The sequence below is a fragment of the Microcoleus sp. N9_A1 genome, from assembly GCF_036701795.1.
GTDB lineage: Bacteria > Cyanobacteriota > Cyanobacteriia > Cyanobacteriales > Microcoleaceae > Microcoleus.
Window position 1 is genome coordinate 1 of the sequence record NZ_JAUBRI010000041.1, and the last position, 57,671, is coordinate 57,671.

The 57,671-nt window shown below is 42.0% G+C and carries 48 protein-coding genes and 1 pseudogene (1 of these 49 running past the window's edge); 32 read left to right on the forward strand and 17 right to left on the reverse strand.

The genetic code is table 11. The annotated features are described in order from the left end of the window. The 9 genes from QUA58_RS18910 to QUA58_RS31590 all read left to right on the forward strand — a co-directional run. The coding region (locus QUA58_RS18910; protein ID WP_333395242.1) for a hypothetical protein at positions 1-295 on the forward strand (295 nt) is incomplete at its 5' end. A gap of 17 nt (positions 296-312) precedes the next feature. Further along, a complete protein-coding gene (locus QUA58_RS18915) occupies positions 313-702 on the forward strand; it encodes a hypothetical protein (protein ID WP_333395244.1) in 390 nt (129 codons plus the stop codon). Between the two features lie 32 nt (positions 703-734). Then, positions 735-977, forward strand: coding sequence for a hypothetical protein (locus tag QUA58_RS18920; protein ID WP_333395245.1), 243 nt, complete (start codon positions 735-737; stop codon positions 975-977). A 9-nt stretch (positions 978-986) separates the two neighbouring features. Continuing rightward, on the forward strand, positions 987-1,226 hold the full coding sequence (locus QUA58_RS18925; protein ID WP_333395247.1) for a hypothetical protein: 240 nt from the start codon (positions 987-989) through the stop codon (positions 1,224-1,226). Positions 1,227-1,280: 54 nt separating this feature from the next. Further along, positions 1,281-1,538, forward strand: coding sequence for a hypothetical protein (locus QUA58_RS18930; RefSeq protein WP_333395249.1), 258 nt, complete (start codon positions 1,281-1,283; stop codon positions 1,536-1,538). Positions 1,539-1,572: 34 nt separating this feature from the next. After that, entirely contained in the window at positions 1,573-1,941 is a 369-nt protein-coding gene (locus QUA58_RS18935) for a DUF7694 domain-containing protein (RefSeq protein ID WP_333395251.1), read from the forward strand. A gap of 1 nt (position 1,942) precedes the next feature. Further along, on the forward strand, positions 1,943-2,260 hold the full coding sequence (locus QUA58_RS18940) for a hypothetical protein (RefSeq protein ID WP_333395253.1): 318 nt from the start codon (positions 1,943-1,945) through the stop codon (positions 2,258-2,260). Positions 2,261-2,284: 24 nt separating this feature from the next. After that, on the forward strand, positions 2,285-2,590 hold the full coding sequence (locus QUA58_RS18945) for a hypothetical protein (RefSeq protein ID WP_333395254.1): 306 nt from the start codon (positions 2,285-2,287) through the stop codon (positions 2,588-2,590). Then, on the forward strand, positions 2,587-2,811 hold the full coding sequence (locus QUA58_RS31590; protein ID WP_445301888.1) for an HNH endonuclease signature motif containing protein: 225 nt from the start codon (positions 2,587-2,589) through the stop codon (positions 2,809-2,811). The genes QUA58_RS18945 and QUA58_RS31590 overlap by 4 nt, the downstream gene beginning before the upstream one ends. Before the next feature lie 830 nt (positions 2,812-3,641). Here QUA58_RS31590 and QUA58_RS18950 read toward each other — a convergent pair. Continuing rightward, positions 3,642-5,102: a hypothetical protein gene (locus QUA58_RS18950; RefSeq protein ID WP_333395256.1), complete on the reverse strand. Its 1,461-nt coding sequence runs from the start codon at positions 5,100-5,102 to the stop codon at positions 3,642-3,644. Positions 5,103-5,677: 575 nt separating this feature from the next. On the opposite strand from QUA58_RS18950, the gene QUA58_RS18955 reads away from it, so the two are divergent. The 8 genes from QUA58_RS18955 to QUA58_RS18990 all read left to right on the forward strand — a co-directional run bounded on the left by QUA58_RS18955 (position 5,678) and on the right by QUA58_RS18990 (position 21,194). Continuing rightward, the gene (locus QUA58_RS18955) at positions 5,678-6,295 is read left to right on the forward strand and encodes a hypothetical protein (RefSeq protein WP_333395258.1); all 618 of its coding nucleotides are present in this window, start codon (positions 5,678-5,680) and stop codon (positions 6,293-6,295) included. 35 nt (positions 6,296-6,330) lie between these two features. Then, positions 6,331-7,221: a hypothetical protein gene (locus QUA58_RS18960; protein ID WP_333395260.1), complete on the forward strand. Its 891-nt coding sequence runs from the start codon at positions 6,331-6,333 to the stop codon at positions 7,219-7,221. A gap of 29 nt (positions 7,222-7,250) precedes the next feature. Beyond that, the gene (locus QUA58_RS18965) at positions 7,251-8,438 is read left to right on the forward strand and encodes a glycine betaine/L-proline ABC transporter ATP-binding protein (protein WP_333395261.1); all 1,188 of its coding nucleotides are present in this window, start codon (positions 7,251-7,253) and stop codon (positions 8,436-8,438) included. Positions 8,439-8,758: 320 nt separating this feature from the next. After that, complete coding sequence (locus QUA58_RS18970) at positions 8,759-9,748, forward strand: ABC transporter permease subunit (RefSeq protein ID WP_333395263.1); 990 nt, start codon at positions 8,759-8,761, stop codon at positions 9,746-9,748. 42 nt (positions 9,749-9,790) lie between these two features. Next, complete coding sequence (gene proX / locus QUA58_RS18975; protein ID WP_333395264.1) at positions 9,791-10,870, forward strand: glycine betaine/L-proline ABC transporter substrate-binding protein ProX; 1,080 nt, start codon at positions 9,791-9,793, stop codon at positions 10,868-10,870. 576 nt (positions 10,871-11,446) lie between these two features. After that, positions 11,447-11,851 carry a hypothetical protein gene (locus QUA58_RS18980; RefSeq protein ID WP_333395266.1) on the forward strand — a complete coding sequence of 135 codons (405 nt, stop codon included), beginning with the start codon at positions 11,447-11,449 and terminating at the stop codon, positions 11,849-11,851. A gap of 283 nt (positions 11,852-12,134) precedes the next feature. Further along, positions 12,135-13,076, forward strand: coding sequence for a sphingomyelin phosphodiesterase (locus tag QUA58_RS18985; protein ID WP_333395268.1), 942 nt, complete (start codon positions 12,135-12,137; stop codon positions 13,074-13,076). Positions 13,077-13,268: 192 nt separating this feature from the next. Then, on the forward strand, positions 13,269-21,194 hold the full coding sequence (locus QUA58_RS18990) for an amino acid adenylation domain-containing protein (protein WP_333395270.1): 7,926 nt from the start codon (positions 13,269-13,271) through the stop codon (positions 21,192-21,194). A 265-nt stretch (positions 21,195-21,459) separates the two neighbouring features. On the opposite strand, the gene QUA58_RS18995 is transcribed toward QUA58_RS18990, so the two are convergent. From QUA58_RS18995 to QUA58_RS19015, 5 genes are all read right to left on the reverse strand, one after another. Next, the gene (locus QUA58_RS18995; protein WP_333395271.1) at positions 21,460-22,131 is read right to left on the reverse strand and encodes a methyltransferase domain-containing protein; all 672 of its coding nucleotides are present in this window, start codon (positions 22,129-22,131) and stop codon (positions 21,460-21,462) included. A 152-nt stretch (positions 22,132-22,283) separates the two neighbouring features. After that, a complete protein-coding gene (locus tag QUA58_RS19000; protein ID WP_333395273.1) occupies positions 22,284-22,835 on the reverse strand; it encodes a hypothetical protein in 552 nt (183 codons plus the stop codon). A gap of 27 nt (positions 22,836-22,862) precedes the next feature. Continuing rightward, entirely contained in the window at positions 22,863-23,606 is a 744-nt protein-coding gene (locus QUA58_RS19005) for a formylglycine-generating enzyme family protein (RefSeq protein WP_333395274.1), read from the reverse strand. A 17-nt stretch (positions 23,607-23,623) separates the two neighbouring features. Then, entirely contained in the window at positions 23,624-24,604 is a 981-nt protein-coding gene (locus tag QUA58_RS19010) for a radical SAM protein (RefSeq protein ID WP_333395276.1), read from the reverse strand. Beyond that, positions 24,565-25,440 (reverse strand): hypothetical protein, encoded by an 876-nt coding sequence (locus QUA58_RS19015; protein WP_333395278.1) that lies wholly within the window; start codon positions 25,438-25,440, stop codon positions 24,565-24,567. Before QUA58_RS19015 ends, QUA58_RS19010 begins: the two co-directional genes overlap by 40 nt. 567 nt (positions 25,441-26,007) lie before the next feature. Here QUA58_RS19015 and QUA58_RS19020 point away from each other — a divergent pair. The 3 genes from QUA58_RS19020 to QUA58_RS19030 all read left to right on the forward strand — a co-directional run bounded on the left by QUA58_RS19020 (position 26,008) and on the right by QUA58_RS19030 (position 29,517). Next, a complete protein-coding gene (locus QUA58_RS19020; RefSeq protein ID WP_333395280.1) occupies positions 26,008-26,916 on the forward strand; it encodes a TauD/TfdA family dioxygenase in 909 nt (302 codons plus the stop codon). Between the two features lie 304 nt (positions 26,917-27,220). Next, positions 27,221-28,708, forward strand: a complete 1,488-nt coding sequence (locus QUA58_RS19025) for an asparagine synthetase B family protein (protein WP_333395281.1) — start codon at positions 27,221-27,223, stop codon at positions 28,706-28,708. 47 nt (positions 28,709-28,755) lie between these two features. Then, positions 28,756-29,517 carry an enoyl-CoA hydratase/isomerase family protein gene (locus tag QUA58_RS19030; protein ID WP_333395283.1) on the forward strand — a complete coding sequence of 254 codons (762 nt, stop codon included), beginning with the start codon at positions 28,756-28,758 and terminating at the stop codon, positions 29,515-29,517. A 115-nt stretch (positions 29,518-29,632) separates the two neighbouring features. Here the strand turns inward: QUA58_RS19030 and QUA58_RS19035 are convergent, their stop codons facing one another. Both QUA58_RS19035 and QUA58_RS19040 read right to left on the reverse strand, forming a co-directional pair. Next, on the reverse strand, positions 29,633-33,190 hold the full coding sequence (locus QUA58_RS19035) for a WD40 domain-containing protein (RefSeq protein WP_333395285.1): 3,558 nt from the start codon (positions 33,188-33,190) through the stop codon (positions 29,633-29,635). 216 nt (positions 33,191-33,406) lie between these two features. Continuing rightward, positions 33,407-33,586 (reverse strand): helix-turn-helix domain-containing protein, encoded by a 180-nt coding sequence (locus tag QUA58_RS19040; RefSeq protein ID WP_333395287.1) that lies wholly within the window; start codon positions 33,584-33,586, stop codon positions 33,407-33,409. Between the two features lie 55 nt (positions 33,587-33,641). Between QUA58_RS19040 and QUA58_RS19045 the strand changes: the two are divergent. The 6 genes and pseudogenes from QUA58_RS19045 to QUA58_RS19070 form a co-directional block, all read left to right on the forward strand. After that, positions 33,642-34,196, forward strand: a pseudogene (locus tag QUA58_RS19045) (LysR family substrate-binding domain-containing protein); the annotation flags it as partial. A 117-nt stretch (positions 34,197-34,313) separates the two neighbouring features. Then, positions 34,314-34,664: a hypothetical protein gene (locus QUA58_RS19050; protein ID WP_333395289.1), complete on the forward strand. Its 351-nt coding sequence runs from the start codon at positions 34,314-34,316 to the stop codon at positions 34,662-34,664. Between the two features lie 27 nt (positions 34,665-34,691). After that, positions 34,692-35,186 carry a TerB family tellurite resistance protein gene (locus QUA58_RS19055; RefSeq protein ID WP_333395290.1) on the forward strand — a complete coding sequence of 165 codons (495 nt, stop codon included), beginning with the start codon at positions 34,692-34,694 and terminating at the stop codon, positions 35,184-35,186. Between the two features lie 380 nt (positions 35,187-35,566). Next, positions 35,567-35,884 carry a hypothetical protein gene (locus QUA58_RS19060; protein ID WP_333395292.1) on the forward strand — a complete coding sequence of 106 codons (318 nt, stop codon included), beginning with the start codon at positions 35,567-35,569 and terminating at the stop codon, positions 35,882-35,884. Between the two features lie 134 nt (positions 35,885-36,018). Beyond that, entirely contained in the window at positions 36,019-36,447 is a 429-nt protein-coding gene (locus tag QUA58_RS19065; RefSeq protein ID WP_333395293.1) for a globin family protein, read from the forward strand. 80 nt (positions 36,448-36,527) lie between these two features. After that, the gene (locus tag QUA58_RS19070; RefSeq protein ID WP_333395294.1) at positions 36,528-37,931 is read left to right on the forward strand and encodes a pentapeptide repeat-containing protein; all 1,404 of its coding nucleotides are present in this window, start codon (positions 36,528-36,530) and stop codon (positions 37,929-37,931) included. A gap of 97 nt (positions 37,932-38,028) precedes the next feature. Here the strand turns inward: QUA58_RS19070 and QUA58_RS19075 are convergent, their stop codons facing one another. The 4 genes from QUA58_RS19075 to QUA58_RS19090 form a co-directional block, all read right to left on the reverse strand. Next, the gene (locus QUA58_RS19075; RefSeq protein ID WP_333395295.1) at positions 38,029-39,288 is read right to left on the reverse strand and encodes an AAA-like domain-containing protein; all 1,260 of its coding nucleotides are present in this window, start codon (positions 39,286-39,288) and stop codon (positions 38,029-38,031) included. Between the two features lie 259 nt (positions 39,289-39,547). After that, positions 39,548-40,477: a pentapeptide repeat-containing protein gene (locus QUA58_RS19080; RefSeq protein ID WP_333395297.1), complete on the reverse strand. Its 930-nt coding sequence runs from the start codon at positions 40,475-40,477 to the stop codon at positions 39,548-39,550. 83 nt (positions 40,478-40,560) lie between these two features. Further along, on the reverse strand, positions 40,561-40,689 hold the full coding sequence (locus tag QUA58_RS19085; RefSeq protein ID WP_333395299.1) for a hypothetical protein: 129 nt from the start codon (positions 40,687-40,689) through the stop codon (positions 40,561-40,563). A gap of 412 nt (positions 40,690-41,101) precedes the next feature. After that, on the reverse strand, positions 41,102-41,650 hold the full coding sequence (locus QUA58_RS19090) for an EF-hand domain-containing protein (RefSeq protein WP_333395301.1): 549 nt from the start codon (positions 41,648-41,650) through the stop codon (positions 41,102-41,104). A gap of 152 nt (positions 41,651-41,802) precedes the next feature. Between QUA58_RS19090 and QUA58_RS19095 the strand changes: the two genes are divergently transcribed. Together QUA58_RS19095 and QUA58_RS19100 are read left to right on the forward strand one after the other, a co-directional pair. Continuing rightward, positions 41,803-43,602 (forward strand): aromatic amino acid ammonia-lyase, encoded by a 1,800-nt coding sequence (locus QUA58_RS19095; RefSeq protein WP_333395303.1) that lies wholly within the window; start codon positions 41,803-41,805, stop codon positions 43,600-43,602. A gap of 54 nt (positions 43,603-43,656) precedes the next feature. Further along, on the forward strand, positions 43,657-46,278 hold the full coding sequence (locus tag QUA58_RS19100; RefSeq protein WP_333395305.1) for an adenylate/guanylate cyclase domain-containing protein: 2,622 nt from the start codon (positions 43,657-43,659) through the stop codon (positions 46,276-46,278). An 824-nt stretch (positions 46,279-47,102) separates the two neighbouring features. On the opposite strand, the gene QUA58_RS19105 is transcribed toward QUA58_RS19100, so the two are convergent. The 5 genes from QUA58_RS19105 to QUA58_RS19125 all read right to left on the reverse strand — a co-directional run bounded on the left by QUA58_RS19105 (position 47,103) and on the right by QUA58_RS19125 (position 52,753). After that, on the reverse strand, positions 47,103-48,050 hold the full coding sequence (locus QUA58_RS19105) for a glycosyltransferase family 8 protein (protein WP_333395307.1): 948 nt from the start codon (positions 48,048-48,050) through the stop codon (positions 47,103-47,105). A gap of 85 nt (positions 48,051-48,135) precedes the next feature. Next, the gene (locus QUA58_RS19110; RefSeq protein WP_333395308.1) at positions 48,136-49,296 is read right to left on the reverse strand and encodes a hypothetical protein; all 1,161 of its coding nucleotides are present in this window, start codon (positions 49,294-49,296) and stop codon (positions 48,136-48,138) included. A 156-nt stretch (positions 49,297-49,452) separates the two neighbouring features. Then, the gene (locus QUA58_RS19115; protein WP_333395310.1) at positions 49,453-50,601 is read right to left on the reverse strand and encodes an alcohol dehydrogenase catalytic domain-containing protein; all 1,149 of its coding nucleotides are present in this window, start codon (positions 50,599-50,601) and stop codon (positions 49,453-49,455) included. Positions 50,602-50,626: 25 nt separating this feature from the next. Further along, positions 50,627-51,958, reverse strand: a complete 1,332-nt coding sequence (locus QUA58_RS19120) for a D-arabinono-1,4-lactone oxidase (RefSeq protein WP_333395312.1) — start codon at positions 51,956-51,958, stop codon at positions 50,627-50,629. A 240-nt stretch (positions 51,959-52,198) separates the two neighbouring features. Further along, on the reverse strand, positions 52,199-52,753 hold the full coding sequence (locus tag QUA58_RS19125) for an FAD-dependent oxidoreductase (protein WP_333395314.1): 555 nt from the start codon (positions 52,751-52,753) through the stop codon (positions 52,199-52,201). Positions 52,754-53,376: 623 nt separating this feature from the next. Here QUA58_RS19125 and QUA58_RS19130 point away from each other — a divergent pair. From QUA58_RS19130 to QUA58_RS19145, 4 genes are all read left to right on the forward strand, one after another. Next, the gene (locus tag QUA58_RS19130) at positions 53,377-54,867 is read left to right on the forward strand and encodes a mechanosensitive ion channel domain-containing protein (RefSeq protein WP_333395315.1); all 1,491 of its coding nucleotides are present in this window, start codon (positions 53,377-53,379) and stop codon (positions 54,865-54,867) included. Positions 54,868-55,315: 448 nt separating this feature from the next. After that, complete coding sequence (locus tag QUA58_RS19135; RefSeq protein ID WP_333395317.1) at positions 55,316-56,407, forward strand: substrate-binding domain-containing protein; 1,092 nt, start codon at positions 55,316-55,318, stop codon at positions 56,405-56,407. Positions 56,408-56,429: 22 nt separating this feature from the next. Further along, positions 56,430-57,089 carry a Coq4 family protein gene (locus tag QUA58_RS19140; protein WP_333395319.1) on the forward strand — a complete coding sequence of 220 codons (660 nt, stop codon included), beginning with the start codon at positions 56,430-56,432 and terminating at the stop codon, positions 57,087-57,089. 59 nt (positions 57,090-57,148) lie between these two features. Continuing rightward, positions 57,149-57,671, forward strand: partial view of a HalD/BesD family halogenase gene (locus QUA58_RS19145; protein ID WP_333395321.1) — the 5' portion only. Its footprint extends 284 nt past the window's final position; the window shows 523 of its 807 coding nt (coding positions 1-523); the start codon lies at positions 57,149-57,151; its stop codon lies beyond the right edge, outside the window.

The following is a 57,671-nucleotide window of genomic DNA, read 5'->3' on the forward strand; positions in this document are numbered from 1 at the left end:
TCTACCGAAACCTAAACCTATTCATATTCACTCATTTATTTATTATACATCGCTGATGTTATTAAATTTTCATTCCTTAGAACAATTAGTTCGATTTCTGAAATATGAAGCCGATCTCCCTACCTTTTTCCAGACTTCTGCCAATTACTACCATGAAAATCAAACACTACCTTCACAAACTGAAAGTCAGAAAATCAAGGTAGCTTTAGCTGTCAGCGATCAAAAAGAAGGTCAGCAGCCAAAGAGTAATGATCCACTCTATCAACAAGCCTATCAAATCGCTCAGTCTATTTAGTTGGAGCTGATAAGTAGATGGAAGGCATTAATATTTGGTCTGGCTCTGATATTGGGATTGGTGCAGCTTTGACCAATCCCACAGAGCTGGCTTTCCGAAAGAACAAAATCAAAAATCGCTATCCGGTAACATTCAGAGGCGTGAATTTTCGTGATGCTGAATCTGCATATCAAAAATACAAAAGTCGTGATATGCAGGAATCGATCGAGATTATGACGGAAATCATTGTGTGCAAATTACAACAGCATCCGCGACTATTTGAAGAAATTACCAAACGAGGCGGTGTTGAATGGCTTAAGCGATGCCGTCACATTGTTGGAGTAAGAAATAGTCGTTGGGAAGGCTACGGATTGGAAAGCAATTTTATCCTGTGCTTGGTATTTGCCTATCAATTGTGTAGTGAATAGCGTGATGGCCGGGTCGCTCCCGGTCTTAAATTATGTCTAAGCCTAAGTCTGAAATCAAGTTTGCGATTCTTAAGGCGAGTTATTGGGTTGGCCATGCTACTGAATATGGCATCGTTTATTGGTTGCTTGAAACTCTAGGAAAATGGACTGAAGACTTTGAAAACGCTCATTTCTTCGATACTCGATCGGCTGCTGAATTACGCTTAGCTGAGGAGAACCGGGCTTCTGAAAATCCTCATTGTTCCATTATTGAGGTTGAACTGTACCGCGATTAATAGCTAGCAATGAAAAGTACATTTTACTGGTCAAATTGGAAATTTACGATAGAAAGCTCTTGCTACTACGATGATTCACCAGGCAATGTATTTTACCTAGAAGCAATCGTTATGCCAGAGCTTGAATTAGTAGCTAAGTCTGAACTCAAAGGTTGGAATCGATCGCTAGCCGAACAAGCAGCTAAGTCAATGGTTGTCTGTGAGAACAAAATTGATGAAAATTATTACTTGAAAACTCTTTTTAGCTAATAATGCTTCGCGTTGAGGTTTTGAGTGAGTTTAATCAGTTAAGGAGTAAGAGTCATGACAATCACAGTCGAACAAATCAAGTCAATAATTGCGGGTGCTGAAGAAACACTGCGACTTTTACTGAACCAGCCAGAGTATCATGAAATAGCAAGCAGTGAGAAATTTGTTACGCAAAATGAATTAGGTTTGGCGGATGCTATTCAGGCACTGAGTGAAGTTTATCGGGCAATTATTGAATCTGAATGCGATTTAGTCAATCCTCCAGAACCAGCTACAGATTCTCGCGATCCGTTTGATTTACTAGGATACTAATACGCGCTGTCGCCGGGTCGCTGCCGGCATCTTCATGAAAACTAAAACTGTTGAATGGAATCCCCCGACTGCTGAAGAATTGCCATGTAATTGGTCAGTTCAGGCGCTCGGTGAGGATGGCGGAGCTTATAAAAGTCGTGACGGTTTGATTGTAATAATTTCTTGTTCGATTGAAAAAGACGGTTATTCGTGGGTTCATGTCTCCCTGTCTCGTAAAAAATCAGTTCCAACTTGGATAGATTTGGTCAAAGTCAAAGAGATTTTCTTGGGTGCAGAGGCTTTAGCACTTCAGATTCTGCCTGCTCGATCGGAATGGGTAAATGTTCACGAATTCTGCCTGCATCTTTATCAATGTCTCGACCAACGACCAATTCCCGACTTTCGTAAACTAGGAACTATCTAAAATGAAACGCGATCCAACTGACATGAGAACCTACCCAGTTCGAGAACAACCATGCAAAACTTGTCCGTTTAGTGGAGAAAAACCATTACCTTTATCTCCAGCAGAGTTGACAGTCTACTACCAAAACTTGATGGGAAACGGGCAACACATTTGTCATAGTACGAGAAACACGCAAATCTGTCGCGGTGGCAGAGACATACAACTAAAATGGCTTTGTTCTATCGGTTTCTTAGCTGAGCCGACTGATGAAGCTTTCAACGAAGCAGTAAACTGGGCTTTGAATAATAACGAGTCAGCAACGTCAACGAGCCAGGACTAAATCTTAGCAATCAATTCAAGCTTCGTGAACTGCGAAATTACTTTGGGCACATTAATCAAAAATGCCCGTTTGTATCAATCTCTGAGTCAAATAGAACTGGCTCGTAGATTGACCCATCGCACAGGAAAAAATGGAAATTTATGTGAATTCAGCCGAATAGAAAATGATTGCGCTGACATTCCGTATGAAGAGTGGCGGTGGTTAATCCCCGCCCTGGCAGCAGTTTTTGAATCTGATAAAGCCTGGTTTCAGGAAATTTATGATTCTACACTACTCAAAACTTTGGACACATCTCAAGCAATTTTCCCAATTTATCTAGAAAACCCATGAGTTACAAAATTGTTTACTTACACCGAATTATCGCTGAACAATCTATCGGTCGCAAACTCAGACCCGGTGAGGTTGTCCATCATCTAGACGGGGACAAAACCAATAACTCACCCGAAAACTTGGTGGTTTGTTCGAGTGCATCAGTTCATCGCCTGTATCATCTCCAGTCTGGGAGGCAGAGAATGGAAGCCGATCAACTGATTAGGCAAGGCGATTTGTAGTTCTGAGGAAAGCCCACGCATCCCTCACAGTACGGATGCGTGGGTCTGCCGGAATCCGGTTATCGGAAAAAGAGGGAAAAACACATTAATACGAAAATGTTGGCAGTCCAAGTTTTGTTAATAGGTACTGCTGCTGGTGTTGCTGCCAGTATATATGACCATTTCAAAAATGATTAAGCTGACAAACAATCTGATGAGTATTAAGAAGAAGCTCATCCGAGTGGCATTCAAGTCGAGTAGTTTGGGTAAATCAAAAACGTGAACGCAAATGAGCACTAAAAGTATCTTCTACGGGGAAAATTAGAAAATCATAGTAGAAAATTCTAGATAGTTTGACACTTCACCGGTAAATGTGTTTCATCTACAAGCTTGGGTTTTACCAGAACTTGAGTTAGTCGCTGAATCAGATTTCCCTGGAAATAGTCGCTCAGAAGCCGAAAAGCAGGCAAAGTTAATGATTGCTTGCGACAACCCCATTGATGAAAAATGGCATCTGAAAACGCTATTGAGTAGGTAATGCTTCGCTGTTGAGTATTGATTTATTGTTGAGGATTTCTAATGGACATTGAACAAATTAAATCAATCATCTCTGGTAGTGAAGAAACTGTACGACTCTACAAAATCAGCCAGAATATCAAGCCATTGAGAATAGTGAAAAGTTTGCTACTGTAAACGATTTAGTTTGGGCAGATGCGATTCAAGCCCTGTCTGAAATTTATCAGGCAATTGTTGAGTCAGAATATTATTTTCCTGACTCAAACCGCTTATAAAAACCTAGGTAAACCTGGGTAAGCTCTGCGGTATAAGCTTTAAACGTTCTTTCTTAGCGCTTACGCTTCCTCGGCATCGAGGTTGACCAAGAAACTCCAGTTAGAAACGCTATAATAATCACAACGACGTGATATTACAGCGGAACGTTTGATTTTTCTATTCAGTTGGTTCCACTCGCTCCATACGTGCTTTTCCGGGTTCATCTCGGAATAGGCGGTTAAGGAGCGAGGTATTTTTTCACTTAATTTCATAGCCCTGCGAGCAATTACCAGTGCGGCCGATTCATCGCTGGCTAAGCCATACATTCTCAGGTATTTCACCAAGCCGATAATACTTGAATAAGCCGGGTTAACTGCAATCAACTCAATTCCACGATTCGACAAAATAGAACTAAGTTGTTTGTAGAACTCACTGTATGCCCAGCCCGACAACATTCGGGCATACTTTCTACCTTTCTCCCCTAGAGATTGCTTTTTTGCCGAGAAATCAAGTTCTTCGCAGACTACGGGACATTTCAATTCCGCAGCTTTCATTGCTAGTTGCAGGCAAGCATCAACAATCTGAGCCTGTTGCTTGCCGTTAGGTAAGCCCATCTGCAATGGAATCTGCCCTTTGGCTTTGAGATTTCCTTCAGTATCGACATACACCCACCCAATAGAACCAGGATTCATATCGATACCAATGCAACCGTACATCCTATTTCTAGAAACTTGATTCACAGGCTTGGGAGTAAATTGCACGGCAATAACCCACTTTCCGTTTTTACGGTAGAAATGCCAGGTCTTAGCCCCGCATTCTGGTAGTCTATTTATGTTGCGATTGAAATCACCCACCTCGGAAGATACAGCTTTCCCGAATCGTGACTCTAAGCATTTGGGAACTCTAAAGGTTATTTTATTCCCATTCCACTGGGAGACTTGATTGCCAAAAGACTCGTCTTTAGAGCCGACGACAAAAATATCACTGTGAGGGACGAAGACTTTGATTGCCTTGACTCTTAAGTGTTCGAGCCTATTCGTTAACAGGGTCAGTCTACGCTTTTTATGGTGTATTTGAAAGCGTAAACTCTGCCAATTGGTAGATTTGTATTGGAGCGAGCAAGCTATGGGAAAATTACAACCTGTCTTTGAATTCTGCCATTTTTTCTTGGCATAAAATTTACGAGCTAATACCAACTTACGTTCCGCTTTCTTGATCCATGCACTAATGGATTTAATCTTTCCTTCAAGAGTCTTTATGTGTAAAATTCTGTGTTCTTTAGCGCCGTCTACACGACCCTTGGCAGCACTGATTACGCCATTTGCATGGCGCTTATTAATGCCGTAGGTTTGCAGTAAGTGTGTGTTCCAGTCGGACTTCTTGAATTCTGTATTTAAAAGTAAGTGGTTGACTGTTTCAATACTTGCAGCCCTAAAAATTGGGGCGTAAGCTTCCAAGAACATCTCGAAATCTGTAAATCCAAGTTCGTTGAGTTCATCTGCTGGCGTGGGCAAGCCTTTACAATAAGTTAAGGTAGCCATTGATCCGACCTCTCAACGTTGTTGCATCCTAGTATATTAATCGCTTCGCGCAGGATGTGCAAGTTTTTCAATGAGTTTATTTTATTTCCGAAACGTCGCTGGCGAGGTCTTTTTCAAAGGTTACACCTTCTCTTTCGATCGAAATCACCAACGCTAATTAGTCTGTTCGTCAATTTACCGAGAATTTAGTAACTAAAACCTAGGTAAATCTAGGTAAAATGTCAACTGCTGTGAACCCCGAACAAGCCCCCGAACAAGCCCAAGAAATTCTTAGCAACCTTTTTGATTGATTGGGAACGTAATTAGCGCATTAGCGGGGTCGGTTTCCCCGAACCCGGAAGCTCCCTTTCATAAAGCGAAGCTGAGCGGGCAAGTCGCGGTACCGCTCACCTTCGCCGAAGGCGAGCGGGGAGCCTCTCAATTGGTTAGTAAGGATGCTACATTGTAAAGACATTGCTAAAATCTTCTCTCTTCTTGCTTGACATGAAGAGGTTTCCCAAAAAAGACTACTCCTTCAAACGTTGGGGATGTCAGACAAGCGCTACCATTACACCTAGAAAAGGGAGAAAAATCAAATGGCTTACAGTGATTTTACTTTAGAAAAAGTGCAGAAGAATTTTGACTTGACTATTTCAGAAAATTTGGATCTTTTTGCCAATGTTCCTGATTTAGAACCTAGTATTTCACTCACTGAGTTTTTAGCAGATTATGCACAACTTGCATTAAAAATTAACACAGAAAAAGCACGATCGGAAATGATTATTGCGCCGATTTTGCTGGATTTCAGAAAACAGGTTTCATCAAAAATCAGCTTATTTTCGGGAGTGGATTTTAATGTGGATTCTGAACGGGGATTAAACGGAACCTGCGACTATATAATCAGTAATTCTACAGAACAGTTATTTGTTAAATCTCCGGTCATTATTTTGGTAGAGGCTAAAAAGGAAAATATTGTAGGAGGGTTAGGTCAGTGCACTTCAGAAATGTTAGCTGCTCAAGTTTTTAACGAACGGGAGGGGAATCAAATACCAGTAATTTTAGGAGCAGTTACTTCAGGAAATATTTGGAGGTTTTTACAATTAGAAGAAAAGCAACTCAGAGTTGACGCAACAGAGTATTATCTGAAAGATGTCAATAAAATCTTAGGAATTTTGGCAAACGGAGTACACTCTTTGTCGTCACCTATAATATAATTGTGAAATCTATGCAGTTTCACTCTCCTTGAACCGTGCCGCCAATACCAACAGTCACAGTCAAGTCAGGATACAAGCCACAATCTATTGATACCAGCCTTGAGGCGGATGTGCTGATGTTTCAGCTATTGCGACAGTTAACGCCCCAACAAAAAGTACAACGGACTTGCGCTTTCAATCAAGCGGTGCGGAGGTTGGCAATATCTGGAATAAAGAACCAGTATCCCAATGCTACTGAGGCAAAAGTTCGGCAAGAATTTATTAAAAGGTGCTTGGGTGCTGAGTGGATAGAAGTTTTATCAGACAGTAAAGATTGGGGTGAACTCGTGATTGCAGATCCGATTGAATTAGCACAAAAAATAGCCAGCATCTTGCTACCGCTGAGTATTCCCTATGTGGTGGGAGGTTCGGTGGCGAGTTCGCTGTTGGGAGAAAACAGATCTACGCAAGATTTGGACTTAGTGATTGACCTGGAATCGCGAACAGCACAGAGGTTAATTGATGCCATGTCAAACGAGTTTTACATCAGCGAGTCGGCTGTGACTGAAGCAATTGCCAAGTCAAGAACAGCACCCCGCGAATCATCGTTCAATGTCATCTATTTGCCTTCTATGGAGAAAGCAGACATTTTTGTAATGAGCAGCGATGACCCTTTTTCAGCTTCGGTGATGAGTCGTCGCCAACTTTACCCTGTTAGCGGTTTAACAGAGGAGGGAATCTACATTTATTCGCCCGAAGATATCGTCCTGCAAAAACTCAGTTGGTACAAACTAATTCCTGGCGGTTCCCAGAAGCAGTGGACGGATGTGTTGGGAGTTTTGAAGGTGCAAGGGGAACGACTCGATCTCGCTTACTTAAACCAGTGGGCTGTTACACTCAAACTAACAGATTTGCTCTCTGGAGCGTTGCTTCAATCAGGATATTAACAGTCGGCCATTACTTGTGACTCCAGGAAATGACAAATTCAAAACCCAAAATTTGCATTGAGCATCTCATCAAAATTTATGGAGAAAAACCTCAAGTTGCTCTCAAACTGTTTCGAGACGGCAAGTCTAAAGATGATATCTTGCAAGCAACTCTTCACGTGCTGGGCATTGCCGATGTATCTCTCACGGTTAATCCAGGAGAATTGTTCGTAGTGATGGGGTTATCCGGTTCGGGAAAATCTACCTTAGTTCGCTGCATCAACCGCCTGATTAATCCCACCAGCGGACATATTTACATTGATGGTGAAGATGTTGCCCATGTCAACGAGAAACGGATGCGGGAGATTCGTCTGACGAAAGTGTCGATGGTTTTTCAGCGATTTGGGTTGTTTCCCCACAAAACTGTTGCTGAGAATGTAGAGTATGGTCTTTTGGTGCGCGGAGTGGACAAAGCTTCTCGCCGCCAAAAAGCTCTGGAAACCTTAGAATTGGTGGGCTTAGCGCAATGGGCAGATTATTTGCCCGACTCGCTGAGTGGTGGGATGCAGCAACGGGTGGGTTTAGCCCGTGCTTTGGCGACAGATGCGGAGATTTTACTCATGGATGAGCCATTCAGCGCCCTCGATCCACTGATTCGCCGGGAAATGCAGGATGAATTGCTGCGCCTCCAAAAAGAACTGCACAAAACTATTATATTTATCAGCCACGATATTCATGAGGCGCTGAAAATTGGCGATCGCATTGCCGTAATGCAAGATGGCTGTATCGTTCAAGTCAGTACCCCCTCTGAACTCATTGCCCAACCCGCTTCCGACTACATCCGCGCCTTTACGAGGGATGTCAACCGCGCCCAAGTCCTCAAAGCCGGGTCAATTGCTCGTCAAACCATTACCTTGATTCTCGGTGAAAACTCCCCTAGAGTGGCACTGGACAAAATGTTACACCATAACCTTAAAGAAATGTACGTTGTCGATCGCGGTGGTAAACTGGTTGGGATGGTTAAGCAAAAATTTCTTTCTGAAGCAATCCAACAAGGAAATGAAGACCTTACTTCTGTGATGCTGCAAAACTTTCCTAAAGCGAATGCTTCAACCAGTCTCGAAAATATTTTTCACCTCTACCAACAAGGACGGACGGTTGCTGTGGTTGATGATGAAGAAAAATTCCAAGGTGTGGTTGAAGCGGATGATGTTCTTGCTAGTATTAGGAGCATTTGATAAGAGGCAGGAGGCAGGAGGCAGGAGGCAGGGGGTAGAAGGCAGGAGGCAGGAGGAACCCACGTTTAAAAAAGTGGGATTCAAGCAAGGACGACGCCACTTCACTCAAGTAGGGAAACCAGCCCACGTGAGTTGCTCCTTTGTATCTCGTGGCACTTTCCGCTCGTACCAGTATCTTTTTTTAAACTAGGCAATGACTCAGAACTAAAGTTTTACAATACTTCTTTCCTTCTGCCTCCTGCCCTCTGCCTTCTGCCTTGTCTTGTAAGTTAAGTTAATTCCTCGATATTTTTGCCATCTGTATCAGGATGTTCTCTATTGTGTTAAATTCCTTAACTCTACGCACCGATCTAATTGCCAATAGCCAATCTGGGCTGGATGTTATCCTAAACCCCTTTGAGCTTTATACTATACCTCTGGATAATTGGATTAATGCTGGGGTTAATTTTCTAGTTGACAACTTTCGTCCGTTCTTTCAAGCGATTCGCATCCCGATTAAATTCGCGCTTGACTCTATAGAGGCGATGTTCCAATCGATTCCTCCCCTAATTTTCCTGATGATTATCGGGTTGATGGCATGGCAACTCGCAGGGAGAAAAATTGCGATTTATAGCATCTGGGCCTTGACGTTAATTGGTTTTCTTGGGGCATGGAAGGAGGCAATGGTGACACTTTCCTTGGTGGTGACTGCGGTAGCATTTTGCGTGGCGATCGGTATTCCTCTCGGTATAGCCTGTGCTAGGAGCGATCGCCTAGTGGGATTTGTCCGACCTCTCCTTGATGTCATGCAAACCATCCCCATCTTCGTCTATCTGGTTCCTGTTGTCATGCTATTTGGCATTGGTAAAGTTCCTGGGGCGATCGCAACCATCATCTTTGCACTTCCGCCTCTGATTCGCCTCACCAACCTTGGTATCCGGCAAGTCTCTGAAGAGGTGGTGGAAGCGGCGATCGCTTTTGGGTCAACTCCTTGGCAAGTCCTGTGGGAAGCGCAAATTCCCCTAGCTATGCCAACCATTCTGACGGGGTTAAACCAAACTATCCTGTTTGCATTGGGAATGTCGGTGGTAACATCAATGATTGCCGTGCCTGGACTAGGATTGATGGTGTTGCAGGGCGTTGGTCGTCTGGATGTGGGACTGGCTGCTGTGGGAGGGTTGTGCATTGTCTTGCTGGCGATTATGCTCGATCGGATTACTCAGGCTGTGGGGAAAGTCAGCAGCAAAGCTTCTTGGCTGGAACGAGGGGCGATCGGTTTTCTCGTTTCTAGATTAAGATTTAAAAGGCGCGATCGATCTCAACAAACATGATGAGAAACATTTATCTCTCTAGTGCAAGAAGACAGAATGATAATGAAACAAGACAGAATAAAACACACCTTCGCTATTGCTATAGCAGTAGCCTTGCTTCTAAGTTTAATTGCCTGCCACTCAACTCCTGAAATAGTTACAAAATCTCCAAGTAGCAGTCGAACAACAGAATTAGAGTTACCGGGTAAGGGGGTGAAAGTAAGCCCTGCTTCTGGTGACTCAGTAATGTCACAATTTATTTCAGAAATCACTCGTTTTGGGTTAGAAAAGCTCGGTTATGAAGTCGAAGAACTAAAAGTATTGAATACAACTGTCCTGTTTCTTGGTCTTGGTAATGGCGAAATAGATGTTGCTCCCACTTTAGAAAAGTTCCACGCCAACTTTTTTGAAAAAGTTGGTGGAGAAAAGAACCTGGAGCGTATTGGGCTATATACTTCTAGTGATATTCTTCAAAGTTATTTGATTGATAGAAAGACTGCCGAGCAATATAAGATTACGAACCTCGTGCAGCTTAAAGACCCAAAGCTTGCCAGACAGTTTGACTCAGATGGAGATGGTAAGGCAAATCTAGCGGGTTGCGATCCAGGCTTTGCCTGCGAACAGATTATCGATCATCACTTGAAGATTTACGGATTAGAGGATACCGTTAATCACGATAAAGGACAATGGGAAGTTCTCCTAGCCGATATCGTTGCTCGTTATAAGCAAGGAAAACCCGTACTTTATTTCAGTCGAAATTCTGATTGGGTGAATTCAGTCTTACATCCAGATAAAGATGTGATTCGGTTAGAAATTCCCTTTACCTCTTTACCAGGAGAAATGGGAAAAGGGATGACACAAAAGGATACTACGACAGGCGGAAAAAATTTAGGGTTTGCTGTAGATAAAGCGCGTTTTGTTGCCTCCCGGCAATTTTTGTCGGCTAACCCAACCGCCAAACGTTGGTTTGAACGGATTCAGGTTCCTTTTGAGGATATTATCACCCAAGAAAAACTCGCTTATGAGGGTCAAAATCGCTCAAAAGATATCCGTCGTCATGCCGAAGAGTGGGTGAAAACCCATCAAGCGCTGGTTGATGGTTGGCTGGAAGAAGCAAGAATTGCTGGAAAAGCTTCTAAATAATTTTAACTACACAAAACCGATGGGTTGAGGTCGCAGTGACATATCCCTGACTCTCCTGACTATCGTGTGGATTATGCCAATGCTAAGGTGTCGCCCTAGGGGTTAACTCTCCAATTTTGACTTCGCCAACAGTATCAGGTCGTAGTTGGGACGGAGGGAATCGATTTAGCAGCAGTCGAATAGATTCTGGAGAAAGGGAGTTGAGAGCGATCGCCCCAACAGAGGTTAAACGCCTGCTGACGCGAGTATCTGTAATTCGTCATCGTGCCTCTGGGAACCAACCTGAGCTTCTAGTTGGAAAATTAATTGACCAATTTAGTATATTGACAAAAGCAATTAATTGTGTAATTTGTGGCTCACAGCAATATAACTATACACAAACATACCAACTTTATCTATTTCTCGTTGAGCTAAAGAACGGAATAATTCATATAGGGCTTACGCATGGGGGTTCAGAAACCGGGTTTTTTCACGAAATTACCTCGTTACAGCCCGCTGATTCAGCAAAAAACCCGGTTTCTTTGGTCGGAGTGCGTGAGTCCTGTCCTATTTACAACCTTTAAAAGGAGATCAATTATGACTCAAACAGGAGAGCGACCATCAGGTCCAGACACAGCAGCGCTGTCCACAGAAACTCCTCAAGCTCAAGTTGCTGCAAAGACTGCTTCAGGCTATTCGATAAAGGCATCCACTACGGATCGGGGCTTTGCCGTTCAATACACAACACCATCCGGTCGAGATCCTAATAAGGAGTGGGATTGGATTGGTGTTTATGAGCGTTCTGATGTACCCCCATGGGCTGAGTTAGGTAACTACAAGACATGGAATTGGGTATGCCCTAACCAGTCCTGCGGCTCTCAAGGCACTACGTTATACCATTTTTTTAAAGTTATGACAGACTTTAGAAAACAGGGAAAGTGGATAAATTACAATGTCTTGTCCTCCTCGATCTCTATCGGATCTTTAGAAAAATGGTATTAGTTGATAAAGTTTACTGGGAGCATGGAAAAACGTATACTCTTGTTTACTTTGGGTGGAAATGGAATGTAGTTGCTACTGATACCATTACTCCTTAATAAAGGGTTATGTTGCAAAAACGAGCGATGCTTTGGTAAAAGTTAGGACTTACGCAAAGCCTCTATCTGTAGGGTGTATTAGACCATAACCGCTATAGATGGTGTAGCTGCGTAAGTCCTGTCTCATTTAGGACTGCTATATATGTGAAACTTGAAAGAAAGAATTGAAAGCAAGGAGAAAAACTGAAATGTCAAGACCAAAACTCAAGGTGCTAACTTACAATGTCATGTTATTGTTAGAGGGACTAGGTGATTACGATCAGGAAGAACGTTCTAGGAACATCGCTCCAGCTTTGCTAAACGTACCAGCAACCGAACAAGCTGATGTAATTATATTCACTGAAATGTTCAGTAGTTATAGCGATAACATTATCTATGCCTTAAGACCACTCTATCGTTACTACACTTACCGTTTAGGTAAAGAGTGTTCTGGTTCCCAATGGGATGAATATAAGGGAAAATGTTCTAACTCCGTGGTCGTCATTAATGGGGGGGTAGTAATTATGAGCAAATACCCCATCACTCAAAAAATTCAACTTGTATATAACAATAGTGCTTTTGGCAGCCCCGATTATTTCTCGAACAAAGGTGCGGCTTATGTCAAGATAGACAAAGAGGGGTATACCTATCATATTGTTGGCACGCACATGCAAGCGGATGACGGAAAGAAAACATATACAGATATTAGAGAGAAGCAGTTACAAGAAATAAAAGGGTTGGTTAATTCGTTAAACATTCCGAGCAACGAACCTGTAATTGTGGGAGGTGACTTAAACGTTCCTTATACTGATGATGTTACTGGAAAATTTATAATGAACCGACTGGGAGGACAATATAATTACACTTTAGTGCCTGGTCAGGGTTCTTTCTCTGCCGTCAGTAACCTCTACGCCCAATGTTTGGCAGAGTATATGCATTATCGGCCCAATTATGACAATACATTGGACTACGTAGTATATTTGAGCGACTACTTACAGCCTACAAATAATCCTCAAATGGCTGTAGTTCATCTAAAGACTCAAAATCCAATGTACTGGGAATATATGAAAAAAAAACTACCGGACACGGGAGGAAATTACAACGATCCATCTGACCATTATCCTGTGGAAGTTGAATACTCTTATTCTTAGGAAAGAGCTATCTTAACTGGAGACAAAAAACTAAACTCTCAATTTAATTGGGATTAAGAGTCACAAGAGCGATTGCCTATGTTGCCCTGAATCACAAGGGTAGGAAAAGAAAGTCTTTTAGGTTTTAGAGATAAGCCTACATCAGTAGTCATTAAGAAGGATTCCTTATTTATGTTTCAGCATTTACGTGTAATGAACAACTTATCGGTTTTAACTGAAGCTGAGCGCCATCAGCTATTAGTGGAGTGGAATAACACTCTTGTTGATTATCCCCGGGATAAATGTATCCACCAACTGTTTGAAGTCCAAGTGGAACTCACGCCGGATGCAATAGCAGTAGTATTTGAAAACAAACAACTCACCTACAGTCAGTTAAATGCACGGGCGAATCAGTTAGCACGTTACTTGCAAAAACTGGGCGTGAAACCCGATGTGCTCGTAGGCATCTGTGTTGATCGCTCCCTAGAGATGATCGTAGGATTCTTGGGCATCCTCAAAGCAGGTGGAGCCTATGTACCGCTAGACCCAACCTATCCCGAAGAGCGTCTGACCTTCATGCTGTCAGATTCACAAGTGCAGGTGCTGTTGACCCAGCAAAAATTCGTTGAAGGGTTTACTGGAAGCGGTGTGAAGAGAGTTTGTCTAGATACTGACTGGAAATCCATCAATCGCCAGAGCCAAGAGAATTCTACTAGCGACGTGACGGCTGAAAACCTGGCTTATGTTATCTATACATCCGGCTCTACAGGCACACCAAAGGGAGTCGCTGTACCCCATCGGGCTGTCAATCGGCTAGTATGCAATACCAATTACGTGCAGTTTACAGCTAGCGATGCCAAAGGCGTTCAACTACGCATTGCCCAAGCCTCAAATGCTTCCTTTGATGCAGCCACTTTCGAGATATGGGGTTCTCTTTTGCACGGGGCTAGGCTGGTGGTCATTCCTCAGAATGTTGTGCTTTCACCCCAGCATTTCGCAGCGTATATCCGCGAACAAGGGATTAGCGTATTATTGTTGACCACAGCCTTATTTAATCAGTTAGCCAGCATTGTCCCTCAAGCATTTAAAGACCTGCATCACTTAATAATTGGAGGCGAGGCTCTTGATCCCAAGTTTGTTAAAACAGTTCTTAGGAATGGGTCGCCACAGCGATTAGTAAATGCTTATGGGCCGACTGAGAGTACAACAATTGCTTGTTGGTATCTAGTGCAGGATATTCCCGAAGGGGCTATAAACGTGCCGATTGGTCGCCCGATCTCCAATACACAAATTTATATACTCGATTCTGAACTTCAACCCGTTCCTATTGGTAATCCTGGTGAATTATATATTGGCGGCGACGGTTTGGCACGAGGCTATCTAAACCGCCCAGACTTAACGGAGGAAAAATTCATCTCCAATCCTTTTGATGAGGTAGAAGGGAGTAGATTCTACAAAACTGGTGATTTAGCCCGCTTTTTACCAGATGGCAATATTGAATTTTTGGGGCGAGTCGATAATCAGGTGAAGATTCGAGGCTTCCGCATTGAATTAGGAGAAATTGAGGCGCTTTTGAATCAACACCCGGATGTACAGCAAGCCGTGGCGATCGCCCGTGAAGACATCCCTGGTGATAAACGCCTTGTCGCCTATATTGTCCCTAACCACAAACTTGATGTGAGTGCCACTACCTTAAGACGCTTCCTTCAAGAAAAACTGCCTAACTACATGGTGCCAGCAGTCTTTGTAATTCTAGACTCCTTGCCCCTAACCCCCAATGGTAAAGTCGATCGTCAAAATCTTCCAGCCTGCGATCGCTCACGCCCCGAAATCGAAGCAACCTTTGTCGCACCTGGTAACTCAATTGAGGAGAAGTTAGCGGTCATTTGGACTGAGTTGCTGGGACTTGAGCAAATTGGAATCAATGATAATTTTTTCCATCTGGGTGGTCATTCCCTCATTGTCACTCAGATGCTTTCTCGGGTGGGCGAAGTTTTCCGCGTCGAGTTATCCTTTGACCAGATATTTGCTTACCCCACCATAGAAAGTTTAGCTCAACTTATCGCAGAGGATGACAAAGAGCAACAGTGGCAACGTCCTGCCATAGAACGAATTACCCATGAAGGACTCTTGCCAGTCTCCTTTGCCCAAGAGCGAGTGTACTTCATCCAGCAATTGGCTTCAGAAAGTAGTGCCTACCAATTCCAGGCAACTCTGCGATTTCGTGGTCAGCTCAATGTGGCAGTATTACAACAGTGCCTTAACGAGATTGTGCTGCGTCATGAAATCTTCCGCACAACTTTTCCGGCAGTAGATGGACGGTTATTTCAGCTGATCCACCCAGCCCAACTAATCAGGCTAAGAGTAGTAGACCTCCAGACATTTCCTGAGTCTGAGCGTGAAGCAGAAGCGAATCGCCTAGTTGAGGCAGAAGTACAAAAGCCGTTCGACCTGAATCAACTACCTTTAGTTAGGTGGGTTTTGTTGAAGTTAAGCGACCAAGAACATCTGTTGATCCAAATCGAACATCACGTGGTTCATGATGGCTGGTCATTCAACGTGTTTCTCGGTGAGTTGGTAGAACTTTATAAAGCCTTCTGTTTGGGTAATCCTTCCCCGCTGCCTGAATTGCCACTCCAGTTTGTGGACTTTGCCCATTGGCAGCAACAGTGGATCAAAACCCAGGAAGCCCAAGCCCAAATGGCCTATTGGCAGCAGCAGTTGTCTGGCAGTTCACCGCTGTTGGAATTACCCTATGACCGTCCACGGCCAGCAGAACAAACTTACCAGGGCGCTCAAATTAGGGTGGAGTTGCCCATCAGCTTGTGCGAATCCCTCCGAGTTCTGAGCCGTCAAGAAGGGGTTACCTTATTCATGACGACGCTGGCGACTTTTCTGGTAATGTTGCACCGATACACCGGGGGGCAGGACGATCTGTGCGTAGGGACAGGTGTTGCCAATCGGCGGATGCGCGAGACAGAACGGTTAATTGGCATGATCGTCAATAACGTGGTTTTACGCACCGATTTGTCTGGCAATCCCACGTTTCGGGAGTTACTCAATCGAGTGCGCTCCTGTACTCTGGAAGCCTTTGCCAACGAAGACCTACCCTTCGATAAGGTGGTGGAACTTCTCAACCCAATACGCAACCTGAGTTATCATCCCCTGTATCAAGTGATGTTCAGCTTCCATGATTCCGCCATGCCGGACTTGAGTCTCCCAGGTTTGAACATCAGCCCCCATATAGGTCTCAGCAACAAATCCTCAAAGTTGGATCTAGGTTTTCTTCTCATCCCGCATTCCAAGCAATATGTCGGGCACAGTTCTGAAACAGGAGAGAAGGGAATCACTTTTATTTGTGAGTACAACACTGACCTATTCGATGCCGCTACAATCGAGCAGATGATAGAGCAGTATCAAATTTTGCTAGAGGGGATTGTGACAAACCCTATTCAGCAAGTTTCAGAATTGGAATTATCCTTGATCGCAGAGCAAGAGCGTCAGCAGTTATTAATAGAGTGGAATAACACTACAAAAGAGTATCCGCAGGATAAATGTATCCACCATTTGTTTGAAGAACAGGTTAGGCGATCGCCCGATGCCATTGCGGTAATCTTAGAAGGCGAACAACTGACCTATCGAGAGCTAAACGAACAGGCAGATATAATAGCACGTCACTTGAGAGCGCGGGGAGTGGGACCTGATGTGTTGGTGGGGATTTGTATAGAGCGATCGCCCTTAATGGTAGTAGGATTGTTGGGAATTCTCAAAGCGGGTGGTGCTTACGTGCCCCTAGATCCAGCCTACCCTGCTGAGCGCTTGGCTTATATGTTGAGTGATTCTCAGGTGTCTGTGCTGCTAACTCAGGAAAAATTTGCGTCCTCATTGCCTGTGGATGCAGCACAGGTAATCTACTTAGATACCGACTGGCAGAACATCGGCGAGCATCGCGAAGAAAATCCACTCACTCAGGTTAAAGCTAGTAACTTGGCTTATGTGATTTATACTTCTGGGTCTACCGGAAAGCCAAAAGGAGTGATGATTGAGCATCGGTCTATTGTCAATTTTACCTCGTCTGTTATAACGATATACAACATTACACAGTCAGACCGTGTTCTCCAGTTTGCTTCCATTGCCTTTGATTGGGCTGCGATAGAAATTTTTCCTTGCCTGAGTGCAGGCGGAACACTGGTTCTACGGACAGACGATATGCTAATGTCTGGCAGTACATTTGTGCAACGATGCCGCGAGTGGGAAGTCACAATAATAGATTGGCCGACATCCCACTGGCATCGGGTGATGGTGGAACTGGCAGCGGCAGAACAGACACTCCCAGAATCTTTGCGGGTGGTGTCTGTTGGGGGAGATGCTGTCTTGCCAGCATCCTTAAAGCTGTGGCAACGTTGTGTGAAGGGACTGGCAAATCCTCCACAATTGCTCAATGGCTACGGACCAACGGAAGCAACAGTTGTGGCTACTTACTATGAAGTATCTGAGTTCATAACCAAGAATCCTGCTGCTTCTTGCGTGCCTATCGGAACTCCCATCGGAAATCTTACTACTTATATTCTGAACCATTATCTCCAACCTGTCCCAATTGGTGTTCCAGGGGAATTGCACATTGGTGGAGAAGGGTTGGCGAGGGGTTATCTGGGTCGCCCAGATTTAACGGCAGAGAAATTTATCCCCAATCCCTTTAGCAATGAACCTTCTGCGCGTCTTTACAAAACTGGCGATAAAGTCCGCTATCGACCAGACGGAAACATTGAGTTTCTCGGTCGCATTGACAATCAGGTGAAAATTCGCGGGTTCCGCATCGAACCAGGAGAAATTGAGGCAGCACTGAGTCAACACCCTAATGTACAGGAAGCAGCAGTGATTGCCCGCGAAGATAGCCCAGGCGACAAACGCCTTGTGGCTTATTTTGTCTCCAATTTAAAGCAACCCACAATCGATGAATTGCGCCACTTTCTCAAGGAGAAGTTGCCCTATTACATGGTGCCTACAGCCTTCGTCACGCTAGACGCTCTACCCCTGACCCCCAATGGCAAAGTAGACCGAAAAGCGCTACCAACACCCGATACAGCACGTCAGGAACTACAAGCAGATAAGGTAGAACCTCGCACAAGAAAAGAAGAAATACTAGCCCAAATCTGGCGCGAGGTTTTTCACCGAGAGTTTCTTAGCATCCACGACAACTTTTTTGAAGTAGGCGGAGATTCTATTCTCAGCATTCAGATTATTTCTAAAGCGAATAGTGCAGGTCTCTTCCTCACTCTAAAACAAATCTTCCAACATCAAACAATTGCCGAATTAGCCGCTGTAGCAACGACAACAAAAACCTTAAAAGCTTTTCAGGGTTTAGTAACAGGGTCATTACCACTCACACCCATCCAGCACTGGTTTTTTGCACAAAATCTCCCCAATCCTCATCACTTCAACCAAGCCTTTCTACTAGAAGTCCCAGCAACTTTCAACCCCGACCTGTTACAGCAAGCGTTGCAACAATTATTACTCCATCACGACGCCCTACGCTTGCGCTTTAATCAATCAGAAGCTTGTTGGCAGCCATTTAACGCCCTACCCGATGAGACTGTACCTTTCTCCCTCATAGATTTATCCACATTACAAGAAGAAGCACACTCCCAAGAAATTGAATCTACATCCTCCCAATTGCAAGCCAGCCTAAACCTCAACTCTAGCCCACTCCTGCGAGTTGCACTTTTCCATCTAGGAACTCAAAAACCGTCTCGCTTGTTGCTAGTCATCCACCACTTAGTCGTCGATGGAGTTTCCTGGCGAATCTTACTAGAAGATTTACAAACAGCTTACCAACAACTTGAATCAGGCAAACCCATTCAACTTCATCCTAAAACCACCTCTTTCAAGCACTGGGCAGAAAAACTAACCGAATACGCCTTCTCGCCAGCCGCTAAAAAAGAATTAACGTATTGGTCAAACATTTCCACCCCAAAAATCACCCATCTCCCAGTAGACTGTAACCAGGGAGCTAACACAGAAGCCTCAGCCCGTAGCGTAAAGGTATCCCTCAACGAAGAAGAAACTCGCGCCCTACTCCAAGAAATTCACAAAGCTTACCATACCCAAATCAACGATATATTGTTAACAGCTTTAGTGCAGGTATTAGCGACTTGGAGCGGGTCTAACTCAGTAATAATTGACTTAGAAGGTCACGGACGAGAAGAAATCTTACCAGATGTAGACTTATCCCGCACAGTTGGTTGGTTTACAACTATCTTCCCCGTGCATTTAGAACTAAAAGCCACAGAAAATCTTTCAGATGCAATCCAGTCTATCAAAGAACAACTTCGTGCCATACCCAACCGAGGCATCGGCTACGGTGTGCTGCGTTATTTGAGTGAGGATGCTGAAATTACCTCTCAACTCTCTTCCATACCACAAGCTGAGGTAAGTTTCAACTATCTGGGACAATTTGATTGGGGAATGCAAGAAAATTCTTTCATTAAATTAGCCTCGGAATCAGTTGGTCCTAAGCACAGCCAGCTAGGACAACGCAGTCATTTGCTAGAGATTAACGGACTCGTAGTTGAAAACCAGTTACAACTGGAATGGACATACAGCGAAAACTTTCATCAACGTGCCACAATTGAAAGTCTAGCCCAAGATTTTGCAGCAAGCTTGCGAACGTTAATCGCTCATTGTTTATCTGCTGATGCCGGGGACTATACACCTGATGTATTTGAAAATCCGACCCTTCATAGCGATGCTCAACCAATAAACAATGACCAGCATCAGGAAAATAACATTCCTCTCCCCCTACATTTATTAGAACTTTCTCCAGGAATCTCTGAGTTACTTCCCCTAGATACAGAATCAGCATATCCTCTTGCCAAAATGCAAGAGTTTATGTGGCATCATTACGTGAATGACTCTCAAAAAATGGGGGTTTACCATTGTCAGCAATCACACGATATATATGATGAAAGCCTCGATTTGAATGCCTTTAAGAAGGCTCTCTTAATTCTCGTGCAAAAACATCCAGCTTTGAGAACCGTATTTATCACTTCTAACGGATTGCCAGCGGTTCAGGTAGTCAAAAAGAATCTAAGATGTTCCATCAATGAGCAAGACATCAGCCACCTCAAATCGGAGGAGCAGTCAAATTATATTGATGCAGTGATGAAGCAAGATAGGCAGAACTTGTTTGACGTTGAAAATCCCAATGAACCACTTTTTCGCTTCAGAATTTTTCAGAAAGCTGAGAATAAGTTTGAATTCTTAATATCAATTCATCATGCAATTACAGATGGCTGGGGCAATGTTGAATTTCACAACGAACTGTACGAAATCTATTCGGCTCTCAAGAAAGGAGAAGAAATAACAGTAGTTCCTACTGCCAACGTGTATAAAGAATTTGTCGCTTTAGAGAAAGAAATTATTGGCTCACAAGACGCATCAAATTTCTGGAAGCTCCACCTGAAAGACCATACATATAAACCCTTGAAGCCGTTAACTACTTCAGTGGAGCAAGTGGAAGCTGTTGCTGAAAAATATAGTTTTGAGTCAGAAAATATTGCTGATTCACGTGAGCTATGTCGAAAATTGAAAGTTTCACCAAAAGCACTTTTCCTGAGTACCTACCTTGACCTCATTGGTACTATGATGAAATCTAACAAGGTTTGTGTAGGAATCATCTCAAATGGTAGGACAGAAAGATTATCTGACCCGTTTGGAGCTTTGGGCTTGTTCTGGAATATTGTTCCGTTTTGTCAACCAATTAGAGAAGATAAAGGCGTACAAATTAAAAATGTGCAGCAATCTCTAATTGATATCGAACCCTATGTTAGGTATCCACTTCTGGAAATTTCATCAGACCAACAAAAAACGGAGTTATTTTTCGCAACGTTTAATTTCGTGAATTTCCATAATGCCAAAAATCTCAAGGCTGACACTGGCTTGAACGTGAATTGGATAAAGTCTCATGACAAGTTCAACTTTCCTTTAAATTATGCTGTGTCAATGTCGCCAGTTGAAGGAAATGTAAGTCTAAGTGTGGAATACGATAGAATGTATTTCAGCCGTCAAGAGATTCGCTCAATGATTCACAATTACATTGAAATCTTAAAACATACAGTTCATACATCCGAACTCTATTAAATATACCTGTGTCTTTCCTATCTTGCATCCAGAAATTGAGGATGCAATGGTAGGCTAAGGTTATCTATAGTTTTCCTCTCCCTATCCTTTTTGAGCGAGAAACAAACCTCAAACTGATGCAGAGTTGAAAAATATACCCTGCTATGGACAATAACTATATGCCGACAATTCTTGCTGCTTGTTTATCCCAATATAAGGATGCTTCTAAACCCGTTTGTCAATATCATTTGAAATGCGCTTGCCCTGGCGACTTTGGTTAAGTTAATCAATTTTTCTTCAATATATGGAGAATGAATTGCTCTGCTATTATTTCTTCCCCTTGTAGTTGAAATTTGTTATCCTTAAACATTTGTTTGAGATGTTCCGGCGTGTAAAAATAATCGGTTACAACTAGATCGCCTTTTGGTGTGGGAATTCTGGTCTGGTATGGACTTCCTTCCTTCTGCTCCTGTGGCACTTGGGAGTAAAAATTTGGGAAACTACGCCCTAGTGTTGCTACATAGGTGTTAACAAAGCCAACAATTCCACCTGGCTTTGTATAGGTGTAAATATCCTTTACAAGTTGAAAAGCTTGAGTTTTTGGATTACAGAGTAAGACCATAGTACAAATAACAATTTCATAATAATTGTTTTTTAAGTCTTCTGGTCTACTAAAGTATTCTATATTCCTCTTAATATCCAGAGAATTGGCGATCTCCACCGCTTTTTGCGATAAATCATAGCCAGTCACCATTGCTCCCATATCGTGCATTATTCTTGAGAACCGACCCATAGAACAACCGAAATCTAGCACTGTTTTCCCCTCAATATTACCTAGAATTTGTAGAATCCTTGGGAAAACAGTTGTAGACGAAACTTTCTCGGACGGATCGTCAAAGTAAGCTTGATATTGTTCTGCACTATCATCCCAGTCCTTGTAAGTTTCTGTGTTAGACATAAAATCTCCAGTTCGGAATAATTGATTTTCACTTGGTCTGTAGAAGGGATCGGATAGAATATAGCATTCAATATTGTTGAACAACTCCCGATTTTGCTCTTCTACCGCTCATTTAGCCAGCCGTCTCAGACGAAGAAAACGATGAAGGTGCTTTAGTAAAATAATTCACCTGTAATGAAACTCTGGAGATAAGCTTTTTTATCAGCAATGCTCATCTTAGTTTCCAGATAGTTATGCCATAAAGCATATTCATGATTCATAATTTTAATTTCCCACGTACAAGCTACTCCTGTTTTTTCGAGTGGTTTAGGCGATAATTCAGGAAAACTGTCTTCAACTGTATAAGTTTGGGTAAACAACACATTGCCACGTCCCCAGGTGTTAATGCTCAAGAATCCTTGCGACAAAATAGCAAAACCAACACCTTGTTTTGCATCCACACGCCCTTGATTAATTTCGTCAAGGATAAAAGATTGTAAATTATCTTGCAAATTTTGTGGTAATGGCTCAGTTTCCCGTAGCATATGATAAAGTTTCAGCACCAAATTATCATGGACTAAAAAGCCGACTGGTTTGACTGAACGACGAATATACTGATAAGTTTTCCGATACTGATCGCTCAGTCTATCCACATTAGCATGGCTTTGCAGGTAATTATCGGTTATTGCAGGTGGTAAATCTAAAAGGATGGTGTCAGCCTTCATCTGTTATCTTCTCCGTTGTATCCTGTGTTAAAGTGCGACGACACGAAAGCTAAGTCCGCTTCCCCTGAAATGCGGTTTGTTCCAATCGCGGTAAGCGCAGCGAATCAAATCCGGCGTGTATTTCCATCCACCACTCCGCACTACGCGCAGAATATCTGAATTATCCATATTTTCCCGCCCATCATCAGCTTGATAAGGATAGCTAAACTCAGGATTATGGGTATCTGTTCCCCAAATCGTACTTGTCCATTCCCAGGTATTACCCGCCATATCAAATAAGCCGTAATAACTTTTGCCTTGTGGATAGGTGTCTACCGCTGTTGTGTTACCAACCTGCTTGCCATAATTAGCCAATTGGGAAGTTGGCGCGTGATTTCCCCAAGGATACAGGCGTTTATCTATCCCGCGAGCAGCTTTTTCCCATTCGGCTTCAGTGGGTAAACGCACACCCGCCCAAGAGCAAAAAGCGACAGCATCATGCCAAGTCACCCACGTAATGGGATGGTTTTCTTGACCTTTTAGCAAACCATGTTCCCACAGTTTATCGCGATCTGCCCAGGGATAATTGGTGTGTGCTAAAAATTGTGTCCATTGTGCATTTGTAACAGTAAAACGGCTGATTTGATAGCTGGGCAAATAGACTTCGTGCTGTGGTAGTTCAACTTGCTTAGCCCAGTCAGCCGCAGCGGCGACCTTATCCACCTCCAAATCAGTGCCCATCCAAAATAAACCTGCCGGGATTATAACCCACTCAAAGCTGTCCAATAACATTGCTCACCTCTAGTTATTCACAGTAAAATTGGTAGGGATTGATACTGTCTGCGGTCGAGTTCTATCTGATAAAAAGGTTCAAGCAAATCAAAATCTTGAGTTTTATTAAACTGTTTCAGAGCGTTACGGATTTCTGGTTGATAATCCTTATGAACCGTATAATCACCATAACCATCAGTATTGTTTTCCGACCACAGCCCGGTATAAATCGGTACGTTCAAATCACTGGTTTCAGCAATAACCTGAACAACACTTTGGATACGGACAGGTTTATACTGATTAAGTGAAAAAGCTTTGGCTAAAGGTGTACCTATTGCTACGTAAACCGGATTTAAATAAATCACCAAATCCGTACCAAATTTTTGACAGACTTCTGCAAGATATTCAATTGTTAAAATAGCCTCCTTGACACCTTCTTCTTCAGTCATGGTGGGTCCGGGTTTTAACAACACGTAGCTTGTGAGTCTAATCCCCATTTCACCCAGCAGCTTAATCTTGGATTCAAAAGTTTTTCGACGAATGGTTTTATTCAAAATGACTTCGCGTAAATAATCGTCTTGTGTTTCAAAGCCAATTGTCACATCAATGAGATCGGCATGGGTTAAATGGAAAATTTCCTCCATCGTTGCTGGTAAAATATATTCTGGGCGGGTTTCCAGGGATAAGACTTTCAAATAAGAAAGTGCTTGTGCTTGCTCCAGTAAGTAAGCTATTGCTTCCTTGGGAAAACGTTCCCGATCTAGAATAGACCCTTCGTTACCTACTGAAAGTTGTTGGAAACTACTCAATTCATTGGCATATTGCTCAAAAGTCCAATCAATTTGTTGTTTAATTTGAGTGACTGGCAGCGGTTCAGGATGGGATTTTGTTGGCAAACTACAATAAGAGCATTGGAATGGACATTTTTGGGCGTAAAACGCAATTACCAAATCTTTGAGACCGAGAAATGTGCGTTTGCCTAGATAAATAGGGCGTAAAACTTCATCCTTACCTTCCATATCGTGTAGCATCTGTGTTTGTATTGTCGATCAACAATAAAAAAGTTGGGTAAACCGAAGACATAATTGAAGATAGTTATACAGCAAATTGTAGGTTCATGAAGTACAGTAACACAGTGACAGCAGTTTATCAACAAATTATTTACTGATTTTAATATACTACATTTCCCCACAATCTGCTGTAGTTTATTTTCGTACCACCTACTTATTAATTTATCTTCAGTTATTGGGGCAGTGTCGAATAAAACTCCGTCCAACCTATCATGTGGTAACAAATCTACAACATCTTGCCCAAAGCCAAATATTGGTGTGACTTTGTGTTTAGCCTGTTGCGCGAACTCTTCAAATTTTACCAAAACGTCAGCGTTGCCTTCTATGATAATATGCTCCTCTATTTTATGTTTTTGTATGTATCTAGCTGAGAAACCCAGTGATAATTGCTCGCTATCCCCTGAGTATGAAGCCTCCACAAAATCAGTGGGAACTGATAACTGATTAGTGGTAGGCGTTAGTGGCGGTTCTATTACTTCTACCAACGAAAAGGTAACAGATAACTGGTCACTATTGACTGTTTCACCTGTCCGGGAGAGCAGATATTGCTTCAGCACTAAAAACAGATTTTTTTTCGTCACCCTCTCCCCTAATGTTTTGGAAAAAGCCTGCCACAACTGAGAGCCAATATCCTTGATATGAGCGATACTATAGGCACAATCGGCTGCCATCTCGCTATAACCGCGTCCGAGCCATGACTGACACAGGATTAAGCGCTCAAGGGAACTCAGTTGCCTAGATAGCAGACTTTGTTCTACAGTGTCCAGAACTTCGTCAACATTCATGTAGTGACTCCATTTGAGTAGTATGCACACAGCAAGGAACGCTAAGGATTCTTATGCCCCAAAACAGGTAGTTAATAAAAGAAGGCTTTTATGCAGATAGCAGAGGGCAGAAGGACAAGGGCTCAATTACTGTAAGCGGGCATTCACCAAAAAGTTCCTCTATTATTCAATTTTTTAGATCAACGAGAAATAGATAAAGTTGGTATGTTTGTGTAAAGTTATATTGCTATGAGCGCAAATTTCACAAGTAGTGGCTTTTGTCAATATACTAAATTGGCTAATTAATTGGCTAATTAGAATCTCAGGTTGGTTTCAAAAGGCGCTTCAGACGAATCACAGATAGTCACGTCAGCAGTTGTTTCAGCTCTGTTGGGCGATCGCCCTTATAAATTCAGAAAAAAATAATAGCTAACTAAGCGCTGCTGCTCTTCAGATCGCACCCCCTTCCCCTCACACCCAATTAATCAGAAAAGTAGGAAAAGTAGGTTTCCTAGAAAAAAAGTTGCTTTATTTTTAAAACCTGATAAAGTTTGATATGTTATGTACTAATCGCAGGTAAGTCAACTAATGACTAACCAAACTGCATTGTTTGAAAGAGAATCAATTTTGCCAACAGGATTTGGCACTATCCTCAATAAAGATGAATTTCTCTCCAGTGACCCTCAGCAGATTAAGGAAATCCTTAAAGAAAAAGGCGTGGCGCTGATTCGAGGTTTATCGTTTTCAAACGAAGAATTTAGAAGGCTATTTTCAAAATATGGTAATATTGTAAAATATACAAAAAAACAAAATATCGGCTATGGTTATGAAGACACACTTGAACTCGGTGGGGAAGAGAAGAAGGTTGTTACTGGTCGCGGACAACTTCCATTCCATGCTGATGGTGGTCTGTTGTTAAGTAAAGTTGACATAGTGTTTCTTTATGCCGTGCATATCCGCAATATGCGATTTCGTGGCGCAACTCTTACGACGGATCACGTGCTTGCATATGAGGAAATGCCTTTGCATTTGCGTAATGTTCTTGATAATGAAACATTTGAAATAAATGTACTAGAACGTGGTTATTACTCAACCGGGTCACCAGCAGGCTGGTTTAAACTACCAATATTTACCGATCTTGGTTGGGTAAGAAAGATGTTGATCTATTTTCCATTCGACGAAGGACAACCCGCTAGTTGGCAGACACGTATCATTGGTTTCAGTGAGTACGAAACCGATAAATTCTTTAAAGAACTCTCACAATTCTTTAAAAAACCACGTTATACATATAAGCACTATTGGCGTGAAGGCGATCTTTTGATCTCAGATAACCGTCGTACTATTCATGAGCGTGAAGAGTTCAACGATCCTAACATCAAGCGCATACTATGGCGTGGGCAAACTACTGATTCACCTGGTTCAATAGAGATAGAAGATATTAATTCAGAGTCTAGCGAGGAAAAGAAATATACCTTTTCTGGTGTTCCTGAAGGATAGAATGACGGTTCTACTGCTCCCAGGGCAAACGCACGAGATTTCTGAAATTCCTACTGGATAAGGATCTTGACGAAAAACAGGCGAAATCTGAAAACGCCGAAACCTTGCCCTTAAAGGATTTTTATACTTTAGATGCGTCTGCCCTTTACTGCTTCCCTTATCCAAAATCGAGGTAAAACTTCTTGAAAGCTTTATCTTTTAAGGATTTTAGCTAAAATAATCACATACTTTTAGCTAAAGTGTCACAAGACAATCAAACTATGTGAAGAGAAATAAACTACCCCCTTCATAGACATATTCGATCATGATATATTCCTTTACAGCGATTTATAATACTCATCAATCTCTTTCTTCTCGTGTCAATACGTTAGGGCATAACATTCAGTTTATAGATATATTTGGTTGGCAGATTTTACTAAAGTTTTATTCATCATCACCAGCCCAATTAACAGAATTTCTACATATTGAAAACGGTGTGAACTATCTTCTGATTGGTACACCTATTAATCTTGAAGAACTGCGTTCGATTGCGTCTGTCATTACTTCTGAAGCCATGACAGCAAATACTGCACATGTTCTAGCAATTTTGCAGCGTACATATGGTAATCATATATTCTCACTAGCTGAGGGAGCCTTTAACTTCTTAACTTTTTATCCAGATAATCGAATTTCGCTTGTTAATGATTCTCTGGGATTCCAACCAGTACACTTCATTCAAGTAGAATCATTTTGGATTACATCAGAGCTAAAAACTGTCGGTCAAATAGAGCCAGATTTATTTGAATTCTCTGAGGAAACGGCAGTAGTACACTATGATACACACAAAGATGATTTTTTACCAATCAAGAATGCAGAACGTCTAAAGCCTGGTTGCACAGCCCAGATAAACATTGATGGACTAGGATTTATATCCATCAACAAATATCAATATTTAAATATTCATCTAGTACCACCACAATACGTAAACCCCGAACTTGCCAGACGTTGGGTCTACAATCTTATCTCAGATTCTGTCGCACGCTCAGTTAATGGTACAAAAACAATTTCAATTCCTTTATCTGGTGGACTTGATTCGAGCATGGTCACTGCACTTGCTGCAAAATATCGTAATGATATCAATACCATTAGTATAGGTAGCACAACTAGCAATGAATATGAGTTTGCACAAATTGTATCACGTTATGTCAATACTTCCCATCGTGAAGTAACCTTGAGTGACGAGCAAATTTTACAAGGCGCACATGAAGCAATCTATTACAACGAAATTTTTGATGGTTTATCGGTTGAGATACAGTCAAGTTTTTTGTGCTTGTATCGTTTGCTTAAAGACAAAGGTGGACGCCTTGTAACTGGTTATGGTGCTGATTTGCTGTTTGGCGGCGTCTTGAATCCAGATTGCAAAGTTACGTCAATCAACAGTCTTCTTTGGAGTCAAGTGTATCGAACACGTTGGACTGGAGAATTTTCAGTATTTGGCAGTGGACACTATGGGATCGAAGTAAATCACCCATTTTGGACAACACGAATGATGGGATTTGCGCTTTCTCTCGCGCCCGATTTGAAGGTATCTTTGAATAAGGTAAAAATCCTACTACGAGAGTGTGCGGACGAATTCAAGTTATTACCTAACGAAATTGTTTGGCGTAAAAAAATAGGTATCCATCAGGGTTCATCAATTAATAATATTTTTGCCTCTCAAATTGGTGTGGAAAAACATGATTACGCTGCGAAGACTCGCTATGCCTATCGAAAATACCAAGCATACCTGACTGGACGCGAAGTTATAGCCTAATATTAACCTTAGTTTCTGATAAAATTCAACCTAATTAGGAGGCTACTATGTCATTAGTTAATGAGCAAGATATCGAAAATGTGCGCGTTATTACACTCAATCACAAAAACAGACACAATCCATTCAGTGAGGAACTGGAGAATCAAATTAAGGAAGCTCTAAACCGTGCAAAAGAAGACAATGAAGTAAAAGCAGTTATCGTAACTGGCGGTAAAGATCGCTCATTTAGTGTTGGTGGCGATTTCAATGAGGTTAGACTTCTACACGGCGGAGATGATGTCGATCGGTGGATCGATCGTGTGATAGACCTATATGCAAGTGTATTACAAGTTGATAAACCTACAATTGCCGCAATTGATGGATATGCTATTGGAATGGGTTTACAATTTGCTCTCATGTTTGACTGGCGGATTATATCGTCAACAGCGGAACTTCAGATGCCAGAATTACGACACGGTATTGGCTGTTCAGTTGGTAGTGCTATCCTAGGTCATGCGATTGGTCATAACGCAATGCAAGAGATAGTTTTTGCATGTGAATCTATCACTCCGGAAATGGCTAAATCTTACCACTTGGTTAACCAAATTGTCCCGACTGAAGTGTTGCTAGAACAGGCATTGCTACGTGCTAAGGAATTCGCTAGTTATCCAGAGATTCCGTATCGTTTAACAAAGAATACAATATCTGCAAATATGCTCGACATCATATATAAATCGGCTGATAAATCGAAACATGTTCATCGTATGTCATTCTCCTCGAAAAGCGCAGAAGCCCATTTTTCGCGTGTTCTTAACCGTTCTGTAGAATAGTAACAACAAATTTCAAGAGTGTTGCTACTCTTGTCGGTGCTTCTGGTCGGAAAAGTCGGAAACCAAAGTCAGCAATGTTGAAATTCTACTCCTGACGTGGAACTATCTACACTGTCTATTGGGGAGATCGATCGCACAAATGTCTATCCCCCTCCACCACCTCCGCATTAGTCCGCAGATAATCTCGCACCCAATCGCAACCCACTGCAACTACCTTATCCAACTCTACAGACTGCTCTAAATTCCACAAAATTACCGTCTTGTCCTCAGAAGCCGAAGCCAGAGTTTTGCCGTCAGCAGCAAAAGCTAATCCCTTAACCCCAGCACTATGTCCAATTAGATTAGTCAGCAATGTGCCGTCTGACTTCCAGAGTTTAATCATCCCATCATTACTCCCTGTAGCAATTATCTGGCCATCAGGGCTAAACGCGACACTCCAAATCCCAGATTCATGTCCCTTAAAAGTATGCAGTAACTTGCCGTCACGACTCCAAAGTTTAGCAGTCCTATCTTCACCCACTGAAGCAATAAATTCGCCATTAGGGCTGAAAGCTACGTCAGTGACTACACTATTATGACCTTGAAAAGTCTTGAATAAGCTATCCTCACTTTTGACCTCTGATTGAGAATCTCGCTTTCCCTTGTTATTCAAAACTGAAGTCAAACGCCAAAGCTTTACTGTCTTGTCGCCACTGCTGGATGCAAGTGTCGAACCATCAGGACTAAAAGCCAGCCCCCAAACCCCAGCCTTGTGCCCTCTAAAAGTAGCGATTTCGGTGCCGTTGACGCGCCAAAGTTTGACTGTGCGATCGCTACTTGAAGATGCAATCATATTACCGTCAGGGCTAAAAGCTACTCTCCTAATACTGCCCTGATGCCCTTGGAGACTCCTTAACAATGTACCGTCCGGACTTCTAAGCTTGATTGAGCGGTCTGCACCAACAGTAGCGATCGTTTTCCCATCTGGACTGATAGCAACTGAACTAAGCTCCAGGTTAGACCCTTTTAAGCGCCTATAGCTAATCCCGTCCTTACGCCAGAGTATTGTCTCATTCAAACTTGATGAAGCCATGAACAGTCCGTCAAGGCTAAAAGCGACTCCCCAAATTCCAGCCGTATGTCCCCGCAGAATTGTCAACAACCGATTGTGTAATTTCCAGGCTTTGACAGTGCCATCCCAAGATGCAGAGAAGAGGGTGTTGTCGCTGGGACTAAATGCAATATCTTTAATTGCACTGTCATGACCTTTAATGGAATTCAAAGCAGTACCGTCCTTGTTCCAGAATTTTAGCATCTTATCGTTAGAGCCAGAAACGATGATCTGCCCATTCGGGCTAAAAGCTAGCGCGTTAATTGCAGTATCGTGTGCGGTAAAACTCCTTAACAAACGACCGTCACGCTGCCACATTTGCAGCTTACCGTCTCCATTGCCTGCTGCCAGGGTTTTGCCGTCAGGGCTAAAAGCAATCGATAAAACAGGAGGTTGAATATCTAAAAGTGTTTTCAGCAATGTACCATCCCGCTGCCAGAGTTTGATAGGGCCGTTATCAGAACCAGAGGCAATCAGCTTTCCATCGGGGCTAAAAACGACTTGCGTAACGATCTCGCCATGCCCTGTCAAGGTTTTTACCAATGTGCCATCTTGCTGCCAAAGTTTTATCGTACCGTCCGTATCAGACGAAATAATCTGTTTTCCGTCAGGGCTAAACTTGACTTTGCCAGTTGCAGCTTTAAACCCTGTCAAAGTTTTCACCAGAGTGCCGTCACGCCGCCAGAGTTTGACGGTTGTATCTCCGCTTCCTGAAGCAATTAACTGACTGTTGGGGCTAATGGCTACTCCTATAACTGGGCCTTGATGTCCTTTGAGAGTACCCAGCAACCTGCCATCACGATGCCAAATTTGGATGCCACCTTGCAATGTTGCTACAGCAATCATCTCGCCATCAGAACTGACATCTAATGCGTTATTGGCGACACCATAACCAGAAAAACGGTTAGATTCAATAGCTCCATAAATTGACCGTCGCAAAGCTAATTCCACCATTATTTCTGTCTGTGGATCGGCTGAGGCTAGGTATTTAAGTTCTCTTCTTGCCCTAAGCGCTTCAATTAAAGCATCTAACCTTTTATCTAAGGCAAAGAGGGCTGCCGAATATCTAGCCCTTCCTTGAATTTTTTCAAGTTTTTCATTGCGTTGGCTAGTAAGCGTTTTTTGGTACTGGAAGAAAGCAAATATTCCCGCTGCGATCGCGATTACTAAAGCGAACGAAAGTCCCGCAATCAAATAAGTTTGGCGTTTGGCACTTTTTTTCTTTAGCGCCAGCCTAGCTTCTACTTCTTTCAGACGTTCTGCTTCTAAAAATAATTGCAATTCTTGTCTGTCTACTTCTTGGCTAGCGGCTAAAAACTGATAGTCCAAATCGCTTAAACTTTTGCCCTGCGACCAGGTTTGAGCGTCTTTTAAAGCTTGTCCGCGCAAGAGGCGGGATTTATCCTGTTGCCGTGAAGCTACCCAAGCATCAAACACCTGCGAGTAAGGACGCAATGCCGCTAATTTTTTTTCAACCCATTGAAGATTAAATACTTGTTGATAAATGCGATTTTTTACCTTTAATATTCCCTCGTATCTAACCACTAAGCCACTAAGTAACAATTCAATTTGTTCTTGACTATCATCACTTTTTATGTCAATTCCTTGCAAAATCTTTTGATATATGCCTAGAATTCTACCAGCGCGCGGACCGTTACGTTCAATGCGATCGCGTATCGTTCTCAGGTGTTCCGGTTCATCTTGGGATTCCCAACGTTCAATGATGCGAGTTTTGACCAAGTTCTCAATCCAGAAGGATTCCGTACCCAGTGGAATACTCATTTTGCCACCGTCCCCCATTGTCTGCTGACTCAATTGCACGACTAAATGACACAACTTCTGAGTCAAAAACGGTTGTCCAGCCGTCCATTCTAAAATCGCTCTCACCACTGATGCAGGCTGTTCCACCGTTTTGTCCAGCCCTTGAATTAAGGGAGTTACTTCATCCCACTCAAACCCTTTTAGTTCTACAGCTTGCCCAATATTGAACGGTGTCTTCGTTCTGTCTCGAATTAAATCCGAGGGAGTTGCTACCCCAAAAATGGCAAAGGTAATGCGTTGATATTCGGGGTTAATTGCCCGTTGATTATAGCAGAAGCGAATTAAGGCAAAAAAGTCATCAATTGAAAACTTAAGACCTAGCAGACTATCAACTTCATCAATAAAAATAAACAACTGTTGTTGGGGAAACTGCACCAGTAGCAATTCCTCAATAAACCACCGCAGCTGTTGCAGTAAACCGAGATCGTTGCGTTCTTGCCACCAAGTTTTCAGGTTCAAGGTTTCCAGTAGCCCCAACTGTAGCCATAAGTCACCTACGAATCCCTTGTACCATTGCAGTGGAGTAATTTGTTCGCTTCCCACCACACTCAAATCGACGGCGGCGCAGCGAAAGCCATCTTTTTGAAGGCGATGCTTGGTTCGCACCAGCAGTGAGGATTTGCCCATCTGCCGGGAGTTGAGTACATAGCAGAATTCTCCTTGCTTCAAGGCTTCATACAGTTGGGAGTCGGCTTGGCGCTGTACGTAACTAGGTGCATCAATGGTTAAACTGCCACCGAGTTGATAGCTATCTTGGGGCATAAAACGTTGATTATTATTACAGTCAATGTTGAAACGTTTGTTGAAAAAGAAAGTGGAGGATATCTGTGAGAAATGAACCCATCCATTGATATTGAAATATAGGCAAGTTTTCTCAGGTTCGCAACAGTTCAATATATATGGCAACTTCACTCATTTTTGGGAGACGGTAATAATAATCAATTTAGGATAATAGGCACATAGGTATAGTCAAATACCTTATAATTCTAAGCGACTATTCATCCCAATCTGGGAAAGCCCTTTATCGGTCTCTTTGTAGAGTTCATTTGTTGCATTCAGTGAGTTATTCCATAACCATCTGGCACAGCCGAAAGCTTGTGATAGTGCTTCCTTCTGCTCATTGGTTGGATAAATTCGTACTTTTGCAACGTTTTTCACTTGTCTAGTTTAACACGAATTGCATTCACCCTAAATCTAACAAACTCTAAACCACTTTGGACAAGCCTATCCTGAAGTTGCCGTGCGTTTCCAGGAGATGCCACCTAGCGAACAAGTTAGAGCCTTGCGAAATGGCTCGATCGATATTGCTTTTATGGGCAATCCACCTGATGAGTTAGATTCCGAGTTTACAGTCAAATGCGTTAAGAAAGTGCCGATCGCTGCTGTATTACCGGATACGCATCCATTGGCACGTGAATCCTCAATTAATTTAGCTTCCCTGGCATCAGAAAAATTTATTGGGATGTCTGAAGAGAAGTTTCCAGGGCGGAACGATCGTATCTGCGGTGTTTGCCACGAAGCGGGATTTACGCCAAATCTGCACCTGCAAGCCGATAGCCATGCCTCAATGATTGCTCTGGTTGCCGCAGGACAAGGGATAGCAATCATGCCGCAGGAGGCAGCAGCACTGCCCCATCCTCAAGTTCTGTTTGTGTCGCTCCACCATCCCGTACACTACGCCCGATCGACTGCCATGTGGAGAAAAGAAACACCTCATAAATCTTTGGATAAATATCTCAAAATTCTGTTTGAACATATTCAAGATTAATCGAGTCGCTTTATATAGTCGTCCAAGGAATCTTCCTACTTTTCCTACTTTACTTATTAAACAATAAGGATTAATATCCTTAACAAAGGTCTTCAAAATCCCGTTAGCGACGAGATTATGGAGCTTTTAGGTCGGATAGAATATCTGACAACAGGCGAACGTAGTTCTGAAGATATTAGGAGATACGTCACTGATTATCTTTTCGCTACTCTTGACTCCGATAAAAGTGGTACAGTGGATTTGCAAGAGTTGGAAAAGTATTTATCAACCTACGGGTTGGTTGCTAACCTCAACGTTGTCTCTGCTGCTGCATCCCCGGCAACAACAGAAGAAAGCGCCTACAAGTTGCACTTTTGCCACTGTGGGGAGATGGAGGCTAGGGGTAGATGGACAATAGGCATTGATGGTTTTTCCCAAGTGGAAAAAAGTGCTTTCTTAGATGCTAGTAGCATCGGCTTAAATCTTTAAACACAGACACACACAAAAAGACAAATTATGAGCAATGAAACGCAAATAGTACCTGCTTCTCAATTTATGAAAAAGACGCTGGGTATTTCCGAAGCTCCCTTTGAAGCATACCTTAATTATGGGTATGCGCTGCTCGCTATTGCTGGGGCTGACGGAGAGGTTTCAGAAGGCGAAATGAACTGGTTGTTGAACCATCAACGAATGGTTGGCGCTCCTGAAGAACTCATGGAGAAATACAAATCATTTGACTACAAAAGTGCTAAGTTGGAAGATTTTTTGTCCAAGATTACCGCTGATGTTTCTACTTGGTCGTCTTCGAGAACATTATTGTACCATGCTATTCAAATGGCTCGTGCCGATGATGATTACTCAGATGAAGAGCGGAAAGCTGTAAAAAAGGCAGCTAAACTTTTGAACGTTGAAGATGATATTGCACTTGCTCTCAACAGATTAGTAGAGATGGAAGAAGCAGTAAACGGAGTGCGTAAGGCACTATTGCGGACTGAAGTTTTAGACGCTTGATTTCTTGATCTTTTGATGCAATTATAGCAATCCTAAATGATTCAGATAAACTTGTAGCGATAGTGCCTTTCTTTGCCTACCCCTATCTATCGGGCAACCACGGGGGGGAAGAGCCCCTACAAGAATTATGCAAACGGTTTAGGATTGCTATATTGCTCTCAAATGTGCTAATTTACTTTTTAAAAGGAGATACTCATCATAACTACTCATGCTATGTAAGCGCCGCTTTATTAAAAAAGTTTGTGGATCGGTATTATCGTCAATTGTTTTTGGACAATTCCTGAGATGCAAACTAATTGTGATATATTTAACTTGACTTCGAGCGTCGCCAAAAACACCTTACGTGAGTAGATTTAAACTAGAAACAGGAAAAAATTACCATGAAGTTAGACAAGTTTGTACTCGCCCAAAATATGGCATTTCTAATATCCATTTCACCAGAAAGTAATTTAGCAAAATTACTTTCATTTTGCTTGGCGACAAAGGTGAGAAAAAATATGACCGGAACAGACATCTTAAAGATCACCTGCGAACTAATGGAAAACCCCTCTAATTTGCCTTATTGGACGCAAGACGTGATGGGACTCGATTTAGATTACAGCAGTGAAGAGTGGAAAAAATTGGGAGAAATGGAAATCAAGGATGCAGATAAGTTTATGGCTACCCTGTGGCAAGAGTTGGAAAACTTGAGTTTGTAATATTTTGCCATAGCGCAAGTGAAGAAACTCTTAGATTCCCAACACTCTGTCAAAAACATTCATCTGAGCTGTATCATTAAAAAACCCTGTCTTTAGATAAGGGATTATCAACTTTCAAGTAAGGAACACGCATTATGTCTTTAAATGTTGAACTTTTAGAACAAAGTTTCGAGAAAGTTAAACCTCGTGCTGATGAATTTGCCGCTAGCTTTTACGATAACTTGTTTGCAGCTCACCCAGAAGTGAAACCGCTGTTTGCCGAAACTAATATGGCAAAACAACGGAAACTTTTGTTAGCTTCTTTAGTTTTAGTAGTAGAAAACCTTCGCAAGCCAGAGGTTTTAGAAAAAGCTCTCAAAAATCTAGGAGCAAAACACGTTGGATATGGGACAGTTCCCCAACATTATCCCGCCGTTGGAGAAGCCATACTAACAACTTTTGAACAGTATCTCCAGCAAGATTGGACACCTGAAGTAAAACAAGCTTGGGTGGATGCCTTTGGAGCAATTAGCACTTTGATGTTAGATGGTGCAAAAGAAGATTATGCACTAGAAACTGTGTAAAAAGCATTAGTAAGCGCTCGACAATTCAGATACCCCTGTCTTACAACAGGGGAGAAATTATTCGTGATTTAGGGGGAAATATGTCATTAAATGTAGAACTTTTAGAACAAAGTTTCGAGAAAGTTAAACCTCGTGCTGATGAATTTGCCGCTAGCTTCTACGAAAACTTATTTGCAGCTCACCCAGAATTTAAACCGCTGTTTGCCAAGATTGATATAAAAATCCAACAGAAGAAGCTCATTAATGCTCTGGTTTTAGTAGTAGAAAATCTTCGCTCTCCAGAAGCTTTGGAACCAGTTCTCAACGCCTTGGGAGGCAGACACATTGGCTATGGGGTAATTCCAAAATATTATGGTCCAGTTGGAGACGCACTGCTGATGGCTTTTGAGCAGTATCTACAGCAAGATTGGACTCCAGAAGTAAAGCTGGCGTGGACAGAGGCTTACAGAGCAATTACTGCTTTGATGCTAAAAGGTGCAGGTGTGGAAACTACACCAAATGTTGTCCCAGATGAAAAAGAAGTAACTCTTAAAAATACTTCAGCAACTCAGACACAATTAATAAACGAATCCCAGCCACTGCCACCACAAACAGAGCAACAGAAAAAGCCTTTAGTATCCCTTAAATTGGATGGTGAAGTTATTCAAAAAATGCTCTCGAAAATAACTGATAGTTATCAGCAACTTCAGGGTCTATCGTTCATTCAGCGGCTAGGTGAAGTTCTCAAAGGAATTTTAGAAACATTTATTGATAATTTTTGGGCGCAACCAGCTTGGTTAGTCGCTAGTGTTTCAGCCATCTTGTTCCTCGTAATTTATGTGGGGGCGGATGATAATTCTTTACTTGCAGAGATTCTAGAAGGTGCTGATGCTCTCAGTCTTGTCGTTGCTTTAGTTTTATTTATTAAAGAAGCGCCCGATCGCCGCAAGCAATTTCACTACCAAGCTTGGAGTACAATTGATGCAGCACACGATGTCAAAGTTAGCTATGCCAGAATTTTGGCACTCCAAGATTTGAATGAGGATAATGTTTCTCTTAGAGGTTTAGATGCTCCCGGTGCAGAGTTAGTGGATATCAATCTTCCTGGTGCCAATTTGAGTCAAGCTAATTTGAATAAAAGCGATCTCAGTAATGCTAATTTGAGCCACGCCAATCTCGATAATGCTATCCTCTCCCACGCTAAACTTAGCGGAGCAAATCTTAGTTATGCCAAGCTTAGTTTTGCGCGTTTAAATAAGGTTAACTTTAGTAGTGCCGACCTTAGTAACGCCAACCTGATTTGTGCGGATTTGAAACAGGCTAACTTGAGCGGTGCGATTTTGAAAAATGCCAGTTTGAGTGGTGCAAACCTTGAGGGTGCTTACCTCACTGGTGCAAATTTAAAAGATGCTAAAGTGAGCGTTTCTGAACTCAGTGCTGCTTTCCTAGAAGGTGCAATTATGCCGGATGGCTCAAAATATCATTCTCCTAAAAGTTCAAATTAGCTGATTTTCTCTTAATTTCTGCTTCTTGAGTTTCATAGCTCAAATGAACGGATGGTAAGTATTCTGAAAATATTTTTAGTCTGCTGACAGTCCTCAATCAAGAACAATAATTGTGGAATAACTCTCGATATAGCTCGCAGCTAACAGTTGCTTGACTATCGATAAGATACACCAATCCTAAACTCTTCAACTTAAACTCCAGCTCTTTTTCTAATTGGATTGGAGCCGTTAAAACCTGCTTAAAGCCGTCAGCCAACTGAGGATGCCGTTGAAGGTTCCACAACTGAGACTGAAGATGTTTTTGATAGATTCCAGTATTTTTCGTGGCATCTTGCAGTAACGTTTGCAGAGGAATCTTCAATCTGGCACTTTCATACAATGCCAGTCGAATTAAATACGGAAAGCCACCAGTCAGCTTCATTAGCTGCTCTAGTTCAGAAACAGTGAGTTGAAGTCCGTGACGTTTGGCTAAATCCTGCACCTGTTCTTGCTTAAAGGTAGGTAGTTCGATCGCCAATCCTACATTAAACGGAGAGCGATTAGTGGGTAAGGGAATGTAAACTTCAACCGAATGAGCCATCACGACTCGTAACTTCTGCCAAACCGAAGTGTCCTTTGTTTCCTCATACCAGGAACGCAACAAAACGAAAAAATCACCAGCGAGTCCTGGATACTCAAATAATAGGTCGATGCCATCTAGTGCTAAAACAATAGGGTTAGAGATTTCCTTGAGAATATAACCTTGAAAATAAATCGTGCTGTTCATCAAGGCTCCCATATCCTCATCCCAGTAGTCATTTAATTTAGATGCCAAACCCAACTGCTGAGTGACATTGGTACACAACCAGCGTAAGAAGCGATCGCTCGAAGCAAATACCTCTGTGCCAGCGCAATGTAAGCTAAGTCTTACTGTGTGGTAATTCTGACTGCTCCCATAATCCAAAATGCGTGCGATTAGGGAAGTCTTCCCCATTTTTCGGGGTGCTTTAATACGAATGAATGCACGGGGTTGAAGAATTTCTTGATAACAGGTTTGTTCAATAGTCGATCGCTCAACGTACAGTTCAGAAGCAAGGGGAACCTGCCCTTCCGGGCATTCTAAAACGTAGTGACCCGCACTCGATCCCGTTGCAGACACCGCTGTTATTGTCTCCGTCGGCTGAGAATTATTCTGATTTATGAACTCTTGTTCTAGCAGTGCTGGAAGATTCGTTTTATTAACCTTTTCGCCGAGCGCCTGTGAAAGCAACTGCCATAGTTTAGGTGCAACTGTGAACTTAATATAGCTTTCGGAGTAGTTATTTTCTTCAGCTTGTTGAGCGTAAGTTTTTTTATTTTCAAGTAAAGATTCTCGCAAGATTACCTTTTGAATAAAGTTAAGCGAATACCCTGTCTTTCTAACAACTAAAAGGAGCGCAAATTCAACAATTTTTTCAATATTTTGCATTTTAATAGCAACTTGCTAATACATCGCGGCGGAAATAACTCCCCAGCTCAAAAAGGTTAAAAAGCTTACTGTACAAGCTTTCTTCCCTCCTGCCTCCTATATTCTGCCTCCTGCCTCCTATATCCTGCCTCCTGCCTCCTGCCTCCTGCCTCCTGCCTGCCTTCTTGCACTAGATTTGGATATTCAATGCTCCATTAGCTCTGAGCCACTGCTTCTGTTGGCAAGTTAACCCTTGAGCGTCTGTAAAGCAAGCTCCTTTAACGCGGGAACCAGAGAAATCAGCACCCATTAGCTGAGTATCTTTAAAATTAGTGTGTCTTAGATCGGCCTCAACTAGATTGGTATCTCGCAAGAGTGCTCCCTCTAGATCAGCTCGAAATAGAGAGGCTCGTTTTAGATTAGCACGGCTTAAGTCAGCGCCAACCAAGTTGGCTAACTCTAGAGCAACTCGGCACAAAATTGCTTCTGTCAAATCCGCATATCTCAAATCAGCCCCAACCAAGTCCGCCTCCGTCAAATCAGCTCTCTTTAAAATTGCCTCATTAAGCTGGCTCTCTTCCAGATCAACTCGCTGTAACGAGGCTTGGGTTAAGATGGCACCTTCCCAATTTGTCTGACGCAGATTTGCTTCATCGATGTTGGCTGCCGTAAAATCCGCCCCTTTCAAGTTTGCTTTCAATAAATTGGCTTGACTCAGAATTGCTTGAACCAAACAAGCGCCTTGTAAAGACGCTTCACTTAAATTAGCACCCTTTAAACAAGCCGAAGTTAGATTTGCATGATTTAGGAGAGCATGACTCAGATTGGCGTTAACTAATGTGGCTTCCTTTAAATCCGCCCAAACAAGGCTGCTGTGGAGCAGACAGGCTTGACTTAAGTTGGCCTGTTTTAAGTTGGCTCGATTCAAATCTGTCCAAATCAGATTTGAATCGCTTAAGTTGGTGGAACTCAAATCAGCACTATTAAGGTTGGCATCACTAAAATCACTTCCCTGTAGGTCAGCACCCTTTAGGTCAACTCGACTAAGGTTAAGATTTAAAAAATAGCGTTCCTGCTCGGCATACCGCTTAAGAATGTCACTGGCATTAATTATGTTCATGAGCATTAACGAGGCATTGCTCGGTTTAACGATTGTTTTTGAACAAGCTCGCTTCTGATGTTTAATATTCATACCGTTGTCATCTATACTAATACTTTGTTGTCGCTTGTTCCCAAGACTAAGGCTAGATTTAAAATTTTCATAACTTTTCGCTCAACTTGGCTGAATTTAGCGATCGCTCCATCTCGATTCACCAGCTTGATTTCGTCCACAAATAAATTGAACTTGAACTGAACGCAAATTATACCATCACTATAATTAATTGTCAAAAGTATACCCAAGAGTTACATCAGGTTTCCTAGCGATTAGTCAAAAATTTACCGACTTTTGGTCAATCCGTATATCTGAGAGTTTCTGGCAAAAATTTTATTGTCGTCAATGCCAAAGGTATAACACAGAATGCTTAGAGTTTTTTTATGGGCGGCGTCTTGATACTAAGTGCACTGAATAAAAATAGGAATTCAATCCAAGCAGGGAAAATATGTATTAGGGTAACTATCGAATTTTCCTTCTTTATTTTTTAGATACACATTGCTGGGATTGCAGATAGAATTTGCCTGAGAATCCAATGACTTCAGATTCTCAGGCAACATCTATCTGCGCTCTGAATCTTTAAGTGTCAGCTTACTCGTAAGCACCAAAGAACAAGTTACCGGGCGCTTGTGGGTTGTCACTCAAGTAGAAATCAGCAACTAAATTCATGGCATCATTTTTACTAATTTTGCCATCCCCATCGAAATCCAGCTTGGCAAAAATTTCTGCGGCTAAACTAGCATCACCCACCCCGTGAATTTTGTACATGGTTTTATATTCTTCAAGGCTCAATGTACCGTCTTTATCGACATCCTGAACGTCGATAAACATACTTGCAACTTTCAGCCAGAGAAAGTCGCTTTTGGGATCGGTCAGTAACTTGTCTTGATAGGAAAGCCACTCATCTAAACTCACCTTATTGTCGGCATTTGTGTCTGCCTCTTTGGCAAGAGCCTCCCAGCGCTTACCATAGGTTGAGGAAATGTATTGGTAGGTTTCGGAATCTTGTGCGATGTTGTAAGCTTCTGCAAAGCCACTGACAATTTTATCAAAATCCGACTTTTCCAAAGTCCCATTTTTATCCGAGTCAAATGTATGAAAATAATAGCTCAATTTCTTTTTTTGAAGTTCAGTTAGCATGGGTTGACCTGTATTGTGAGAACTAAACCCATAATAAGCTATTGTTTGATTTTTTAATCTGGCTTATAATAAGTTCCTACCTTTCCTACCTTTCCTACCTTTCCTACTTTCAACTAAAGGATAGCCTAGCTGCAAAAAGCTTAGAAAATGGCTTGACTCAAAAAAAAGAGTGTGATATATATAAAGTCAGACATACAATTTTTATAATGAAAAAATCAATAAAGCCTCGAAATAGTAGATATATTGGTTTCTTGGTATCTACTTCACTATGTCTATTTAGCGGACAGGTCAAAGCTTCTGAACGGGTTTCCCAAGGATTTTACGCTTTTAAGAAACCTACTCAGGAAGTCGCTCAATTAACCCAGCGAACGCAAACCTTAGTCTTTAATGGCAATAATCTCACACCCTCTGATGTTATAAAAGTGGCCAGAAACGGTGCCAAAGTGAGCATTAGTGATGCAGCTTTAAAACGACTTCAAACCGCACATGAATTGCTGCTACTTGCTGCTAAAAATGGTCAAGCCATTTATGGTCTGACTCAAGGGGTAGGCTTAAATAAAGACCAGACTCTAGTTGATGCAAAGGGAAATTTGAGTCAAGAGGTTATTCGACGCTCTCAAGAATTCAATCGAGGCTTAATTTACGCTCATAGTGCAGGTGCAGGCCATGAAATGAGCAAAGATGTAGTGCGAGCCATCATGGCAGTTCGCCTCAACTCTATTTTATTTGGTTCAACAGGGGTTCAGCCGAAAGTGGCCCAATTATACAGCGATTTTTTAAACAACGACATTGTTCCTATAATTCCCTCTAGAGGCTCTGTGGGACAAGCTGATATTACCCTGATTACCCATATTGGTTTGGCGATGATTGGCGAGGGAGAAGTGTATTACCAAGATAAAAAGATGCCTGCCAGTCAAGCCTTGAAAATGGCTGGGCTTGAGACTTTAGTCCCCTTTGGTAAAGATTCACTGTCAATTCTCAGTTCCAATGCTTACTCAGCAGCCTTGGGTGCATTAGCAGTAGCCGAGCTTGAAAACGCATTAAAGATCTCAAAACTGGTCTTTGCTTTAAGTCTTGAAGCTTTCGACGGTAATATTGAACCTTTCTTAGAAGATGCTAACAAAATTCGACCTTTTCCAGAAGCAAATCAGGTATCGAGAGACATCCGAGAAATTCTCAGTGGAAGCTATCTCTGGGAAAAGTCAGAAGAGAGAGCTCTTCAAGACCCTCTTTCATATCGCACAGGTGCTTATATACTAGGCGCTGGCGAACATTCTTTAAAACAACTACAGGAACAACTCAAGATTCAACTCAATTCCTCGGATGATAATCCGGCTGTTGTACTCGATGTTGGGCCACCATCAACTCGATCTGAGGAAGCATCTCTTTATGTTAATGAGGGAGGAATTCGAGGAGCTGTTATGCCAACGGCTAACTTTTCGCCCTTACCTTGGGTAATTTCGTTTCAAGAAGCGGCGATCGCTTTGAGCTACCTTTCAAACGCATCGGCTCAGCGAACAATTAAGCTGGGCGACCCACATTTTACCCACTTGTCCCGATTTTTAGGAACGGAAAATACCGTTCATGCCTATGGTGCAATTCAGAAAACTTTTGTAGCTTTAGCCGTAGAAAATCAGGAACTAGCAGCACCAATACTTGATAATTTTGCCATTGCTGGCAATATTGAAGATGTGTCAACCAATGCTCCCAGAACTGTGCAGCGTGTTAGGACACAGATTGATACCCTCTATTACATCTTAGGAATCGAAATGATGCACGCAGCACAAGCTATTGACTTAAGATTGCAAAAAAATCCTAATTTGAAATTATCGATAGTCACCAAAAGTTTCTTTGAACAGTACAGGCAGGTTGTTCCTTTTATGAAAAGCGATCGGGTGTTAACGTATGACATAGAAAAGTCGTATTCTTTCTTGAAAGAATACCCCAAATAGGTAAATCAATTTTGAAAAACTCACTAATTTTAGTTTTTGTAGAGCACTAAAAAAATGTTAAATCCGCTAAATCGCTTGCGTGAATTCCGTAATAGCTCCCTAGGTAATCTCAAACTGGGTAATCTCAAACTACTCGGCGACTGGACAATTCAATCCAAGATGCAAGCGTTGCTCCTAGGAGTTAGCCTCGGTTCTGTAGTGGTAGTTAGTGGGATTGGTTGGTATCAAACACAAGCCACCCTCAGAAACAAAATCGCTGAGCAACTTGCAGGTATCAGCAGCACCAAAGCCGAGCAGTTTGAATCGTACTTTGAAAATTTGAACAACCAAGTAGGGATGCTAGCAGCAGACAGCAACGTTGTTAAAGCGATGGTGGATTTGAATGGGAGTTTCCGCAACCTGGAGCGCAACTTTATTCCCGCCGAATGGGATACAGCGCTGGATACTTACTACACCGAGAAATTTTTCCCTCGGTTGAAAACTAATCTCTCCCCACAAGAACTGAACCCCAGTGTCTATCGCCCCACCGGACAAGCAGCTCGCTATCTCCAGTATCACTACATTGCTTCTAATCCCAATCCAGTCGGAGAAAAAAACAAGCTACTCGATGCTGGTGATGGCAGCAATTACAGCAAAGCTCATGCCAAATATCAAAAAATCTTTGCAGAAATTATCCAAAAATTCGGTTATTACGATTTATTTTTAATTAATCATAAAACCGGGGATATCATCTATTCCTATTTTAAAGAGACAGATTTTGCCACTAATCGACTACAGGGTTTTTACGCCCAGAGTTCACTAACTGATTTACTGCAGAAAGTCCAGTCAAATCCTACACAAGGTAGCATTCAGGTTGCTGATTTCAAACCTTACCGCCCCTCTTATAACGCTCCAGCCGCTTTCGTGGCCACGCCCATTTATAGCGGTTCTAACATGATTGGCATTTTGGCCGTGCAAATTCCCATTGAAAAAATCGACCAGGCTATTAGCAGAAGTAATAATTGGGAAGGCAGCGGTTTGCAGAAAACGGGGGAAGCTTATTTAGTCGGGCCGGATTCGTTAATGCGTTCGACATCCCGTTTTTGGGTTGAAGACCCCAAAAAATATCAAAACACTGTTCGTTACACGGGAACTGACCAGACAACTCTGCAACTGATGGAGAAATTCAACACTACCATTGGCTTACAGAAAATCAACTCGACCGCAGCCCAAGCCGCTTTAACAGGAAAACAAGGCATGATGGTAGACCGCAACTATCGCGGGGCAGAGGTATTGAGTTCCTACGCTCCTTTGAAGTTGAACGGCTTAAATTGGGCGATTCTGGCAGAGATGGAGGTGGGGGAAGCTTATCGTCCGCTTTACACATTGCAGGTGATTCTATTGATTGCGGCGGTGCTTTTTCTACTGGGAACGGCATTTTTAGCGGCAATTGCTGCAAAGATTTTCACATCTCCCCTGCGTCGTTTGACTGATAGCGCCCGGAGACTAAGTGCCGGTGAACTGGATGTGGACGTTGATGTGAAATCCCAAGACGAGTTTGGGGAATTGGCAACAGAGTTCAAAGAGGTAGCGAACAAATTACGCCAAACACAGGAGCAACTGGAAACCAAGAAGCAAGAAAATGAGCTTCTCTTGCATAATATCCTACCCAGTGCGATCGTCCAACGCCGAAACGAAGGAGAGTTAGTAATTGCCGACAGCCTCAAGCAAGTAACTATTCTCAATGCCCATGTGGCAGGTATTGCTGAGTTGAGCAAGCAAATGTCACCGGTAGAGGTAACAGAACTGCTTACCAGACTGTTTGATGAATTTGACCAAGCGGCAGAACATTTTGGCGTAGAACGGCAAAACACTCTTAGTACAGATTACGTAGCAGTATGTGGACTCACCCAAGTCAGATTTGACCACAGCAAACGAACGGTTGATTTTGCTCTAGCCATGTTAGACATTATCCAACGCCGGGAAAATGGTCGTCGTAATTTTGCTTTGGGTTTACGCATCAGCATTCATGCAGGCCCAATCACAGCAGGAGTAGTCGGAACCCAGAAATTTGGATACAGCATCTGGGGGGAAACCGTATATTTGGCAAGCCACTTACATAGCCAAACTGAGTTGAACTATATTTTGCTAACTCAGAGTGTGTATGAACGGGTAGCAGATAGCTACACATTCGTGCAGAACCCATCGGTAAATATTGAAAATGTAGGAAATGTAGAAAGTTGGACGTTAGTAACGGCCCAAAAGTTGGTTGCAAGTCAGGTGGACTTGGTTCAGTCATCCTTCGCCAAAATCAAGCCTATTTCTGAGAAGGCTGCCGAACTTTTCTACAATCGGCTGTTTGAATTAGAACCTTCTTTTCGTCCTCTGTTTAAGGGGGATATGAAAGAACAGGAACGTAAGTTAATGGCTACGCTTGCTATCGCAGTCGAAGGTTTGCGTCACCCCGATAAAATTATCGGTCCCGTCCAGAAGCTGGGTCGCAGCCATGCAGGCTTTGGCGTCAAGGCTGAATATTACGATACCGTCGGCGAAGCTTTGCTGTGGGCGTTAGCGCAAGGACTGGGTGAAGACTTTACTACGCCAGTGCGAAAGGCATGGGAAGAAGCTTATAGGTTCCTGAGCGAAATTATGAAGGAAGCAGCAGCAGAACTTGAGTTGGAAAAAATAGGAGTTTGAAGGAGGCAGGGGGCAGAGTGCAGGAGGAACCCACTTTTAAAAACGTGGGATTCAAGCAAGGAGGATGCCACTTCACTCAAGTAGGGAAACCCGCCTACGTGAGTGGCTCAATTGTATCTCGTGGTACTTTCCGCTCGATATCATGCAAACTATCCCTATCTTCGTTTATAGCAATCCTAAATCATTATCAAGACTATGATGCAATTATATGCAATACTTGAGTGTGATCCTAAAAAAATGAAGAACTTACAACTGCAACAAAAAAATAGGGAAAAAGAAATAGCTTTTTTAGCTTATGAGAAAATCTTTAATTAAAAGCGATATCGATATTTAGAGCCATCCATCGGGTAATAAAAAATCAACATTTAAATTCATAAAATACTTACAAAATAAATATAAAAATCGCAAGATTATCTTGGTTTGGGAGGGAGCTAGTTATCATAAATATGGAGAATTTAGAGACTTTTATTAGAACTAAATGGTGACAAATAACCTGATAATTGGTCAATTAGTTGTATTTTATTTGCTCCCAATGCTCCCCAACAGAATCCCGTTGAAGATATTTGGTTACAAGCTCAAAACTTTTTAAGAAAGTATTGGTATTTATGTAGGTCTTTTAAGATTGTCAAATTTTTGTAGAGAGTTTTTTACAAAAGAACATAAATTTGATTTCCCCAAAATACGTCAATATACTTACACACAGAAAATCATTTATGATTGCTCTAGATATAGAAAATCATTTATGATTGCTCTAGAGATTGTTGATAATAGCTAATCTCTCTTTTTTTTTACCATAATTCGGTTCAACCTTTACATCACTTAAATTACGGGGCGCGTGTCGCTCCCTCAGAAAAATCCCACCATATCTCGTAGAGATCGTAGAATTGCTCCTCGTTGATCGAAGTAGTCTTTATATCGATATTCCAGGGCTTGTTAATGATATAGTGAAGATTATGAATATTCTGTAAATTCCATAAATCTGGATGAGCTACTTTCATTGTTTTCATAGCGTTATACACATAAGGGAGTCTGAGCCATTGGCTTTTGAAGTAATCATTCAGAAAATCCTGGTCTGGAAATAAATAACGGGATAAGTTTTCAGATGCGGTCTGTATCTTATTAACCATGTCATTTGCCATAGCAACATTGGGGTGAAAAACAAATAGACCACTATTGAAGTACCCTGGGTTGGCAAGCGGTGTTATGCCTGATGTGACATGGCTGTGACGACAATTTTCTGGCACCCACCAGGATGGGTAGTTGGGACGACCAAGGGGATTACACACGCAAGCATCCACCGCAGCCAAGAAGGGTAAGTTTGATCTTATTTCCGTTGGTAAGGTCGAGTTAGAAAACACGAATTCATCTGAAGGAACTGCTAGTTCAATTTCAAACAGATGATCCATATTACGCAGCACCAACATATCTGCATCTAAGAAAACCAGTTTTGCGAATTCAACGAGTTCCCAACAGCGAAGTTTCGTCCACACCTCGCTGAACGTTGCATAAGCATACTCAGTATGTGCCTGTGGACTTGGCTGAATCGAAGACACAAGACGTTGGCGAATGTTAGGTTCTTGCGTCAGCGCACTGGCTGCTTCGTCTATCAGGAGGTCGTGGGTCACCATTACAACCAAGGGGTATCGCGATTGACATTGACGCAATGAGCGGGCTAACACAAGGATACCAGGGAGGTAAGATCGAGTTGTGCAAAGCGTGACCCAAGCGAATGAAGGATTGCTGGTAGATTGATTGATTTTAGAAACTATCATGGCTATCCTCAAGTTATATCAAGTACGGGAGCATCATTCTTGTATGTTACGTAGTCGCAAACAACTCTTTTTTCCCAAAGACCGATCATCTTACTGTTGCTATTTCAGATTCAAACTGAGCTTGGATCAGGTTAGGATTGAACTCACTCTTAGCAACAATTTGAGACTGATGTGCCATCTGAATCCATTTTTCTTTCTCTGTAAGCTGATTGATAATTTGGAAGAGTTTTTCTTCATCCATTCTACTTAGATAGCTGTACCAGTTATGCTTTGTTGCCCAACTTCCCAAAGCTGTATCTGGGGGTGCCAAGATAAGAACTGGCAGACCTAAATGAGAAAACTCAACTAACTTACTCGGAAAAGAAGTAGCTCCCCAAGGAAACTCAGAGAGATTAAAGGGATAAAGCACTAGTATGCAACTTGCTTTATTTTTCAAAAAACTGATGACATCTGCATTTCTTGGAAATGGTTCTTGATACTCAATGTTGGGAAAAGCATTGAGCAACTCTACTACACCAGGTCTATTTTTGGGGGTAACTAGTAAAAAAGTGCCGTTGATTTTTTGTAAAGTAGAGGCAATGCTATAAATATCAGAAATTTGACTTGGATAGATATTTCCAGCGTAGGCAACGACAGGAGAAGCTGTAAATTTATCTTTCCATGTGGCAAAGCTTTGATTACTACCCTCAGGAATTGGAATCAGAGTACTGATTTTATCAGGGTTGTTCGCTTTGTACAAATCACCGAGTTCTTGTGATACTGACCAAATTTTAGTAGCTTGGTTCAAAACACTTTTCCAGTTTTTTCTAATTAAATGGTGTTCCACCTCAGATTTGGCCCTAACTTCTTCTTGATCGTGAATAATGACAGACAGAGGAACCTGCCACGTTTTTGCAAGGTAAGCAGCAAATATAGAATAAATATCGTAAAGGACGGTGACAATTGCTGTTGGTCGCTTTTGTAATAGAACTCTCTCACATTCAAGTTGCCAATACCAAAAGCGAATTTCAAGTAATTTGGATATTTGAGGACAATAAGGAAGCCACCACCATCTACGCATTGGTAAGGGGATAGGCTGCCAAAAGTCTGGAAAATTTATGCCAGTAAAAGACTGTTGTGGTGCAACAATAGATATTTCCCAGTTGCTTGAAAGCCGCCTTAGATGTCGATTAACAATGATTGGGCTACCAAAACCTTGTTTTGGAGGACAACCGTATGAAAAGAGAATGTGCTGTTGTTTTTTCATTAAGAAAGAAGTTTTCCCGTGCAAATGTACTAAAATTTCCCTGAATTACTTGCTACACAATAAATCTAGCTGGTAAACGCTAATATAGCGTACACAAAGCTGTCCAATTAGTGTCCAATACTGTTTCAATGAGGCGAGGAACAGTTTGAAGTAGCTTTACCCAGTCAGCGCTACTACTCCTTTAATATAGTCCGGTTCTAGGTGATCCTTAGTAAAGGCTTGAGGAATAGCTTCAAAGGACTGGTAACAATGGGTAATCCAGGAAGTCACATCGATGTGGTTTGTTGCAAGGAAGCTAAGTGCCCTTTCGTAAATTAATGGGCGTCCGTCACTACGGAACCCTCCTGACGCCCCGGTAGCAGCAACCAGCGTTGGTTCCATAAACTGCAAGTTATTGAGCACTCTCAAATCTACACCTGCATGACCGTAGCCGTACAGTAAAACGGTAGCCTGTTTGCGGATTAAGGCAGGAATAGAGTTGAAGATGGAACCAGCGCCGCAAGCATCAATTAAATACTCCACTCGCCGTCCACCAGTCTTTTCTTGCACAACTTCGACTAAATCAACAGTTTGGGGGTCAATAACTTCCGCACCGAAACTTTTAGCTAACTCCTGCTTTCGCTGATTCGGTTCGCTGACTAAAATCAAGCCATCATATCTCAGAACTTTGTAAAGATATTGAATGAATAATAGCCCTGCTGGTCCTGCACCCAAAATTAGGATTGACCGCACACGTTTATTACTATCTTCAGCGTTGATTTCATAACGTTTGTAACAGCGTGCAACCCTATCTGAGGCGTGAATGATACAACCAAGGGGTTCTGTCAGGGCTGCTGCAATATCTTCCAAATCAAAAGGAATAGGGATGGTATTTACAGCAGGAATCGCTATGTATTCGGCTAGTCCTCCTGGTAACCCAGTGATCCCATGTTCCTTGTAAAACTGACATTGATGGGAATCGCCACTGGTACAGTATTCACAATTCGGCTTTCGCCGTCTGCTAATGCAGTTTAACCCCTGATCAATAATTACATGATCGCCTACCTGTAAATCTTTAACTTCGCTCCCTACTGTTTCAATAACACCAACAATTTCGTGACCTAAAATCTGCGGCTGTTCAATCAGTGGAATAACCTTTCCTCGCCGATCTATATTATAATTGGCTTGCCCAGAAAAAATGTGAAAATCTGTGCCGCATAGTCCTACTGCTGAAACACGTACCAAAACATCATGTTGTTTTGCTTCAGGACGAGATATTTCACGCAATTCTAGCTGATTGATATTGCATAATACTAACGCTTTCATACTTATTTCCATTCTATACTATTATCTACGCCTCATCAAAAAATATCTTTTCAAGATAGTCATTGATAAACATAGATTTTGGATCAAGACTGTTACGTATAGTTAGGAATTCGTCCCACTTTGGATACAGTTTACGGAAATGATTTGTACTCTGATAATGGATTTTTCCCCAATGAGGACGACCTTCCAAAGAAATCATTAGCGCATCCACCTGCTGAAAGTAATTTTCATAAGGAATCTCCTGCCCAAAAGGGCGATAGATGATAACCCCTATGAAACAAGTTTCTCTTCCATAAGAAAGACTCAGCCAAGCATCATCTTTGGCTGAAAAACGAACTTCGATAGGGAAATGAACTTTAAATTTTGCCTCATTAATCAAATCACGCAGCTTACGAATAGCTGTAGCAGTATTTTCGATTGGAATAGCATATTCCATTACATACTGACGGAGTAGAATAGTTAGGTTAAAAATTTGGTAACTCAGAGCAATTCGCTCTCGTTGACTGCTGAAAAACAAGTAACGAAAGCACTGATTAATTGTTGGGACGATCCCAGGAACATGAACTGATAACCAGAGAGCAACTTCATGAAGGTAATTTCCCAATATTACGTCTTTAAACCAAATAACAATAGCATTTTTGGGAGGATCGATCGGTTGAGCTGTCCGATTACTACTCATCAAATAAACATAATTCGTATGAGGGAACCACCAAAATGCAAAGTGTTCCGATTGATTTAACTCTTCGAGATGTTCTAGTGCGTAGTCTAAAGTAGCTGGACTCCCCAGCCAACGTAAATTAAAAGCAGATTCACAAGAAATAGTTACTGTAGAAATAATTCCCAGACACCCCAAACTTACCAGAGCTGCTGCAAAAAATTCCGGTTCTTGTTCTTTTGACAAAGAAATTACTTCCCCATTAGCACATACCATAGTTAGAGCCGTTACCTGTTGTGAAATACCACCAAAGTTGATACCGGTTCCATGAGTACCTGTACTAATAGCCCCTGCAATTGTCTGTTCTGAGATAGTACCAATATTTGAAAGAACTAATCCGTGATGTTCAATAAAATTATTAATTTGTTTTAGGGTAATACCCGCTTGAACGGTAACTGTACAAGCTTCACTTTTAATTTCTAGTACTTTGTTATATCTGACTAATGAAACTAAATGAACTCCATTAGAAGCAGCAATTCTAGAACATGAATGACCAGAGCCAACTACCTTAATGCGCTCACCAACATTAGCTATAGACTTAACCAAAGAGACTATTTCATCTTCAGTCGTTGGCTCATGATAAGAAGTCGGTTGAGAAGAAACATTACCAGCCCAATTAACCCAGTATCTTACAGAACTCATAAAATAATTAGGAATGAAAAATAAATAAGGTGACTAATAGAGCAATAGTTTACCATAGTTTACCTTGGATCAAGGCTTCTGGGGTTTAATTGTGCAAGTTATTAATTTTTCATTCCTTAACTCAAGTTGCTAGTACAGTTTGACAGCAAGTGCTGCCATGTTTACCTAGAAGCAAACACCGCGAGAGCGATAATCACCCAATCCTCAACAAGTTGCATCAACCCCTGCCAATTATCTAGCTCAAAGCAATGATTCAACTCTCTCGTCTAAGACTTCCCCTTTGGGATGTTGTGCGATCGCCACCTCAAGGGCTGATAGTAAGTTGTGAGAATCAACTGACCCTTCACCAGGGATAAACAAAGCTTGGTACGCGGGACAGGAATTGTTGGCGTCTAAACCGGGAACGTCGTCTGGATAGACCCACTCATGGGGTTCATTATAGGTTTCTAGTTGGGCTTTGATGCGCTTGAGGTTGGCGCGATCGCGATCGCCTGCACTGTTACCGATAATAAATGTCCTTTCTGTGGTAAATATCTCTTGCGCCGATGCCTCCCTCACGCTATCGAGCCACTCTGGGTAAATCTTCTGCGCTTTGATCCGAAACTCCAGTTCAAGCTGTTCTTCGAGAGTCTCTTGGTCGGCAGTAATCTCGCCGTATGCGCCCAACATAGCACCACTAGCCAGCGAGGCTCCATCACTATTCTGCTGTTGGGGATAGATCAGCACAACCTTCAAACCGGAACGGGCTAGTTCAAAGGCGATGGATTTACCAATAATCCCACCGCCAACAACCACAGCATCGAATCAGAGGTGACTGGTATCGTTGTCCTGTAAAGTCATTTGTTTTTTGCCATTTTTATTCTGCGTAACATTTCTAGTTCCTTTAACCAACATCTCGATCAAGATTAGGTTTTTTTGCAAGCCTTTGTCAAGGCTATTAATCCCGATCGTCTAACAAATATACTAGGTTCCTACTTTTCCTACTTTTCCTACTTTTCCTACTTGGCCTCACAGAATAATTTACCTGCAAAAAACTTGAAAATAGCTTGACTTAAACAACTTAACCTGATATAGATAAGTAACCAATATAAATCCAGCAAGGTCTGGGCGAAAAGTTTACTACGCCCGTGCGAAAAGCATGGAAAGAAGTTTACATATTCCTGAGCAAAATTAGGAAATAAGTAGCAGAAGTTGAGCTGGGAAAAATAAGCATTTAAACAGTAGACACTTGACACTTGACAGTTGAGAGCGAGATGTTTAATACGGAAATTTAACCCTCCGCCCAGTTCTAAAAACAATCCGCCGATGAGAGGGCGTGACTAATAACCCTTAATATTCAGTAAAGCCAAATTCTAACTAATCGAAAGCTGCTGAAAAATAGTTACTAATCACTGTGTATCGTTCGTTAAAAAACAATCATGGATAAATCACTTCTGGGATGGCTATTGCTTTTAGGATTGGGATTCCCCTTGTTTGGCATACTGCTTGGTGAAGCTGCTTCAAGATTGGAACGCGAACAACACCCCTTAGCAGTTGGTCTGCGTCAGGTGCGCGAGTATCTGTTACCACCGCTAGCCGTGCTATTGGTAATGCGGCAGCTTTTGAACGTCGCTGGCAAAGATTCCTGGGCACGTTTTGTGGAAACGTTAACTTGGGTTGCCGTGATTGTAGCGGGACTTTCTTTAGTCAACGCCCTACTGACTACAAAAAAAGAAACTATCAAATGGCAAATTCATGTCCCTAACCTGTTCTTTCAGGTAGCTAGGGCTGTAGTAATCTTAGCCATTGGCTATCACATTCTCAATGGAGTTTGGAATATCAGCTTGAGTGGCTTGGGATCCAGTGTGGGGATAGCTTCAGCGGTAATTGCCCTAGCGCTGCAAGATACCCTCAGCAATTTGGTATCAGGATTGCTGCTGCTATTTGCCAAACCATTCAGAACGGGTGACTGGATTGAGTTCAACGGAAACCAGGGGCGGGTACTCGAACAAAATTGGTGGTCGATTACTATTGCATCTCCTGGCAAGACATTCAACGTTCCCAATGGAGTGTTGTCGAAGGCAAGCATTATCAATTACGGTCAGGGAGCAATTTGGAAAAATATTTCCGCCAGCTTTTCTTATGACGACGCTCCTAATGAAGTGATTCCAGCACTAAATAGCTTGGTGGAGGGCATAGATCTGATCGAAGGGGAAGGTATGGCTATAGTTGATTCCTATGGAGATTTCAGTATCAATTACAACCTTTGGTATCCAGTAATACCTGAAAAAGCTATTGGCGTTGCTGCACAACTCAAATCCCGACTTTATTATCTAACCCAACGTTATGGTTTTACGGTTCCCTATCCGATCGCAGTGCAGTACGATGTGGATGCTAAACAAGGAATACCAAGCCAGATTCCCCAAGCAATCGAGAACCGCCAAGAGGAATTAATAACTTATTTGCGATCGCTCCCATATTTCCTAACGCTCAATGACAATCAGATTGAAAAATTGGCCCAACGAGCTAGATTTAAAAGCTATGGCCAAGGTGAGCTAATTATTCAGGAAGGCAAAGAAGACGAGGGACTTTATCTTATGTTCAAGGGGACGGGAGAGGCTTACCTAAAAGATGAAAAAGGCGATCGCAAGGTAGTGGACGAGCTGGAACTTAACGAAGCCTTTGGTGAAATGGCTATTTTTCCAGGAGAGGTAAGTCCAGTAACAGCGATCACCAAGGCAGATGTTGAGGTTGTAGTCATTCCCGCCGAAAAGATTGTCGAAGCAATTGAATCTAACCACAAATTTGCCTCAGAATTTCTCCAATATATCGAAGAACGCAAAAAAATGGTTCTAGTTGCCAAAGGAATTAAGGAGGATGTGAAGCCACCGAGCAATAACAATGGTAGCCGAATACCAGTGAGAAGATAGTTAAACAGTTGACAGTTGACAGTTGACAGTTGAAGCGTGAGGTTTTTCGGATGGATTTACAAAAACATTCCGCCCTGAAAGCGGAGTTTTTAACCATGAATTTTGATAAAATTATAGCAACCGCTAAGGGGATGCCGGACACGAGCGATCGCACAAACAGGTAGCTCTTATTACTTCTGTTTCCTGCCTCCTAGCTTCTGCCTCCTGCCTCTTGCTATTCTGAAATTAGCGCTAAAAATAGTTATTTATTTGGTAGTTTTAGGCTTGACTTTTTCGGTTAAATAGTGTAGATTTTGTTTATTGGTAAAGTTTAAATTTTACTTCAAATAAATACGCGACCTTCAGGTCAAGTAAACACTATGTTCTCCCGAAAAGGAGACTATAAACCCACTAACAGATTTCCGATTTTTTTTAATTTCCCTCCTAACTACCTGGGTAGTTCCCATATATGTCATCAATCAAGATGAGGACAAGTAGAGCAAAAAACTACATAAATTACTTATTTTTGCTCAACATAGTTTTAGTATTAACAGCCTGCGCTGGTCAATCCAAAACCTCACAAGCAAATATTGACGATCGAGCTAGTGCGGATCAAGCTTCCAAAGAAAACTTGGGTATTCAGAAAGTCGAGGGGAAATTAGTTAAATCACCCTCAAATCAAGACTCAGCTAAACAGGGGATTGTATTACCCCAAGTCAATCCCCTGGAACTAGAGGGAACACTAGCGATATCGGGAAGTCAGGTAGTTTTGCCCATTAGTCAGGCTATTGCTCAACGCTTTATCCAAGACGGGTATCCCAGCAAGATTAATCTCGCTGGTATTGATACTCAGGTAGGCTTCAAGCTATTTTGCGAGGATAAAAAGGTAGATATTGTCAATGCAGTTCGCCCGATTACCAGTCAGGAGTTAGCAGCCTGTGCCAAATCAGGTGTTGAGCCGATCAATTTTCAAATAGCCACCGATGCTGTGACCATTGTAGTCAGTTCTCAGAATAGTTTCCTCCCAAACAGTCTGACCCGCGACGAACTGGCAAAAGTATTCACTGTTCAAAATTGGTCAGATGTCAATCCCAAATGGCCAAAAGAGCTGATTAAACGCATTGTCCCAGCGGGGGCTACTACTGGCGGGTCTGTTGACCTGCTTTCCCAAGCTATTTTCCAAGGGAACGTTAGCCAACTTACTAATGCTCCCAATACAGTATTTTATGACTTTGTAGAGCAGTTGCACTCAGAAGCTTTAATTAATCCCTATATGATTGGCTTTTTAGAGTATGCCTCCTATCAACAAAACCGCGACAAAGTGAGGGCGATCGCTATTGATAGAGTAGACCCTTTTCTGTCAACATATCCGATCACTCGTCCGCTGTATATTTATGCGGATGCCAAAGCCATTCGGCAACGCTCAGAAGTAGCAGGATTTGTTAACTATTACTTGACTTATGTGAACGAAGAAATTTCTAGTTTGGGCTACTTCCCAGTTAAACCAACGGTATTGGATGAATCAAAAGCTAAGTTTTTACAAGTGAAGGGTAATCAATAGTTAACGATTGAGGAAAAGGCAGATGCATAATGGTTATACTGGTTCAGAATTTACCGATATTTTAGTCAAGATGATTGGTTTAGCAGTCAATCCCTGCTCACTAAACAATATTCTTGGAATATCTGAGTCAGTCCGAGATACTATCATTGAAAGAAATAAAGAGAAAGCGGAACAACTCATATACGATAATATCCCTGGTTTAGAAGAGCTATTTCAAGAGAATTATAATCCCGTGCATCCTCTTGAAGAATTAATTAAGATGCCAACCAACACTCTCGGCTATATTTACGCAGAACATATGGCTCGTAATAACTTAGAAAATTTTCCTTTTATTTCTCAGCAAGAGCATGATAAATATCATTTTTTTTTCGGAAGAATCAGACAAACTCACGATATTATTCACGTAATTACGGGATTTAAAACGAATAACTTGGGAGAAATCGGTATAGAAGGATTTTATCTCGGTCAAGCGACGATCGCCAATATATATTATCTGCTGATAGCGAGAATGTCTCATATTCTGTTTGACGATAAAATTTTTGACTGCCAAATCTATTTACAAAACCTAACAAAAGGTTTTCAAATGGGACAAAATGCTGAAAAAATATTAGGTTTAAGATGGGAAGATATGTGGCTTGAAGATATGGAAACGCTGAGAAATAGATTAGGAATAATTGGCTAATTGTGTGGTATGGTATTAGAAGCTTTTCAGACCAAGTTCGACAAATGGAGCTAAGTAAAATGTCCTCAAAAATTTCAAAAATTATCAATCTTGATAAATATCCAATCCACGATTTAGAGAGTGAAGCGGGAAAGATATTGCTCGAAAAAGCGCGTCAGGAATTCAATAGTAATAGTTTAACTGTCCTCAACGACTTCTTGCGTCCAGAAATTGTCAACCAGATCGCATCTGAAACACAGTCGGATGATGTCACCAAGAGCTTCTGTTTTACGGGATCTAATAACGTGTTTTTAGGTACTCAGAATGTACGGGATATTCCTCCAGACCACCCAAGTTATCTTCAAAAGATATATACTAAACGTACCCTAGCATACGATCGAATATCTTCAGATTCTCCACTAAAGGAATTGTTTCAGTGGAATCCTCTTGTAGCTTTTGTCTCATCTGTAGTTGGTCAAGAAGTCTACAGATCCGCAGACAAACTTGGAGCAATGACAGTGCATATTCACCACAACAATGACGAGCAAGACTGGCACTTCGATGTGTCAGAATACACTATCGTCCTCCACATCTTGGCTCCAC

What these genes read in the sequence shown, in the direction of transcription:
- QUA58_RS18915 (WP_333395244.1), top strand. Translation starts at nt 313, where the DNA reads ATGGAAGGCATTAATATTTGGTCTGGCTCTGATATTGGGATTGGTGCA.
- QUA58_RS18920 (WP_333395245.1), top strand. Translation starts at nt 735, where the DNA reads ATGTCTAAGCCTAAGTCTGAAATCAAGTTTGCGATTCTTAAGGCGAGT.
- QUA58_RS18925 (WP_333395247.1), top strand. Translation starts at nt 987, where the DNA reads ATGAAAAGTACATTTTACTGGTCAAATTGGAAATTTACGATAGAAAGC.
- QUA58_RS18930 (WP_333395249.1), top strand. Translation starts at nt 1,281, where the DNA reads ATGACAATCACAGTCGAACAAATCAAGTCAATAATTGCGGGTGCTGAA.
- QUA58_RS18935 (WP_333395251.1), top strand. Translation starts at nt 1,573, where the DNA reads ATGAAAACTAAAACTGTTGAATGGAATCCCCCGACTGCTGAAGAATTG.
- QUA58_RS18940 (WP_333395253.1), top strand. Translation starts at nt 1,943, where the DNA reads ATGAAACGCGATCCAACTGACATGAGAACCTACCCAGTTCGAGAACAA.
- QUA58_RS31590 (WP_445301888.1), top strand. Translation starts at nt 2,587, where the DNA reads ATGAGTTACAAAATTGTTTACTTACACCGAATTATCGCTGAACAATCT.
- QUA58_RS18950 (WP_333395256.1), bottom strand. Translation starts at nt 5,102, where the DNA reads ATGGCTACCTTAACTTATTGTAAAGGCTTGCCCACGCCAGCAGATGAA.
- QUA58_RS18955 (WP_333395258.1), top strand. Translation starts at nt 5,678, where the DNA reads ATGGCTTACAGTGATTTTACTTTAGAAAAAGTGCAGAAGAATTTTGAC.
- QUA58_RS18965 (WP_333395261.1), top strand. Translation starts at nt 7,251, where the DNA reads ATGACAAATTCAAAACCCAAAATTTGCATTGAGCATCTCATCAAAATT.
- proX (WP_333395264.1), top strand. Translation starts at nt 9,791, where the DNA reads ATGAAACAAGACAGAATAAAACACACCTTCGCTATTGCTATAGCAGTA.
- QUA58_RS18980 (WP_333395266.1), top strand. Translation starts at nt 11,447, where the DNA reads ATGACTCAAACAGGAGAGCGACCATCAGGTCCAGACACAGCAGCGCTG.
- QUA58_RS18985 (WP_333395268.1), top strand. Translation starts at nt 12,135, where the DNA reads ATGTCAAGACCAAAACTCAAGGTGCTAACTTACAATGTCATGTTATTG.
- QUA58_RS18990 (WP_333395270.1), top strand. Translation starts at nt 13,269, where the DNA reads ATGAACAACTTATCGGTTTTAACTGAAGCTGAGCGCCATCAGCTATTA.
- QUA58_RS18995 (WP_333395271.1), bottom strand. Translation starts at nt 22,131, where the DNA reads ATGTCTAACACAGAAACTTACAAGGACTGGGATGATAGTGCAGAACAA.
- QUA58_RS19000 (WP_333395273.1), bottom strand. Translation starts at nt 22,835, where the DNA reads ATGAAGGCTGACACCATCCTTTTAGATTTACCACCTGCAATAACCGAT.
- QUA58_RS19005 (WP_333395274.1), bottom strand. Translation starts at nt 23,606, where the DNA reads ATGTTATTGGACAGCTTTGAGTGGGTTATAATCCCGGCAGGTTTATTT.
- QUA58_RS19010 (WP_333395276.1), bottom strand. Translation starts at nt 24,604, where the DNA reads ATGGAAGGTAAGGATGAAGTTTTACGCCCTATTTATCTAGGCAAACGC.
- QUA58_RS19015 (WP_333395278.1), bottom strand. Translation starts at nt 25,440, where the DNA reads ATGAATGTTGACGAAGTTCTGGACACTGTAGAACAAAGTCTGCTATCT.
- QUA58_RS19020 (WP_333395280.1), top strand. Translation starts at nt 26,008, where the DNA reads ATGACTAACCAAACTGCATTGTTTGAAAGAGAATCAATTTTGCCAACA.
- QUA58_RS19025 (WP_333395281.1), top strand. Translation starts at nt 27,221, where the DNA reads ATGATATATTCCTTTACAGCGATTTATAATACTCATCAATCTCTTTCT.
- QUA58_RS19030 (WP_333395283.1), top strand. Translation starts at nt 28,756, where the DNA reads ATGTCATTAGTTAATGAGCAAGATATCGAAAATGTGCGCGTTATTACA.
- QUA58_RS19035 (WP_333395285.1), bottom strand. Translation starts at nt 33,190, where the DNA reads ATGCCCCAAGATAGCTATCAACTCGGTGGCAGTTTAACCATTGATGCA.
- QUA58_RS19050 (WP_333395289.1), top strand. Translation starts at nt 34,314, where the DNA reads ATGGAGCTTTTAGGTCGGATAGAATATCTGACAACAGGCGAACGTAGT.
- QUA58_RS19055 (WP_333395290.1), top strand. Translation starts at nt 34,692, where the DNA reads ATGAGCAATGAAACGCAAATAGTACCTGCTTCTCAATTTATGAAAAAG.
- QUA58_RS19060 (WP_333395292.1), top strand. Translation starts at nt 35,567, where the DNA reads ATGAAGTTAGACAAGTTTGTACTCGCCCAAAATATGGCATTTCTAATA.
- QUA58_RS19065 (WP_333395293.1), top strand. Translation starts at nt 36,019, where the DNA reads ATGTCTTTAAATGTTGAACTTTTAGAACAAAGTTTCGAGAAAGTTAAA.
- QUA58_RS19070 (WP_333395294.1), top strand. Translation starts at nt 36,528, where the DNA reads ATGTCATTAAATGTAGAACTTTTAGAACAAAGTTTCGAGAAAGTTAAA.
- QUA58_RS19080 (WP_333395297.1), bottom strand. Translation starts at nt 40,477, where the DNA reads ATGAACATAATTAATGCCAGTGACATTCTTAAGCGGTATGCCGAGCAG.
- QUA58_RS19090 (WP_333395301.1), bottom strand. Translation starts at nt 41,650, where the DNA reads ATGCTAACTGAACTTCAAAAAAAGAAATTGAGCTATTATTTTCATACA.
- QUA58_RS19100 (WP_333395305.1), top strand. Translation starts at nt 43,657, where the DNA reads ATGTTAAATCCGCTAAATCGCTTGCGTGAATTCCGTAATAGCTCCCTA.
- QUA58_RS19105 (WP_333395307.1), bottom strand. Translation starts at nt 48,050, where the DNA reads ATGATAGTTTCTAAAATCAATCAATCTACCAGCAATCCTTCATTCGCT.
- QUA58_RS19110 (WP_333395308.1), bottom strand. Translation starts at nt 49,296, where the DNA reads ATGAAAAAACAACAGCACATTCTCTTTTCATACGGTTGTCCTCCAAAA.
- QUA58_RS19115 (WP_333395310.1), bottom strand. Translation starts at nt 50,601, where the DNA reads ATGAAAGCGTTAGTATTATGCAATATCAATCAGCTAGAATTGCGTGAA.
- QUA58_RS19120 (WP_333395312.1), bottom strand. Translation starts at nt 51,958, where the DNA reads ATGAGTTCTGTAAGATACTGGGTTAATTGGGCTGGTAATGTTTCTTCT.
- QUA58_RS19130 (WP_333395315.1), top strand. Translation starts at nt 53,377, where the DNA reads ATGGATAAATCACTTCTGGGATGGCTATTGCTTTTAGGATTGGGATTC.
- QUA58_RS19135 (WP_333395317.1), top strand. Translation starts at nt 55,316, where the DNA reads ATGTCATCAATCAAGATGAGGACAAGTAGAGCAAAAAACTACATAAAT.
- QUA58_RS19140 (WP_333395319.1), top strand. Translation starts at nt 56,430, where the DNA reads ATGCATAATGGTTATACTGGTTCAGAATTTACCGATATTTTAGTCAAG.